The sequence below is a fragment of the Streptomyces lycii genome (genome assembly GCF_009735685.1).
Taxonomy (GTDB): Bacteria; Actinomycetota; Actinomycetes; order Streptomycetales; family Streptomycetaceae; genus Streptomyces; species Streptomyces lycii.
In genome coordinates this window covers 1-47,429 of sequence record NZ_WHPN01000299.1, presented here as the reverse complement: position 1 = coordinate 47,429, position 47,429 = coordinate 1, and the positions used below count along the sequence as shown (strand labels likewise).

Genomic DNA, 47,429 nt, shown 5'->3' with positions numbered 1-47,429 from the left:
CTGCCCGCCGGTCACCCGGCCGCACCGGCGGAGCCGGAGTGATCAGCCGGGCCCGTCCGGAGCCGGAGTGATCAGCCGGGCCCGTCCAGCGTGATGACGGTCTTGACGTCCCCGTCCTGTGGGGAGAACGCCTCGAGGAAGCGGTCCAGCGGCACGCGCCGGGTGACGAGTCCGGCGAGCCACCGCGGGTCCGCCTTCCCGAGGGCGTCCGCGGCCTGCACGAAATGCCGCAGGTTGGCGTTGACGGAACCGATCACGGCGTCGTTCTCCAGCACGATCTCCTGGTTGATGCTTCCGGCGTCGACCGTGAGGCGGCGTCCGGCGGGGGAGACGCCGGTCAGGCAGACCACCCCGTAGGCGGGGGTGCCCGCCATGGCGGCGAAGACCAGCTTCCCGGCGCCGGTCGCCTCGATCACCACGTCCGGGCGCACCGCGGAGAACACCCGATCCGGGTCCTCGGTGTGGTATTCGGCCCCGAGACCGGCGACCAGGGCGGGCTTGGGCCCGTCGGTGACCCGGTCCAGCACATGTGTCTCCAGGCCCCGCTGGGTGCCCAGCAGCGCGGCCAGCAGTCCGATCGGCCCGGCACCGGTCACCAGCACCCGCCGCGGCGCGAACCAGCTGCGGCCGCCGACCCGCTCCACCTGCTCCCACGCCTTGGCGACCACACTCGCCGGTTCGAGCAGCATGCCCACGTCCTCCAGAGCGGAGTCGAGCGCGACCGCGTAGTCCGGCTCCACGCACCACGTCTGCGCGGCGTACCCGTCCAGTTCCTTGATGCCCCGCTCGGCGTACCGGCCGTTGCGGCACATGTCGAACTCGCCGCGCTCACAGGCACCGCAGGGCACCGGGTCCGGCCGCCTCACCACGCCGACGACGAGGTCCCCGGCCGAGAAGCCGCTGCCCGGCGGCGCCTCCCGGACCCGGCCCAGCGACTCGTGGCCGATCACCAGACGGTCCCGCCCCGCGGGGGCGGTGCCGTACTGCCCGGCGGCGATCTCCCTGTCGGTGCCGCAGACCCCCACCGCGAGGCCGTCGACGAGGAGGCCGCCCGGCCCCGGCCGCGGCTCCGGAAGCTCGCGCACCTCCAGCGAGCCGGGCCGGCCGGGCAGGACGGTCAGTGCGTACATGTCGCTCTCCTCCACACGGACGGCGGTAGCGGACGGCGGTACCGGATGAGTAGCCGCCCGCGGCGCGCGGAAACCGGCGGCCGCGGGCCGGGCGGGGACTGAGGCCGCCGTCAGCGCCGGGGCGGCAGCCGGTGCAGGGTCACCCCGGTCAGCCGGCCCGCCGCCAGCTCAGCCGTCATGTACGTGCAGTGCGGCTGCCTGCGGCGGTCGGTCGGCGAACCCGGGTTGAGCAGCCGCAGGCCGCCCGGCGCCGCGGTGTCCCACGGAATGTGGCTGTGCCCGAAGACCAGCACGTCCAGGTCCGGGAACCGGCGCGCGCAGCGGGCCTCGCGCCCCTGGGCCGCGCCGGTCTCGTGGACCACGCCGAAACGCAGCCCGGCCAGCTCCGCGTACGCCACCTCGGGCAGCCGCGCCCGCAGATCCGGACCGTCGTTGTTGCCGTACACGCCGATCAGCCGCCGGGCGCGGGACTCCAGCAGATCGAGGGTGGCCGTGTCCACCCAGTCCCCGGCGTGGACGACGACATCGGCGCGCGGGACCTGCTCCAGCAGTTCCTCCGGCAGCGCCTTGGCGCGCTTGGGCAGGTGGGTGTCGGACATCAGCAGCAGGCGCACCCCGCCACCGTAACCGCCGCCCCTGCGCGTCGGCCGTCCGCCGCCAGTCCGCGTCGGCCGTCCGCCGCCACCGCGTCGGCCGTGTGCCGCCCGTCCGCGTCGTCCGGCGCCGACTCGGTGCGCCGCCCGTCCGGCGGCCCGCGCGCAGGCTCAGTGCGGCGCGGAGCGCAGGGCCTCGTCCAGCCCCCGCAGCAGCTCCGACTCCGGCGCGTCGCGGAACTCGGCGCCGCGCAGCCGGGCCAGCGGCACGCCCGGCCCAAGACACCAGTCCCACCAGTGGTCCAGCCGCCCGGCGTCGGCCGACTCGGCCGCGACGACCGCGGGCCACCGGCACGCCCGCGCCTGGGCCGTGAGCTTCGCCCCGCCCTGGACGGGATCGACGGCCAGCGCGGGGACGCCGCAGCGCAGCGCGACCACCAGGCCGTGCAGCCGGTTGGTGACGACCAGGTCGAGCCGTGCCACCGCCGCCTCGAACTGTGCGGTGGTCGCGCAGTGCCGCCAGTCCCGGATGTCCAGACGCGTGTCCAGCTCCAGCCGGGCGCAGTCCTTGCCGCCCAGCCAGCCCGTGAGCGTGTCACCCGCGCTCTCGTGCCGCCGCCGGCTGCCGTACTCGTGCTGCCCGTGGGTCAGTACGACGCCCACCACCGGCGGCACCCCGGCCGGCGGCGCGGACGCGGCGAGGTCGCGGCGCGGCTCGCGGCCGGGCGCGTCGCGCGGCAGGACATGGTGGAAACCGAGCACGGCCGGGTCCGCCGGATCCAGCACGGAGGTGCCCACCGCGAGCCGCGCGCAGTGGGCGAACCGCTCGTGCAGCGCCTCGACCTGCGGTCCGTGCAACGGGCCGCACAGGAACACCAGGGTGCTGTACCGGTCCGGGTCGAGATCCTCCAAATGCAGCCCGTCCGGCCGGAACCCGCTGCTCCACGCGATGTCGTAGGCGGTGCCCCGCCGGTCCAGGGACGCCTGGACGCGGTGCAGCGACAGCACGTCCCCGGCCGTCGCCTCACCGTCGGTGAAGCTGAACCACCCGGTCAGCAGCAGCCGTCCGTGGCCGGAACGCTCCGGCCGGCTCTCCGTCTCCCGCACCACGGACATCGGCGCTCCTCCCCGTACGGACCGCTACGGACCGCTCCAGCGAGTCCCCCGGGGCGGCTGCCCGTAAACGGGCGCGTGTCCGTTCCCACACCGGAAACGGGCGCGAAACGGGCGCCGCACGGCGCCGACCGTGCGCCGGCGGGCGGCCGCGGCCGTGGCGAAACGCCTCGACCAGCGGTGCCGCTGCCCCGAAACGGGCACACTCGGGCACGATCTGTGGAACTCCGGTCCTGGTCAACGCATTCCCGGGCTTGTACAAATGCCTGCAACGCCCGAACGGTCATCCCGCCGTGCCGACGGTCGGCCGGAGCCCGGGGATAGCAGTGACAGGAACAGCAGAGGGGAGGTGCGCCGTGGACGCCGAAGAGCGCCGGAGGGGGATCCTGGAGGCCACCCGGCGCACAGGGGCCGCCGAGGTCAACAAGCTCGCCGCGGACTTCGGCGTGGCCCGCGAGACCGTGCGCCGGGACCTGCGGGTCCTGGAGGACCACGGCCTCGTACGGCGCACGCACGGCGGCGCGTACCCCGTGGAGAGCGCCGGATTCGAGACCACGCTCGCCCACCGCACCACCATGCACGTCCCCGAGAAGAACCGGATCGCGGCCGCCGCCGGTGATCTGATCGGCGACGCCGAAACCGTCTTCATCGACGAGGGGTTCACCCCGCAGCTCATCGCCGCCCGCGTCCCGGTGGACCGGCCGCTGACCGTGGTCACCGCCTCCCTGGCGACCGCGGGCGTCCTGGCCGGGCGCGAGCACACCACCGTGCTGCTCCTCGGCGGCCGGGTGCGCGGCGGGACGATGGCGACGGTCGACCACTGGGCGACGAAGATGCTCGCCGGGTTCGTCATCGACCTGGCCTTCATCGGGGCCAACGGCATCTCACGCGAATACGGTCTCACCACCCCCGACCCCGCGGTCTGCGAGGTCAAGAGCAAGGTGATGGAGGTGTCCCGGCGAAAGGTCTTCGCCGGGGTCCATACCAAGTTCGGGGCCGCCAGCTTCTGCCGGTTCGGCTCGGTCGCGGACCTCGGGACGATCGTCACCGACACCGGCCTGCCGCTGGCCGAAGCCCATCGCTACTCCCTGCTGGGCCCCCAGGTCCTCCGCGTCTGACCGGGCCGCCGCCGCGGCCCGCCCCCNCGCCCCACGCACCACCCCGCATCCCCGCACCCCACCGGACGCTCCATCGAGCGGTTGGGAGACATCTCCATGTCGAGAAATCGACACAGGCTGCGCACGCTGATCGTGGCAGCGGCCGCCGGATCCCTGCTGACGGCCTGCGCGGGAGCAGGCGGGCTCGGCACCGACGAGAACACCATCAACGTCCTGATGGTGAACAACCCGCAGATGACCGAGCTGCAGAAGCTCACCGCCAAGCACTTCACCGCCGAGACCGGCATCAAGGTCAACTTCACCGTGCTGCCCGAGAACGACGTCCGCGACAAGATCAGCCAGGACTTCGCCAACCAGGCCGGCCAGTACGACGTCGCCACGCTGAGCAACTTCGAGATCCCCTTCTACGCCGAGAACGACTGGCTGCACCCCCTGGACGAGCACATCGCGGGCGACCCCGGCTTCGACCAGGACGACATCCTGGAACCCGTCCGGGAATCCCTCACCGCCGAGGACGGCAAGGTCTACGGCGAGCCCTTCTACGGCGAGTCCTCCTTCCTGATGTACCGCAAGGACGTCTTCGAGGAGCAGGGCCTGAAGATGCCCGACAAGCCCACCTGGGAGCAGGTCGCCGAATTCGCGGCGAAGACCGACGGCGCCCGCGAGGGCATGAAGGGCATATGCCTGCGCGGGCTCCCGGGCTGGGGCGAGATGATCGCCCCGCTGACCACGGTCGTGAACACCTTCGGCGGCACCTGGTTCACCGAGGACTGGGAGGCGAAGCTCACCTCACCGGAGTTCACCGCGGCCACCGAGTTCTACGTCGGCCTGGTGCGCGAGCACGGCCAGGCCGGAGCCGCCCAGTCCGGCTACGCCGAGTGCCTCAACAACCTCACCCAGGGCAACACCGCCATGTGGTACGACGCCACGGCCGCCGCCGGATCGCTGGAGGCGGCGGACTCCCCGGTGAAGGGGAAGATCGGCTACGTGCAGGCCCCGGTCGCCGAGACCGACAGCTCCGGCTGGCTCTACACCTGGGCCTGGGGCGTCCAGCAGGCATCCAAGAAGCCCGACAAGGCATGGGAGTTCATCTCCTGGGCCTCCGGCAAGGACTACGAGCGGCTGGTCGGCGAGGAGATCGGCTGGGCCAACGTCCCGGCGGGGAAGCGCAGTTCGACGTACGACCACCCCGAGTACCGCAAGGCGTCCGGCACCTTCGGAGATGTCACCCGCCGCTCCATCGAGAGCGCCGACCCGCGGGACCCGGGAGTGCAGCCGCGGCCCACCATCGGTGTCCAGTTCGTCGACATCCCCGAGTTCTCCGACCTGGGGACCAAGGTCTCGCACGAACTCAGCGCGGCCATCGCCGGCCGCCAGTCCGTCGCCTCGGCGCTGAAGAAGTCGCAGGCCATGGCGGAGGAAGTCGGAGAGGAGTACCAGCAGCGATGAGCACCCCACTCGCCGAGTCCACCGCCCCGCGCACCAGCGGGACCCCCGCCGCACCGCGGCCCCGCAAGGAGCAGTCGCAGCGTCTCAAGGCCTGGGCCACCCGGGCGCCCCTGCTTCCCGCCCTGGTGTTCCTGATCGTCGTCACCCAGCTGCCGTTCGCCGCGACGCTGGTGATCTCCCTCTTCGACTGGAACGCCTTCTCCCCGGACAACCGCCACTTCACCGGCCTGTCCAACTACTCCGCCGTCGCCACCGATCCCGCGCTGCGGGAGTCCGTCCTCACCACCGCCGTGCTGACCGCCGCCGTGGTCGTCACCAGCGTGGTCCTCGGGCTGCTGCTGGCGCTGCTGCTGGACCGCTCCTTCAAGGGGCGCGGCCTGGTGCGCACCATGCTCATCACGCCGTTCCTGCTGGTGCCCGTCGCCGCCGCGCTGATGTGGAAGCACCTGCTCTACAACCCGGAGTACGGACTCCTCAACGGCACGCTGGCCGCGGTCGCCGGCCTCTTCGGCGCGGACGCCCCGCAGCCGGAGTGGATCTCCACCATGCCGCTGATGGCGGTGGAGGCCGCGCTCGTCTGGCAGTGGACCCCGTTCATGATGCTGATCCTGCTGGCCGGCCTGCAGAGCCGCCCGCACGACACCATCGAGGCCGCCCGGCTGGACGGCGCCGGGCCCTGGCAGATCTTCCGCTACCTCACGCTGCCGCACCTGCGCCGCTACCTGGAACTCGGGGTGCTGCTCGGATCGATCTACATCGTGCAGAACTTCGACGCCGTCTTCACCATGACCAAGGGCAGCCTCGGCACCGCGAACCTGCCGTACACCGTCTACCAGACCTTCTACGAGGGCCACGAGTACGGCCAGGCGTCCGCCGCCGGGGTCATCGTCGTCATCGGCTCCATCGTCATCGCGACCTTCGCGCTCCGCGTGGTCCTGTCCCTCTTCCGCGAGGAGGTGTCCCGGGGATGAGCAGTCTCACCGCAGCCCCCGTCTCCGCCGGCCCGACGGGCGACCGGGTCCTCCGGCGGGCCCGCCGCCGCAACACCGCGCTGGGTCTGCTGGCCTGGGTGGTCGGCCTGGTGTTCGTCGCCCCGGCCCTGTGGATGGTGCTGACCTCCTTCCACAGCGAGCCCGACGCGGCGACCAACCCGCCCTCGCTGGGCGCGCCGCTGACCTTCGCCTCGTACCGCGAGTTCTTCGCGGGCCGGGGCGGCGCGAGCCCCTGGCCGCCGCTGATCAACTCGCTGTGGGCGAGCCTGGCGTCGACGCTGCTGGTCCTCGTGCTGGCGCTGCCGGCCGCGTACGCCCTGTCCATCCGGCGGGTCCGCAAGTGGACCGACGTGATGTTCTTCTTCCTCTCCACCAAGATGCTGCCGGTCGTCGCCGGGCTGCTGCCGGTGTTCCTCTTCGCACGCAACACCGGGCTGCTCGACAACATCTGGCTGCTCGTCATCCTCTACACCTCGATGAACCTGCCGATCGCGGTGTGGATGATGCAGTCCTTCCTCGCCGACGTCCCGGTGGCCGTCATCGAGGCCGCGCAGATCGACGGAGCACGGCTGCCCGCGATCCTCACCCGGGTCATCGCCCCGATGGCCGGACCCGGCATCGCCGCCACCGCGCTGATCTGCTTCATCTTCAGCTGGAACGAGCTGTTGTTCGCCCGTGTCCTGACCGGCGTGGTCGCGCAGACCGCCCCGGTCTTCCTGACGAGCTTCGTCACCAGCCAGGGCCTGTTCCTGGCCCAGCTGTGCGCGGCGTCGGTCGTCATCTCCCTGCCGGTGCTCGCCGCCGGCTTCGCCGCCCAGGACAAACTCGTCCAGGGCCTGTCGCTAGGAGCAGTCAAATGAGGGCCGCACTGATCGAAGCCCCGGGCCGGGTCGCGCTCACCACCGTCCCCGACCCCACCCCCGGAGCCCGCGAGGTCGTCGTCGAGGTGGCGGCCTGCGGGCTGTGCGGCACGGACCTGCACATCCGGCAGGGCGAGTTCGCCCCCACGCTGCCCATCGTCCCCGGGCACGAGTTCGCCGGGGAGGTCGTCGGGCTGGGCTCGGAGGTCACCGAGCTGAGGATCGGCGACCGGGTCGCGGTCGACCCCTCGCTGTACTGCTTCGAGTGCCGTTACTGCCGCAGCGGGCACAACAACCTCTGCGACCGCTGGGCCGCGATCGGCGTCTCCGTCCCCGGCGGCGCCGCCGAGTACGCCGTCGCGCCGGTCGCCAACTGCGTCCGGCTGCCCGACCACGTCTCCACGGCGGACGCGGCCCTGATCGAGCCGCTGTCCTGCGCGGTCCGCGGTTACGACGTGCTGGGCAGCCGGCTCGGCGCCGAGGTGCTGATCTACGGGTCCGGCACCATGGGGCTGATGATGCTGGAGCTGGCCAAGCGCACGGGCGCCGCCTCGGTCGACGTCGTCGACATCAACGACGACCGGCTCGCCACGGCACGGCAGCTGGGCTGCTCGCGCGCCGCCTCGGGCGCCGTGGAACTGGACCAGCCGCGCGGCTGGGACGTGGTGATCGACGCGACCGGCAACGCGGCCGCCATTCAGGACGGCATCGGCCGGGTGGCCAAGGCCGGAACGTTTCTTCAGTTCGGCGTCGCGGACTACGCGACGACCGCCGTCATCGAGCCGTACAAGATCTACAACCAGGAGATCACCATTACCGGCTCCATGGCGGTGCTGCACAGCTACGAGCGCGCCGCCGACCTGTTCGCCACCGGCGTGCTCGACCCGGGTGTCTTCATCAGCCACCGGATGCCGCTGGACAAGTACCCGCAGGCTTTGGACCAGTTCGCCTCCGGCGTCGGCCGGAAGATCGTCGTCGAGCCCTGACCGCCCGCATCCCCGGCGGCACGCCTCCGCGATCCGTACGGCACCGTGCCGTACGGATCGCGGAGGTCCTGTCCTGTCGTGCGGGCTACGGCCGGTTGCCCTTGGGCTTGCCGCGCTGGTCGTCGGTGCCGTGCGGCGGCGGGTGGATCGGCTCGGGGGAGGTCGCCGGCGACACCGGCGAACCGCCCGCCGAGGACCGCGGCGTCTGGTGCAGGTCGCTGCCGCCGGGGGAGGGGGTGCTGCCCTCCTCGAGCTGCCGCAGCCGGGACGTGATCAGCGTGAGCACGGGCGCGCGGTTCGCGTGCTCCTGCTCGTAGTGCCGCAAGGTCTCCAGCTCGGCGCTGTCCAGGGTGTGGAGGCGGTGCTCCAGCGTGCCGGCCGACAGCTGGTCGTAGTCGGGCAGCGGAAGGTCGTCGCCGTGGTGGTGGCTCATGGGCAGGGCCTCCTGGGATTGTGCTCGGAACGCCCAGGTGCCCGCGAGACGCACCCCGAAACAGGGGAGTGGCCCCGCTGTCCGGTGGCCGGTCTTCGGAGAGGTCGGCGGGAGTGGGACGGCGGCGGACCCGTCGCCCGTCCCGGCCGGACCTGTGCCCGTCCGCGGCAGGGCCGAGCCCGTACCGTGCCGCCGGGTGGCGCGCACGGTACGGGCTCCGCGTGCCGGGGCCGGGGCGTGACCGGGCCGTGGGCGCGGCCCCGACCGGAGCGGCCCCGGGGAGGTCTCCTGGCCGGGGCGCCCGGTTCCCGGCCGGATACCGGATACCGGGCACCCGGGCGCGTGTCGGACGGTGCGGCCCGGAGGTCAGGCCGTCACGAGGCTCAGCCCGTAGACCGACAGGATCTCGTTGACCGGCTGGTACCAGGTCTGGCCGCCGCCGGAGCAGTTGCCCGAGCCGCCGGAGGTGACGCCCTGCGCCTGGTCACCGCTGATGAACGAGCCGCCGGAGTCGCCGGGCTCGGCGCACACGCTGGTCTTGGTCATGCCGTGCACCGCGCCCTGGCTGTAGTTCACGGTCTCGTTCTTGCCCAGTACGGTCCCGCAGTGCCAGTGCGTGGTGGAACCCGAGCGGCAGATGGAGGCGCCGACCGGGGCCTCCTGGGAGCCGCGGACCAGCACATCGCTGACCGTGCCCCAGCCCAGCACGACGGGCTCCGTCCACCAGCCGTTGCCGATGCCCACGAAGGCGTAGTCGTTCCCGGGGAAGGAGGAGCCCCGGAAGCTGCCCATGGCCGAGCCGTCCCAGCCGACGACCGACGAGCCCGTTCCGCCGCAGTGACCGGCCGTCACGAAGCCGCCCTGCACCGCGAAGCCGATCGAGCACCGGGTGTTGCCGTTGATGTAGTACGGGTCGCCGCCGACGACACCCGCGGCGAAGGTCTCCGGCGCGGCCTCGGTGGTCCGCTCGACGGTCACCGGCCCGGTCCGCTCGGCGTCACGCAGGAACGCGGCCACGCCGGGCTCCCGCGCGGCGCCCTTCTCCACCGTCACCACGACGGCGCCGGCCCGGGGGTCCACCCGCCAGCCGTGCACGGCCGGCGGCACCGGCCGCTCCTGGGCGCGGGTGTCGAGCCGTGTCTTGGCGCGCTCCAGGGCCTTGAGGGTGTGCGGTACACCGGTGGTCTCCGCGCCGGTCGAGGCCACCGGACCGGCCACGTCGTCCGAGGTGATCCCGACGACCAGCTTGCCGCTGCGGGGGTCGAACCAGGACCCGCCGAACGCCGCCCCGGCGGCGCGCTCGGCCTTCGGTGCCAGCCGCGCGGCGGCCGCCTCCTGCCGGAGCCGTTCTCTGGCCTGGTCCTCCGTCAGCCCGAGGTCGCTCCGCAGGGCGTCGAGGAGTCGTTCGGAGGGAGCAGGGGCGGTTGTGCCGGGGGCCGCGGCGGCGGGTGAGCTAAGGCCGAGACCGGCCGCACAGAGCGCCAGCGCGGCGCACAGGATCGGGCGAAGACGGGTGTTCGAGCGCATGAGTGTGCTCCTCCACTTTGCCTGGGGGGATGCCCGCGAAAGGCGGGAAAGTGAATGAGAGCGCTCTCAAGAACTCGAACGATAGGCCGTTCCCGTTGACATGTCTAGACCAAGGGCGCCGCCGCCGGGGCAGGTTTCAGCCGTTCGCGAGGCGCGCCGGGAAGCCGCCCGTCGCCACCGGTCCCCAGCTGGTGATCGTGATCCGGATGACGGACTTGTCCTGCACGCGCATCGCCTCGCGGTACTCGTCCCAGTCCGGGTGCTCTCCGGAGATGCAGCGGAAGTACTCGACCAGCGGCTCCAGCGCCTCCGGCATGTCGATCACCTGGGCGACGCCGTCCACCTGCACATAGGGGCCGTTGAACTCGTCGGAGAGCACACACAGCGACACATGCGGGTCGCGGCGGGCGTTGTGGGCCTTGGCGCGGTCGGGGTAGGTGGAGACGACGACGCGTCCCTCGGTGTCGACGCCGCACGTCAACGGCGACATCTGCGGCGAGCCGTCCCGCTTGCGGGTCATCAGGACCGCGTGGTGGCGGGGCCGGATGAAGTCCAGCAGTTCTTCACGGCTGACACGCTCGGCGGTGGCGATGGGGCGGGGCACAGGAACTCCAGCGAGGTCGTCATGGTCCGGGCCGTGGCCGGGGCGGACCGCTGCGTGCGCGCGCTGGCGCACACCGGCCCTGCCGACCACGGCTCATCCTGCCAGGCCCGGCCCGGGGATCCGCGACCCGCGCCCCCGAAACACCCGGCCGCGGCGGCCCGGAAAATGTACGGTGCGACAACGCCCGCCGTGACATGCGGCCGGAAGCGGGCAGGCGGAGTACGAGGACTGGAGGTGCGCACATGCCGGGAGAGCCGAACGAGCCGGTGCCGCCCGCGGCGGCCGTGACACGCGCCCCCGGGGAGGTGGTCGGGTGACCCTGCCGACAGGAGCCGCCGGAACCGCCGCGGGCACGTCCGCCGAAGCGTCCGCCGGGATTTCCGCGGGCACGTCCGCCGGAACGTCCGGGGGGAAGCCCGCCGGGACATCGGCGGGGACACCCGCCGGAAAGCCCGCCGGGGACGCCGCCCGCGACCCGTTCTTCGACAACGCGAAGCTGCTCGCGATGGTGCTCGTGGTCACCGGGCACGCCTGGCAGCCGCTGAAGGACAGTCAGGCCGTATGGGCCGGCTATCTCTTCGTGTACACCTTCCACATGCCGGTCTTCATCCTCCTCGCCGGCTATTTCTCGCGCAGCTTCCGCTTCACCCCGCGCCAGGTCAAACGTCTGATCGGCGGCGTGCTCGTACCGTACGTGGTCTTCGAGACGGTCTACACCCTCTACGGGAACGCCGTGGACGACCGCGGGAACGACATCAGCCTCATCACCCCCTGGTATCTCACCTGGTTCCTGATCGCCCTCTTCGTGTGGCGGCTGACGGCCCCGGTGTGGCTGGCCGTGCGCTGGTACTACGCGCTGGGACTGTCGCTGCTGATCGCGCTGCTCGGCACGTACGCGGAGGTCGGCGCGGTGCTCAATCTCGACCGCGTCCTGCAGTTCCTGCCCTTCTTCGTCATCGGTCTGCTGATGCGGCCGGCCCACTGGGACCTGCTGCGCTCCGCCCGGGCGCGTGCCGTCGCCGTTCCCGTGCTGGCGGGCGCGGCCGTCACGGCGTACTGGGCGCACGGCCGGATGACGACCGAGTGGGCCGTGCGCAGCAAGAGCTGGGACCAGCTCGGGGTGTCCTGGCCCACCGGACTGGCCATGAGCGTCGCCCTGCTCGTCTGCTCGCTGGCGCTGTCGGCGGCGTTCCTGGCGTGTGTGCCGCGCAGGCGCACCTGGTTCACCGTGCTCGGTGCCGGGACGCTGTGCGCGTATCTGCTGCACGGGCTGATCATCCGCACCGCGGCCTGGGAGGGCTGGTACGAGCGGCCGTTCTGGCACACGCCGGTGGGCCAGCTGGTCGTCACCGCACTCGCCGTCGCCCTGGCGCTGACGCTCACCTCACCTCCGGTGCGGCGCTTGTTCCGCCCGGTGATGGAGCCGCGGCTGGACTGGGCGTTCCACTCCGAGCGGCGGCACCGGCCGGCCGGGGAGGAGGAACCCCGGCCGCGGCCCCGGCCCCGGGGGGACGGGGAACCACAGCCGGACGGGAAGCCACAGCCGGACCGGGAGTCCCGGCCGCGCCGGGACCCGGAGCCGGACTCCGCCCGCGCCGACCGGAGCGGCGCGGCCGGAGCGGCTTCCCAGGACGGCCCGGCGGACGGCCCGCAGGCCGCTCCCGGGGCCGCCCCGGAGGACGGGAACGCCCCGGCCACCCAGGACCGCGTCGACACCGGGGCCCGCCGGGACCGCCCCGCGGCGGGGACACCGGTACGGGAACGGCCGTGACGCCGGGCGCCCGCCGCCACGGTCCCGGCACCGGCTGCCGCGGACGCCGTAGCCGCCGCTGACGTACCGCGAGCGCGGTAGACAACGGCTGGTCCGCGAGGGGGAGTCGGCCGCGGCGGCATCCGGCTAGGGTGCCCGCATGACCACACGACGGGCCGGTGTCCGGGCCGCTGTCGGGGACTGGGCGATCGCCGTCGGTGTGGCGGCGGCACTGCTCGTCACCGGGCTCTCCGGGCAGCACGGCACCACGAATCCGGGACTGCTCGGCCCCGTGCTGCTCGCGGCCGGTGGCCTGGCGCTGGCCGCGCGCCGCCGGGCCGCGGTGCCGGTCCTGGCCGCCACCGGGCTGTGCGCGGTGGGCCATCAGGCGGCCGGCTTGGACGTGCCCGCCGTCGCGTACCTGTTCGCGGTGTACGCGGCCGTACGGGCCGGTCACCGCATCGTCACCGCGGCGGTGAGCGTGGCCGTGCTGGCCGCCCTCCCGCTGGCGGCCCTGGTCTCGGGGCCCCTCGACACGGGCGCGGCGTTCGCCCGGGCCCGCGGCGCCCTGGAGATCGCCTGGCTGGTCGCCGCGGGCGCGGCGGGGGAGGCGTTGCGGCAGGCCGAGCGCCGGGCGGACGAAGCCGAACGCACCCGGGAGGAGACCGCGCGGCGGCGCGCCGACGAGGAGCGGCTGCACATCGCACGGGAGCTGCACGATTCGCTCACCCACCAGATCTCCATCATCAAGGTGCAGGCCGAAGTCGCCGTCCACCTGGCCCGCAGGCGCGGCGAACAGGTGCCGGAGGCCCTGCTCGCGATCCAGGCGGCCGGACGTGAGGCGAACCGGGAGCTGCGCGCGACCCTGGAGGCGCTGCGCGACGACGACACGGCCCCGCCGCGCGGCCTCGACGACGTCCCGGAACTGGTCGAACGGGCCCGTGCCACCGGCCTGGACACGACGCTGACGATCGAGGGGGAACGGCCGGACGTGCCCGCCGCGGTGGACCGCAGCGTCTACCGGATCGTCCAGGAGGCGCTCACGAACATCGCGCGGCACGCCTCCGCCGGCACGGCCTCCGTCCGGATCGACTGCCGTCCGGACGGTCTCGCGATACGCGTCGACGACGACGGCACGGCCGCACCGGGCACCCTCCCGGTGACCGGCCTCGGGCTGCTCGGCATGCGGGAACGCGTCACCGCCCTCGGCGGCCGGCTCCGGGCGGAGCCGCGCGGCGAGGGCGGCTTCAGCGTGCGGGCCGAACTTCCCGTGCGTCCCGTGGAGCGGACATCGTGATCCGGGTCCTGCTGGTGGACGACCAGCGGCTGCTGCGCAGCGGGTTCCGGGCGCTCCTCGACATGGAGGACGACATCGAGGTGGTGGCCGAGGCCGGGGACGGGCAGGAGGGCCTGGCCCTGGCCCGGGAGCACCTGCCCGACATCGCGCTCGTCGACATCCGGATGCCGGTCGTCGACGGCATCGAGGCGACGCGGCGCATCGCCGCGGACCCCACCCTCGCCGGGGTGCACGTCGTCATCCTGACCAACTACGGCTTCGACGAGTACGTCTTCGAAGCGCTGCGCGCCGGCGCGGCCGGATTCCTGGTGAAGGACATCGTGCCGGAGGACTTCCTGCACGCCGTGCGCGTCGCCGCCCGCGGCGATGCCCTGCTCGCGCCCTCGATCACCCGCAAGCTGATCAACCGGTACGTCGACCAGCCGCCCCGCACCGGCACCGGGCTGGAGGAGCTGACCAACCGCGAGCGCGAGGCCGTCGCCCTGGTGGCTCGGGGCCTGTCCAACGACCGGATCGCCGAGCGCATGGTGATCAGTCCGCTGACCGCGAAGACGCATGTGAACCGGGCCATGACCAAGCTCCGCGCCCGTGACCGCGCCCAACTCGTGATCCTGGCCTACGAATCCGGCCTGGTCACCCCGCAGCACCGCTGACCCGGGGCCACCGCCGACCCGCGGCCATCACCGACCCCGGCGCCGCGCGGCAGCCGGCTCTCCCTCCCGCGCAGCCGTCGGGGAACCGCCCCGTGCCGGCCGCGGTCCGGGCCCGGCACCGACCACCGCGTCGCGCGCGGAGCCCGGGCCGGGAGCGACCGGCCCCGCACGCGCCCCCCGGATCACCGACTGGCCGTCGTACCCGGGACGGGGAGACTGAAGGGAAGATCCCACACGGGGCGAGCACGGAATCGGGCGGTGGCGGCGATGGCACACGCGGTGTGGAGCGGGTCCCTGTCCTTCGGCCTGGTCTCGCTGCCGGTGTCGCTGGTGACGGCGACCGAGTCGCACACCGTGCACTTCCACCAGATCGAGCGCGGCACCTCCGACCGGGTGCGGATCAGACGGGTGAACGAGTCCACCGGTGAAGAAGTGCCCTACGACCGGATCGTCAAGGGCTATCCGACCGGAGACGAATACGTGATCGTCGAGCCGGAGGAACTGGACGAGATCACCCCGGGCCGCTCCCGGACCATCGACATCACCGGGTTCGCCTGCCTGGAGGACATCGAGCCGGTGTACTTCGACACCACCTACTTCGTGGCGCCCCGCGACAAGTCGCACGCCAAGGTCTACGGCCTGCTGCACGCCGCGCTCGACCGGGCGGGACGCGCGGGGATCGCGACGATGACGATGCGCCAGAAGGAATATCTGGTCGCGCTGCACGCCCAGGGAGGCGTCCTGGTGCTGCACACCCTGCACTGGGCGGACGAGGTCCGCGACCCGCACCGCACGCTGGACAACCTCCCGGCGGACAGGCCCGCGGCCCAGGAGCTGCGGACTGCGGTGCAGCTGATCGAGGCGATGGCCATCGACTGGGACCCGCACGACTACCGGGACATCACGCAGGAACGCGTACGGGAGCTGATCGAGGCCAAGCGGAGCGGCGCCACCGTGCCGCAGGGCGCCCCCGAGCCGGAGTCGACCGAGCCTGTCGACCTGATGGAAGCCCTCCGGGCCAGTGTCGACCGGGTACACGGCACCAAAAGCGCGGACAAGGGCAAGCAGAGCAAGCAGGGTAAGCGGAGCAAGCAGAGCGGTCGGAGCAAGCAGAGCGGCCAGAGCGATCGGAGCCAGCGGAACCAGCAGAGCCGGCGTGGCCAGGGGGACCAGCGGGCTCAGCAGGACAAGCGGAGCAAGCAGGACGAACGGGACGGGCAGGACCGGGTCGGGGCGAAGGGCCGCGGCGGGAAACGGGGCTCCGAGGCTGCGGCCGGTGACGACCTCGACCGGCTGTCCAAGGCGGAGCTGTACGAACTCGCGGGCCGGGCCGGGATCTCCGGACGCTCCAGGATGAACCGGAGTGAGCTGCGGCGGGCCCTCGCCGGGTCGGGGGACACCCGGGGGGCGAAGAAGGCCTCCTAGTTCTGTGCCGCCCGGGCCTGTGCCGCGGCGGACCTCCGCTCCGCTCGGCCGAGCGGTCGGCTGAAGCCCTGGGGCGGGATGGGCGCGGCCGCTTTCCCGGGGCGCCTCGCCCCGCAACAGGCCTGCTCCGAAGATCTCCGCTCCGCACCAGACCTGCTCCGCACCAGACCTGCTCCGCACCAGACCTGCTCCGGCAGCCGGGCGGGGTCGTGTGGAGCCGCCCTTCCTGGCGCGCTTTGACGTTATGCAGGTACTTACCTGCATAATGGCGAGCGTGAGCGAAGCGAGAGCGATGGACCTGGTCTTCAAGGCGCTGGCCGACCCCACCCGACGGCTCCTGCTCGACCGGCTGCGCGAACACAACGGCCAGACGCTGGGCGGGCTGTGCCAACAGCTGGAGATGGCGCGCCAGTCGGCGACGCAGCATCTCGACGTCCTGCGGCGGGCCAACCTCGTGACCGTCGTCCGGCGCGGACGGGAACGCCTGCACTACCTCAATCCGGCGCCGATCCACGAGATCGAGGAGCGCTGGATATCGGGGTTCGACAAGCCCCGCCTCCGGGCCATCAGCGCCATCAGGAACCAGGCAGAGGAGTACGCCATGACCGACACATCCACTTCCGACTCCACATCCACCTCCGACTCCACGTCCACGTCCGTACCGGACTACGTCTATGTCACCTACATCCGGGCGAGCGCCGAGCAGGTGTGGCGGGCCCTCACCGACGCCGACCTGACGGCGCGCTACTGGGGGCACGCCAACATCTCGGACTGGCAGCCGGGGTCGGCCTGGGAGCACCGGCGCGTGGACGGATCGGACGCCGTCGACGTCTTCGGCCGGGTGGTCGCGGCCGAGCCCCCGACGCGCCTGGTCATCACCTTCGACGACGTGCCCGACGCCGAGAAGACGCGGGAGCCCTCGGTCGTCACCTTCCTCGTCGAACCGCACCAGGAGATCGTCCGCCTCACCGTGACGCACGAGAAGCTCGCCAACCCGGAGATGTTCAACGGGATCTCGCGCGGCTGGCCGGCCGTGCTGGCGAATCTCAAGTCGCTGCTCGAGACCGGCGAGGTCCTCCCGCAGGCCCCGTGGGACATGGCCGGCGCCCACGGCTGAGACGGCGCGGCGGCCCTTTGCCGGCCGGCCGCGGGCGGTGCGGGAGCGCGCGAGGCGGATCTGAGGCGGATCACGGCCATCGACCGGAAATTTGCGCTTCCGGCAAGAAACTTTGTCGGCCGGTCGCGGACGGAGGCAGGTTGGGGGCGGAGGCGGTCACGGCCCCTCGGGTCGGGCCCCGCCTCCGCCGACGGGCCGCGGGGCGAGCGCAGCGCGGTCCAGCCCCCGATCCCCGACCAAAGGCAAGGGCCATGGACACACAGTTCTGGGACGAGATGTACCGCAGCCGCGACCAGGTCTTCAGCGGCAGGCCCAACGGCGTGCTCGTCACCGAGGTCACCGGCCTGCCGCCGGGGCAGGCGCTCGACGTGGGATGCGGCGAGGGCGCCGACGCGCTCTGGCTGGCCCGGCACGGCTGGCAGGTCACCGCGGTCGACGTCTCCCGGACCGCTCTGGAACGGGGCGCAGCCGCCGACGTCGCGGACCGGGTGGCCTGGTCGCGCGCCGACCTCACCGTCACCCCGCCACCGGCCGCCGCGTTCGACCTGGTGAGCGCCCAGTACTTCCCGCTCCCGCGCCGGCCCGGGCACACCGCGCTGCGCGGTCTGCTGGACGCCGTCGCCCCCGGCGGCACCCTGCTCTTCGTCTCGCACGACCTCACCGACCTGCCGCCGCACCGGGAGGGGAGCCCCGACCCGGCGGACTACTACCAGCCCGCGGAGGTCGCCGGCCTCCTCGACGGCGACTGGACCGTCCTGGCCGACGAAACCCGCCCCCGCACCGTTCCCGGACCCCCCGGCACACATCACACCCACGACACCGTGCTGCGAGCGCGGCGCCTGCGGTAGCGCGTCGCACCGTGGCGTGCGGTGCGCGCCACGGTGCGGGCGGCCGAGCCGGACCGGACGCGGTGACCGAGCCTGCCGGGCCGGTGATCCTGCCCGGCCGCCGGTGACCGCTGCCCGGCCGGTGACCGCCGTCAGCCGACGGCCGTTGCTCAGTCGATGACCGCGGTGGCTTCGACCTCGACCAGATGCTCGGGTACGTCCAGCGCCGCGACACCCAGCAGCGTGCCCGGCGGGACCGGGGTGACCCCCAGCTTCGCGGCGGCCCGGGAGACCCCCTCCAGGAACAGCGGCATCTTCTCCGGTGTCCAGCCGACGATGTGCACGGTCAGTTTCGCCACGTCCTCGAAGGAGGCACCGACCCCGGCCAGGGCGGTGCCGATGTTGAGGTAGCACTGCTCGACCTGCGCGGCGAGGTCTCCTTCGCCGACCGTGACGCCGTCGGCGTCCCACGCGACCTGGCCGGCGATGAAGACCAGCTTCGACCCGGTCGAGACCGACACCTGCCGGTACGCGTCGATCTCCGGCAATCCCTCGGGGTTGACCAGGGTGACGGCCATGCTGACTGCCCTTTCGTAGCGCGAGTCCGTACCGGCTCGTTCGCAGCGGCCGAGGACCCACGTGCTCTCTTGTGGTTACTCGGGAACCGTAGGAGAGTTGCCACTGACATGGAAGAACGCACTTTTCAGTGACTGGGGAACCGTATGGTGACCAAGCAGCTCAAGGGCTCGCCCGAGGACGCGGATCTGACCCGCGCCGACTCGCTGGCACGGGAGATCTTCTCCGACGTCGCCAACAAGTGGGCACTCCTGATCATCAACGTTCTCGACGAACAGACCCTGCGCTTCACCGAGCTGCGCAAGGAGATCGAGGGCATCAGCCACAAGATGCTCACCCAGAACCTGCGCATGCTGGAACGCAACGGCCTGGTGGAGCGGACCGTCCACCCCACCGTGCCGCCCCGGGTCGAGTACACCCTCACCGAGCCGGGCCGCGCCCTGCTCAGGACGGTCGACGGCATGTGCGGCTGGACGAAGCAGTACCTGGCTCACATCGAGACGTCCCGCCGGCGTTTCGACGCCTGACGGCCGGGGCGTACGCGTGCCGTCGGGCGCGGCGCCCGGCGGGCGGGCCCGAGCGGGCGCCGGGGCTCCGGTGGCCGGTTTCTCAGGAGGCCCTGCGGCCGCCGGCCGGTGGACCGTCCTCGCCGTCCGCTCCGTACCGCTCCCCGTCGGCGCTCCCGGACGTGTCCGAGGGGCCGCCGGGGATACGGGGCGGCCTGCGCATCGGCCCCCAGGAGCCGCGTTGCCGGGCGACCTCGGCCTCCGCCTCGCTGATCACGCTCTCGGCGATCCACGCGACGGGACGGACACGGCGTACGAGCGGCTCGTTGTCGGGTCCCCGGCCCGCCTCCTCACCGGTGAGGGCCCAGGGACGCACGTCGGGTCCGTGCTCCTCGCGCAGATGGCTGTAGTCGTACAGCCGCCGTGCCACCCAGAGCACGGTCGGCCGCCCGTTCCACCAATCCTCCAGCCGGAGCGGGTTCGCCGACAGTCCGGGCAGCTCGGTGCCCGTCAGCCCGTCCTTGCTCGCCTCGGTCCGGCCGAGGTCGACCCGGGGCCCCCGGGACCAGCGCACGAAGACGGGATCACCGCGCTCGATCAGTTCCACGAGCTGATCGAGCGCGGTGAAGACCGGGAGGTCCTGCCACGCCATCCGTGCTCCAGCCGTGCTCTCTCAACCCCGGTCCGGGCCGCTGACACCCGAACCCGGATCCCGCCGGCCCGGCCCCGAGCCGGTGCCCGGGCCGCTCCCGCCCGTGCCGTCCTCGCCCGAGCCCGGTTCGGCCATCCGGCGGTGGGCGGCGGCCTTGAGCCGGTCGGGCAGGACCTTGTTGGCGGCCTCCTGCGCCTTGGTCCTCACCGAACCCGTGACGGCGGTCGCCTTCCCGGCCATCAGAGCCTCGAACGCCTGCCGGGCCACCGCGGCCGGATCGTCCTTCGGTCCCTGGCCGATCTTCGTGTCCTCCATGCCGGCCCGGCGGAAGAAGTCCGTATCGGTCGGGCCGGGCAGTACCGAGGTGACCGTCACGCCGGTGTCCTCGAGTTCTTCCCGGAGCGCTTCGGCGAACGACTGCAGAAAGGACTTCGACGCGTTGTAGACGGCCTGGAACGAACCGGGCATGGTCGCGGCGACGGACGAGACGAAGAGGAGCCGCCCCTGGCCGTGCGCCACCATGTCCTTCAGTAGCCGCTTGGCCAGGTGCACACTCGACGAGATGTTCAGATCGATGATCGCGGCCTCGTCGCCGAGGTCGTTGTCGAGGAACGGCCCGCCCTTGCCGACGCCCGCGTTGAGCGCGGCGGCCGCCACCGGGCGTCCGGTGGCCAGGACCGCGGCGTAGAGCACCTCGACGCCGTCGTACGTTCTGAGGTCCGCCCGCACCGGCCGTACCTCCCCGCCGAGGGCGCGCAGATCCTCCGCGGCCGCGTCCAGCCGGGTGCCGTCCTTGGCGTTGACCAGGAGGTCGAAGCCGTTCCGTGCGAATTGTGCGGCGAGCTCGAGACCGATGCCGCTGGAGGCTCCGGTCACGACGGCCAGTGGTCTGCTGTCGCTCATGCCGCGTTGGGTACCCGCTGGAGCGGCCTCAATCCTCCGGCGCCCCGGCGCGGGCCCCGCGGTGGACCGCACCGACCGCCGGGCTCGCGGCCCCGCGGCTGCGGCACGGCGCCCGCACGGCACGGCGCCCGCACGGCACCGCGGCGACGCGACCGTACGGCTTCGTGGCCGGTAGCTCGGTAGCTCGGTAGCCCGGTAGCCGCTCGGCCGGTTCGCGGCCTCAGGCGAGCTGGAGCGCCTGGAGTGCCGATTTGGCCTGCCGGGAGGTGAGCCCCTGGAGCTTCCCCTGCCCGTCGGCCCGGCCGGTCGCGATCGACTCCAGCAGGTTCCGCAACGTGGCGCACTCCCCGTCCGGCGTGCTGAGGCAGATCAGGCCCTCGGGGCCACGCCGCACCGCGAGTCCCGGCTCATCGGTACGCGTCCACTGGCCGTAAGTGGTGTTGTCCATCCGGCCATTCTGCAAAACCACCGGCGGCGCGCGCAGCAACACCGCGGCAGTTGCCATGAGTGGGATATGTGAAAACGAACATAATCCCTAATTGGGACGGTTTGTTCGGGCATCTGTTCGGTAGAGTCGCGGCCGTAGAAACCCTGAAGGCCCGGCGGTGACGCTCCCGCGGGGCGCCCGGCCGCTCCCGCAGGCCGCCCGAACACCCCGGAGGCCCCGTGACCGCCACCTCGAACAGACCGGGGGCCGTACCGCGTCCGGCTCCCGCGGCCGCCGCCGGTTCCGCCGGACCTGCCGGTCCCGCGGGCGACGAGCGCCGGCTGCGGATACGCCGCAGACTGGAGCGGCTGATCGGCATCGCGGCCACCGAGGGCAACGCCGTGCACCCGCTGCGCAACGGGGACGAGATCTTCCCGGCCATGCTGGACGCGATCCGCGGGGCCGGGCACACCGTCGACATGATGACGTTCGTCTACTGGCGTGGCGACATCGCCCGCCGGTTCGCGGAGGCGCTGTCCGAGCGGGCGCGGAACGGCGTGCGGGTCCGGCTGCTGCTGGACGGCTTCGGCTCCCGGCCGATCGAGCAGGACCTGCTCGACATGATGGACCGCGCGGGCGCGGAAGTGACCTGGTTCCGCAAGCCGCTGTGGCTCTCGCCGTTCAAGCAGAACCACCGCTGTCACCGCAAGGCGCTGATCGTGGACGAGCGGACGGCGTTCACCGGGGGCGTGGGGATCGCCGAGGAGTGGTGCGGTGACGCGCGGAACGAGAACGAGTGGCGTGACACCCACGTCCGGATCACCGGCCCCGCGGTGGACGGCATCGCCGCGGCGTTCGCGCAGAACTGGGCCGAGTGCCACGACGTGCTGTTCGACGAGCGGGACCGGTTCGTCGAGCACCGCTCGGAGGGCGACGCCGTCGTGCAGGTGGTGCGCGGGTCGGCCGGTTACGGCTGGCAGGACATGCAGACCCTGATCCGTGTCGCCCTGGAGTCCGCGGAGGAGCGCATCAGGCTGGCCACCGCCTACTTCGCGCCGGACGACTACTTCGTCGGACTGCTGTGCGCCGCGGCCCGTCGCGGGGTGAAGGTGGAGATCCTGCTGCCCGGCCCGCACACGGACAAGCGGGTCTGCCAGCTCGCCGGGCAGCGGCACTACGAGGACCTGCTGGCCTGCGGGGTCGAGATCTGGCAGTACCTGCCGACGATGATGCACGCGAAGGTGATCACGATCGACGGGATCGCGGCGCTGATCGGCTCGACGAACTTCAACCGCCGCTCCCTCGAACATGACGAGGAAGTCATGCTCACGGTGCTCGACGAGACGTTCACGGCCACCCTGGACTCCCACTACGACGAGGATCTCCGGGCCAGCGAGCGGATCGTGAAGGGGCGCTGGAAGCGGAGGCCGGCGCCGCAGCGGGTGCGGGAGGCGCTGATGGTGCCGATCCGCCGCTTCCTCTGAGTCCCCTCCGCGTCACGGACAACGAGCGCCCGGGCGACGGGGAAGGCGGCTGAGCAGCAGAAGGGCCGCCCAGGCGGCGGGTACGGGCATCCGGGCGGCGGGCCTCGCGGCCGCTCCGCGATGCCGGCCTCGCGGCCGCTCCGCGATGCCGGCCTCGCGGAATGCCTCGCGGAAGATTTCGCGGAATGCCTCGCGGAAGGCCCCGGCCCGGGCCGGCTCAGGAGGCCCGGAAGATCTCGCTCATCCGCTCCGCCGGGATCTCGGCGCCGTAGACCTCGGTGCCCGGCTGGTGCTTGCGCCCGCCCTGGCCCAGATTGCCCGCCTCCACCGGGTCGAAGCCGATGTCCCGGATGAGTGCCGCGACCACCGCCCGGGCGTCCTCGTCGCTGCCGGACAGCGGAATGGCCAGCCGGTCCGGTGCGCCCTTGGGCCGGTTGCGGTCGCGGAGGTTCTCCCAGTAGATGGCGTTGAACGCCTTGACCAGGTTGGCGCCGGTGTGGGCGCGGATCTTCTCGCTGGACGTGGTGTCGTCGTTGTCCAGCTCCGGGTCGTGGCCGTCCCGCTCGGGGTAGTAGTTGCAGGTGTCGATCACGACCTTGTCGCGCAGCGGGGCGGCGGGTACCTCGCGGTAGCGGCCGTAGGGGATGGAGATCACCACGACCTCGCCGTACTCCGCGGCCTCCTCCGCCGTCATGGCGCGAGCCCGGTCGCCCAGCTCCTCGACCAGCCCGGCCAGGGTCTCCGGCCCCCGGGAGTTGCTGACCGCCACGTCGTAACCGACGCGGGTGAACTGCTTGGCCAGGGCGGTGCCGATCTTCCCGGCGCCGATGATTCCGATCCGCATGGCGTTCCTTCTCTCGCGCGGGGGTGCTCGTTCCGCCGACACGCGGACGATACGTGCCATAAATGCACACAGTGCCCCGGGCGGGCGCGTGAAAAACCTGACTCACCCGGCCGTGCGGACCGCCGGGCCCGCGTCCGCCGCGCGGACGGGCAGGGCCCCCGGGCCGCGGAACGTCCCCCGGTACGCGCTCGGCGACACCCCGAGCGCCGCCTGCAGATGCTGGCGCAGCGAGGCGCCGGTGCCGAAGCCCGCCGCCGCGGCGACCCGGTCGACGGGGAGATCGGTCTCCTCCAGCAGCTGCCGGGCGTACTCCAGGCGCCGCTGGGTCAGCCACTGGACCGGGGTGAGCCCGACCTCCGCGCGGAAGCGGCGGCTGAAGGTGCGCACGCTCATGGACTCCCGGGCGGCGAGTTCCCCCAGGGTCAGCGGGCGGTCGAGATGCTCCAGCGCCCAGGCGCGGGCCCGCGCGGTCGAGGCCGTCCGGGGCTCGGGGACGGGCCGCGGGATGTACTGCGCCTGACCGCCGTCGCGGTGCGGCGGCACGACCGTGGTGCGCGCCACGCCGGTGGCCACCGCCGCGCCGTGGTCCCGGCGGATCATGTGCAGGCACAGATCGATCCCGGCGGCCTCGCCCGCCGAGGTCAGGATGTCGCCGTCGTCGGTGTAGAGGACGTCCTCGTCCAGCCGGACGGCCGGGTACAGCGCTCGGAACCGCTCCGCGGACCGCCAGTGGGTGGTCGCCGGGCGGCCGTCGAGCAGTCCGGCGGCCGCCAGGGCGAACGACCCGGTGCACACCGACGCGACCCGGGTGCCGGGCCGGATCGCGGCGAGGGCCCGGGCGGCGCCGGGGGAGAGCCGGCCGTCCGGGGCGGCCCCGTCCTCCTCGTGGGAGGCGGGGATCAGCACGGTACGGGCCTGTGCCAGGGCTTCGGGGCCGTGGGCGACCCGGACCGGGAAGTCGGCGTCGGTGCGGATCTCACCGGGCTCCGGAGCACAGGTGACCACCTCGTACAGCGGTTCGCCCGCGGCCGACCGGGCCCCGCCGAACAACTGGTGGATCAGGCCCAGCTCCATCGGCAGTACGCCGTGGCGGACGAGGACGGCGAGCGCATGGCGCCCGGGGTGCTGGAAGACGGCCATGGCGCGATTCTTTCACATCATGTCCATCTGGCCACTCGTCCGGGTGGTGCGCCGGCGCGCAGGGTTGATCACACACCGCCCGACCGGGGCGGTGGCCGAGGAGAAGAGAGGTGCCGACGTCATGAAGGTGCTGTGGGTCCACGCCCATCCGGAGCCGCGTTCGCTCAGCGGGGCCCTGCGCGACGAGGGGCTGCGCACGCTGCACGGGCTCGGCCACGAGACCCGCCAGAGCGACCTGTACGCCATGGACTGGAACCCGGTCGTCGACCGTGCCGACTTCCCCCGGCACGCGGCCGGCCGGCTGGTGGTGACCACCGCGTCCCGCGACGCCCACGCGTCCGGGCTGCTGAGCGAGGACATCCGGGCCGAGCAGGCGAAGCTCCGCTGGGCCGACACCGTCGTCTTCCAGTTCCCGCTCTGGTGGCTCGGCCCGCCGGCCATCCTCAAGGGCTGGTTCGACCGGGTCCTCGTCAAGGGCTTCGCGTACGGCGTCAGGGATCCGGAGAGCGGCCGCACCCTGCGGTACGGCAGCGGGGGACTGGCCGGCAAGCGGGCCATGGCGGTGCTCACCATCGGGGCCGGCGGGCCGAGCTTCGGGGACCGCGGGATCCACGGGAGCCTGGAGGACGTGCTCTTCCCGCTGCACCACGGGATCTTCTGGTACACGGGCATGGCTCCGCTGCCCCCGTTCGCCGTCCACGGCGCCGACCGGCTCACCGCCGAGGGATACGCCGCGGCGGCCGCGGGCCTGCGGGACCGGCTGCGGGAACTGCCCGGCACCGAGCCGCTGCCCTTCCGCCGGGAGGACAGCGGGGACTACGACGAGGACTCCGTACTGCGTCCGCACGTGGCGCCGGGCCGTTCCGGCACGGCGGCGCACTACGTCCGGTGAGTCACCCGCCGCCGCGTCCGTGTTCCGTCCCGCCCGGGGCGGGCACCCGGCTGCTGTCGGGGCGGACCGGGAAGCGGACAGGACCGGGAAGCGGACAGGAAAGGGAGAGGTGGAACCATGCCTGAGGCAACCGTGAAGTTCTACGACTCCGAGCGGGGCCGGGGACTGCTCGTGCCGGACGGCGGCGGGCAGGAACTGGTCGTGGACTCCAGGGCCCTCCAGGCCGGCGGGGCGCTGGAGGAGGGCCAGCGGGTGTCGTACGAGTTGATGCGCGACTCCGCGGAGGATCTCCGGGCGATCAATGTCGTGCCGTTGCGCGCGGACGGGTCGGACCTGGCCGGCGGTCACGGCCGGGACCTGCTCTGAGCTGCGAGGCGGTTCCCGGAGAGGGCCGCTCCGCCGGCTGGAACAGACCGGGAGCGGGGGGTGTTCATCTGTATAGTTGAATTCGAAACTATATGGAGATGAGGGCGATGATGCAGTTCGGGATCTTCAGCGTCGGTGATGTCACCACCGACCCCACCAACGGCCGCACGCCAACGGAGCACGAGCGCATCAAGGCCATGGTCGCCGTCGCGCTCAAGGCCGAGGAGGTGGGCCTGGACGTCTTCGCCACCGGCGAGCACCACAACCCGCCCTTCGTGCCCTCCTCGCCCACCACCATGCTCGGGTACATCGCGGCCCGGACCGAGCGGCTGCTGCTCTCGACCTCCACCACGCTGATCACCACGAACGACCCGGTGAAGATCGCCGAGGACTTCGCGATGCTCCAGCACCTGGCGGACGGGCGCGTCGACCTGATGATGGGCCGCGGCAACACCGGCCCGGTCTACCCGTGGTTCGGCCAGGACATCCGCCAGGGCATCCCGCTCGCCATCGAGAACTACGCCCTGCTGCACCGCCTGTGGCGCGAGGACACCGTCGACTGGGAAGGGCGCTTCCGCACCCCGCTCCAGGGCTTCACGGCCACGCCCCGGCCGCTCGACGGAGTGCCGCCCTTCGTCTGGCACGGCTCGATCCGCAGCCCCGAGATCGCCGAACAGGCCGCCTACTACGGGGACGGCTTCTTCGCGAACAACATCTTCTGGCCGCGCGAGCACTTCGTCCGCCTCATCGACCTCTACCGGCAGCGCTACGCCCACTACGGGCACGGCACACCCGAGCAGGCGGTCGTCGGACTCGGCGGCCAGGTGTTCATGCGCAAGAACTCCCAGGACGCCGTACGGGAGTTCCGTCCCTACTTCGACAACGCCCCCGTGTACGGCCACGGGCCCTCCCTGGAGGAGTTCACCGAGCAGACCCCGCTCACCGTCGGCAGCCCGCAGGAGGTCATCGAGAAGACCCTGACCTTCCGGGAGTCCTTCGGCGACTACCAGCGCCAGCTGTTCCTGATGGACCACGCCGGGCTGCCGCTGAAAACCGTGCTGGAGCAGCTCGACATCCTCGGCGAGGAGGTCGTACCCGTGCTCCGCGAGGAGTTCGCCAAGGGCCGCCCGGCCGAGGTGCCCGACGGTCCCACCCACGAGGCGCTCGTCGCCCGCCGGGACACGGCCGCCCCGGCAGGCACCGGCGGCTGACCGCACGCCCGCACCGCCGCCGCCCGGCGGCGGTGCCGCAGCAGACGAGAGTTGAGGAGAAACACATGCAGCGCCTGAAGCTCGCCGTCGTCTCGGCGGGCCTGAGCCGGCCGTCGTCCACCCGGCTCCTGGCGGACCGCCTCACGGAGGCCACCGGGGAGCGCCTGGCGCAGGCCGGGCGCCCGGTGGACGTGCACGCGATCGAGCTGCGCGACCTCGCCACCGACATCGCCAACCACATGGTCACCGGCTTCCCGAGCGCACCGCTGCGCGAGGCCCTCGACGCCGTGGCCGGGGCGGACGGTGTCATCGCGGTGACACCGGTCTTCACCGCTTCCTACAGCGGGCTGTTCAAGTCCTTCTTCGACGTCCTGGACAACACCGCGCTCACCGGCACCCCGGTGCTCATCGCGGCCACCGGCGGCACGGCACGCCACTCGCTCGCGCTCGAACACGCGCTGCGCCCGTTGTTCGCGTATCTGCGGGCCGTCGTGGTGCCCACGGCGGTGTTCGCCGCGTCCGAGGACTGGGGCGCCGGGGACGCGCAGACCGAGGGGCTGCCGGTCCGGGTCGCGCGGGCCGGGGAGGAACTGGCCGGGCTCATGGCGGGCCGGCCGGCGGCGGCCGCCGCCCCGGAGGAGGAGGGCGTCGTCCCGTTCGAGGAGCAGCTCGCCGCCCTGCGGCCCCGGTGACGACCGCCGGGCGGGCGGCGCCCCCGGCACCGCCCGCATGACGGCACGCCGGCGGGACGCCTCCACCGGTCCGCCCGGCGCCACGCCCCGAGCCTCCGGTGGCCCGCGCCGGCAAACCGCCCCGTGGCCCCGGCACGCGGCCGCGCCCCGCCGGGGACGGGCACCCGGCCGGGGCGCAGGCCGTGGCCGGGCGCGCCGGTCCGGGTGTCAGCGGTGCGGGAGCCGGACCACCGTCAGGAAGAACTCGTCGATCTGCCGGACCGCGGCCAGGAACTGGTCCAGGTCCACCGGCTTGGTCACGTAGGCGTTCGCGTGCAGCTTGTAGCTGCGCAGGATGTCCTCCTCGGCGGAGGACGTGGTCAGGACGACGACCGGGATCGTGGCCAGTTCCGGATCCGACTTGATGCGCTCCAGCACCTGGCGCCCGTCGTACTTCGGCAGGTTGAGATCGAGCAGGATCAGATCGGGGCGGGGCGCCGAGGCGTGCTCGCCCTGCTGGTAGAGGAAGTCGAGGGCCTCCTCGCCGTCCCGCGCCACGTACAGGGTGTTGCGGATCTTGTCCTCGAAGGCCTCCCGCGTCATCAGTTCGTCGCCGGCGTCGTCCTCGACCAGCAGGACCTTGATCGGGTGTACGGGAGAACTCATCGGTGGTGTTCCTCGGTTGCGGTCGTGACGGGGACAGGGACGGGGACGGCGAAGGGCGCGGTGGGGAAGGCGGACGGGTCCGGCAGGCTGAAGCACACCCGGGTGCCCTCGGGGTCTCCGGGTTCGAGCGAGATCTGGCCGCCGTGATGCTCGACGATCTTCTTGCAGAGGGCCAGGCCGATGCCGGTGCCCGCGTAGGCGTCCCGCCCGTGCAACCGCTGGAAGATCACGAAGACCTTCTCCCGGAACTCGGGAGGGATGCCGATGCCGTTGTCCGCCACACAGAACCGCCAGCCGCTGCCGGCGGACTCCGGCTCGACGGTCACCGTCACCCGGGCCGGCCGGTCCGGCGAGCGGAACTTCACCGCGTTGCCGATCAGGTTCTGCCACAGCATCGTCAGGGTGGTGACGTCACCGATGACCTCGGGCAGGGCCTCGGGGCGCTCGACGAGGGCCCCGGACTCCTCGATCGAGGCGGACAGGTTCGACAGGGCCCGGTCCAGCGCGTCGTCCAGCGACACCGTCCGCCGGTCGTCGTTGACCCGGCCCACCCGGGAGAAGGTGAGCAGGTCGTTGATGAGGGTCTGCATCCGCTTCGCCCCGTCGACGGCGAAGGCGATGTACTGCCCCGCCCGCTCGTCCAGTTCCCGGCCGTACCGCTTCTCCAGCAGCTGGCAGAACGACGCCACCTTCCGCAGCGGCTCCTGGAGGTCGTGCGAGGCGACGTACGCGAACTGCTCCAGCTCCGCGTTGGAGCGCCGCAGCTCGGCGGCCTGCGCGTCGAGCCCGGCGGCCTGCTGGTCGAGCAGCTCGGCGCGCGAGCGCGACTCGGCCAGCTCCGTCACGATCCGCTCGCGCATCTCCTCCACGGCCGTCGCCACGGCGCGTACGTCGGCGGGCCCCGAGGCGTCGATACGGTGCGTGAAGTCGCCCTTCGCCACCCGCTGCGAGGAGGACAGCAGCGAGCGGAGCGGCCGGCCCACGGCCCGGTGCTGCAGCACGGTCAGCCCGATGCCGGAGAGGGTGAAGGCGATGAGCATGGACGCCATCAGCCAGTCCCGCTTCGTCCGCTCGGCGTCCAGCTCGGCCCGCGCCGTTTCACGCAGCTCCAGGATGTGGCGGTTCTGCACGGCGAACATCGTGCGCAGTTCGTCGAAGGCGTGCTTGCTCTCGTCCAGCTCGGTGGAGGCGCCGACCTCGAACTCGCCGCGGCGGGTCTTCTCGATGAGAGGTTCCGCGTGGGAGCTGCGCCAGGTCGCCGCGGCCCGGGTCAGCGCCGCGACATCGGCGGACAGCTGCTCCTCCCGGCCGACCAGGTCGTACAGCCGTTCCGCGCTCTCGCGCTCCTCGCGGATGCCCTCGGTGTAGGGGTCGAGGAACTGCTCCTCGCGCGCGATGGCGAAGCCGCGCAGCCCGGTCTCCTGGCTGATCAGGGTCGTCTGCAGCCGGTACAGCTCGACACGGGCCGGCTCGATGCGCTCGGTGAGGGTGTCGGTCCGCTCCGAGCTGCTGATCAGCAGCTGCGTCCCGACCACGGCGCACACGACGATGAACGTGAGCTTGACCACCAGGAACAGATGGAACCAGTTCTGCACGGTCAGCCGCCGCCACAGGCCGGAGGCCCCCGGTGCCCGCCCGGTGTCAGCGGGCGCGCTCACGGCGCCTTCTTCCAGCCCAGCGCCACGACCGCCACGTCGTCGGCCAGGCCGCCGTGGTCGGCCGCCGCCGCCCCGGCACCGTCGACGAGCGCGTCGACGAACACCGAAGCCGGCAGCCCGGTGTGCCGCAGGGCCAGCTCGAACAGGCCGTCCTCGCCCAGCCGCTGTGATCCCGGCCCCGTACGGCCCTCGAACAGACCGTCCGTGAACATCACCACCTCCGCGCTCTCCGGCAGCGGCATCTCGGTCTCGGGCCAGTCCGTCCGGCCGGGCGCCAGGCCCAGCGCGGGCCCGCCCGGCGGCTCCGCCCGGGTGACCTTGCCGTCCTGGCGGATGAGCACCCCCGGATGACCGGCCCGCACGATCCGCAGGGTGCGGCGGTCGGGCGGGAAGGCGAGACAGAGCACGGTGGCGAACACCCGCGGATCGGAACGCTCGGCCACGGTGATCTGCTCCAGCAGGCGGGCGGCGCCGGAACCCGTCGTGCCGCACAGGACCGCGGTGCGCCACGCCACCCGCAGGCACACCCCGAGCGCGGCCTCGGCCGCGCCGTGTCCGGAGACATCACCGATCACGGCGTGCACGGTGCCGTCGGAGGTCTGCACCACGTCGTAGAAGTCGCCGCCGAGCAGGGACTGCGCCCGGCCCGGCTCGTAGCGGGCCGCCACCACCAGGTCCTCGGTGTGCAGCAGGGGAGTGGGCAGCAGACCGCGTTCCAGCCGGGCGTTCTCCTGTGCCCTCAGCTGTCCCGCCTGGAGATCGGCGGCGGCCTGCTCGACCTGCTTGCGCTGGACGGCGTACCGGATGGCCCGGCCGAAGAGCTGGGGCTCCAGCGAGCCCTTGACCAGGTAGTCCTGCGCGCCCGCGGCCACCGCGGCCAGCCCGGCCTCGTCCTCGGAGCGGCCGGTGAGCACGACGACGGCCGTGTGCGGGGCCGCGCCCAGGATCTGCCCGACGGCGTCGACACCGGACGCGTCCGGCAGGTGCAGGTCGAGCAGGATGCAGCCGGGACGGCCGGTGGCGGCCAGCCGCTCCTTGGCCTCGGCGAGGGAGCGGACCCAGATCAGCTCCGTACGGATGTCGCTGTCCGTCAGCAGTTCCTCGACGAGCAGGGCGTCACCGGAGTCGTCCTCCACGAGCAGCAGCGACTCGGGTTCGCCCCGCCAGCGCGGCAGCACGGTGTCCGCCGTGACCGGGTCCGCTCCGCCGCCGGCGGACCGGGGTTCGGGAACACCCATGAGACCGTTCACAACCCCCACCCTCCACCGCCGTCGGGGCGTCTTTACGTGCTGGACCATACTGGCCGCGACATGTTCGAGACCACTCGCAGCCGGTCGGATCCCGGCTGGTCCGCGAGTGGTCGGAGGCATCTTATGGCACAAATCCCGGGCGTTCGTCGCACGTCCTTCACCGAACCCCTCCGGGGCGTTCACACCGTGGTGATCCACCGCGGGCAGACTCTCCTCAGCCGAACGGAGGTTCGGCCGTGCCGGTCCTGTCTACGCGCGTTGCGGGTCCGGCGCAGGCTTCGAGAAGAGGACCACCTTTGCCCCCCACACGAGTCACTCGCTGGAAGCAGTTCGCGCTCCTCATAGCCGGCGCGTCGGTCGCGGTCGGCGGATCACAGGCAGCGGTCGCCACCGTGGACACCACGGCCGGCCGGGCGGAGACGGCCGCGACCGCGCAGGCCGGCGCGTACGACGACACCTACTACCAGGACGCCGAGGGAAAGAGCGGCCAGGAACTCAAGGACGCCCTGCACGGCATCATCAGCGATCAGACGAAGCTCTCGTACTCCGAGGTCTGGGACGCGCTCAAGGTCACCGACGAGGACCCGGCCAACGCCTCCAACGTGGTCCTCCTCTACACCGGCCGCTCGCAGAGCAAGTCGGACAACGGCGGCGACGCCGACCAGTGGAACCGCGAGCACGTGTGGGCGAAGTCTCACGGTGACTTCGGCACCGCCACGGGACCCGGCACCGACGTGCACCATCTGCGCCCCACCGACGTCACGGTCAACAGCGACCGCGGCAACAAGGACTTCGACGAGGGCGGTACGGAATCGGACGAGGCGCCCGGCAACTTCACCGACAGCGACTCCTGGGAACCCCGTGACGAGGTCAAGGGCGACGTCGCCCGCATGATCTTCTACATGGCGGTGCGGTACGAGGGCGGCGACGGCTTCGCCGACCTGGAGGTCAACGACGAGGTCTCCAACGGCTCCGCGCCGCTGATGGGCCGGGTCTCGGTGCTGCGCGAGTGGCACGAGCAGGACCCGCCGGACGCGTTCGAGGAGAACCGCAACCAGGTGATCTTCGACCAGTTCCAGCACAACCGGAACCCGTTCATCGACCACCCCGAGTGGGTCGCGTCGATCTGGAGCTGAAACGTTCCCGCGCCTGCGGCGGTCCGGCTCCGGCCCGGGCCGCCGCAGGCTTGTGAGCCCCACAGCCGGTAGGCCGCCGGTACGCGGGCACACCGGTACGCGGGCACGCCGGTACGCAGGCATGCGGGCACGCCGGCACCGGTCTCCCGGCCGTACGTCTCCGCCGCGCCGGTGTGGTCCGGCCGCCGCATCCGGGAACGCTCCGGAGACGGGACGCGGCGGGGCGGGGCGGGACAGGGCGGGCCGTCGGATGGAGGATGTGCGGACCCGGCCGGAAGCGGCGGGCGAGGGGAGGAGCACGTGCGGGTCAGTGAGGCGAGAGCCGTGGCGGCCCGGTGGGCGGCCGCGTACACGGAGCGCACCCCCGGCTGCGCCGGAGCGTTCGTGAGCGGCTCGGCCGCCTGGCTGCCCGGGGACGCCGAGCTTCCCGTCACCTCGGACGTCGACGTCCTGCTGGTGACCGAGGAGGGGGCCCGGCCCGCGCGCCCCGCGCCCGGCAAGTTCCGCCGGGAGGGCGTGCTGATCGAGGGCAGCGACCTGCCGGGTGAGGAGATCGCGACTCCCGGGCGGGTGCTCGGCTCGTACTATCTGGCGGGCAGCTTCCGTACCGACACGGTCCTGGCCGACCCCTCCGGCCGGCTGGCCGCGCTGCGGGACGCCGTCGCCCCGGAGTTCACCCGCCGCCGCTGGGTGCGCCGGCGCTGCGCACACGCGGAGCGCCGGATCACGGGCGGGCTCGCACGGCTCGACGTCTCCGCGCCGCCGCACGACCGGGTGACCGGCTGGCTCTTCCCCGCCGGCGTCACGACCCACGTGCTGCTGACCGCCGGGCTGCGCAACCCGACGGTGCGGCGGCGCTACAGCGCGGTCCGTGAACTCCTCGACGGGCACGGCCGCCCCCAGCTCACGGAGGAGCTGCTGGCCCTGCTCGGCTGCGACGGGATGTCCGCCGTGCGCGTCGAGCGGCATCTGCGGGCCATGGCGAAGGCCTTCGACGAGGCGGCACGGGTGGCGGTCACGCCGTACCCCTTCTCCTCCGACATCACACCCCGCGCCCGCGCGGTCGCCGTCGACGGCAGCCGCGCCCTGATCACGTCCGGGCACCACCGCGAAGCCGTGTTCTGGATCGCCGCGACCTACGCCCGCTGTTGCAGGATCCTGGCGGCCGACGCGCCACCGGAGTCCGCCGCCCGGCACGCCGCGGGCTTCGCCGAGCTGGCCGCCGACCTGGGCGTCGGCACGCCCGGGGCGCTGCGGGCACGGGCCGGGGAGGTCGCCGCCTTCCTGCCCCGGCTGCGCGAGGCCGCGGCGGAGATCACGGCCGCCTGCCCGCAGGTCCGGGACTGACCTCGGCTTGCGGCGGAGACGTACGATCATCCCATGGAACAGCGACAACTGGGCAGGACGGGCCGCGAGGTGTCCGTCGTCGGACTGGGTACGTGGCAGCTCGGCGCCGACTGGGGAGACGTCCGCGAGGAGGACGCCCTCGCCGTACTCGACGCGGCGGCCGACGCCGGGGCCACCTTCTTCGACACGGCCGACGTGTACGGCGACGGACGCAGCGAGCAGCTGATCGGCCGCTTCCTGCGGGAGCGGCCGGACGCCGGGGTGTTCGTGGCGACCAAGATGGGGCGCCGCGCCGAGCAGCGCCCGGAGAACTACACCCTGGACAACTTCCGCGCCTGGACCGACCGTTCCCGGGCCAACCTGGGCGTCGACACGCTCGACCTGGTGCAGCTGCACTGCCCGCCGACGCCGGTGCACTCCTCGCGGGAGGTCTTCGAGGCGCTGGACACCCTGGTCGCCGAGAAGCGGATCGCGGCGTACGGGGTCAGCGTCGAGACCTGCGCCGAGGCGCTCGCCGCGATCGGGCATCCCGGCACGGCCAGTGTGCAGATCATCCTCAACCCGTTCCGGCTGAAGCCGCTGGAGGAGGTGCTGCCGGCCGCCGCCGAGGCCGGTGTGGGCATCATCGCGCGGGTGCCGCTCGCCTCCGGACTGCTGAGCGGGCGCTACACCCGGGAGACGGTCTTCGCGGAGAACGACCACCGCACCTTCAACCGCCGCGGCGAGGCCTTCGACCAGGGCGAGACCTTCTCCGGTGTCGACTTCGCCACCGGTGTGGAGGCCGCCGCGGAGTTCGCGGACCTCGCCCCGGCCGGAGCCACCCCGGCGCAGACGGCGCTCCGCTGGATCGTCCAGCAGCCCGGTGTCAGCTCGGTGATCCCCGGCGCTCGCTCCCCGGAGCAGGCCCGCGCCAACGCGGCGGCGGCGGCCGGACTGCCCGCGCTGCCCGCGGCCACCCTCGAAGCCGTGCGCGACCTGTACGACCGGCGCATCCGGGAGCAGGTCCACGCCCGCTGGTGAGCCGCGGACACCGGCGGGCGGCCCCGCCGGTCCCTGCCGCCGTGCGCCCGGCCCGGTGCCCTTCCGCACCGGGCCGGGCCCGGCTCAGCCCAGGCCCCAGAGGGTGCCGAGCCGGTGCGCCGCGCACAGCCCGGCGTCCAGGCTGTACGCGCCCGCCGTGCCGCACTGCTCCGGCCCGGTGCCCGGGTCCACCGGCTGGCCGTGGCCCATGCCGGTGATCTCGTACGTCTCGGCCACCGGCTCCCCGGCGGCGTTCTCGTAGACCCGGTGCGGATGGCCGGCGACGGTGTCGCTCACATCGGGCTCCCGGTCGGTGCCGTGCAGGTCCGTCCACTGCGCCACGAGGGCCGTCATGTTGGCCGGCACCACCGTGCGGTCGGCGGTGCCGTGCAGCACGGCCAGCCTCGGCCACGGTCCGTCGTGGGAGCCCGCGGCCGCCCGCACCCGGTCGCCCCACTGCCCCGGTGTCTGGGACGCGCCGACGTACATGCACACGAACGGCGACCCGGCGGCCTGCGCACAGCCGTACGGCAGCCCCGCGACGACCCCGCCCGCCCGGAACTTGTCCGGATACGCGGCGAGCATCACCGCGGCCATGCCGCCGCCCGCGGACAGCCCGGTGACATGGACCCGGCCGGCGTCCGCGCCGGTGTCGGCCAGCTGACGGTCGACCATCTGGGCGATGGAGGCGGCCTCCCCGGCGCCGCGCCCGATGTCCGCGGGCCGGAACCAGTTGAAGCAGGAGTTGAGGTTGTTGGCCGCGGTCTGGCCGGGCAGTACGACGGAGAAGCCCCAGCGGTCGGCCAGCTCCGTCCAGCCGGAGGACGTGCCGTAGCCGGTGGCGTTCTGCGTACAGCCGTGCAGGGCGACGACGACGGGCCGCCCGCCGGGCAGCCCGTCGGGGACGTGTCGGAACATCCGCAGCGCCCCCGGGTTGGACCCGAATCCGGTCACTTCCTCGACGGCGGCGGACGCCCCCGTGGCGGAGCCGGGCGGCGGTGGCGGTGCCCCGCGGGCGGGGGCCGCGGTGTGCGGCAGGAACAGCAGGGCGAGCACGGCGGCCCCGAGCAGCGCGAGGCCACGGCGGTGTGATGCGGCTCTGGATGCGGTCATGCCGCGCACCGTAGGAGCGGCCCGGCCGGCCCGGTATGGGGACCGGCACCACAACGGCGGCTTCCGCGCTGTGCCCGGACGGGAAGCCTCCCGGTCCCGTGGCCCGCGGCCGGGGCAGCCCCCGGGCCGCACGAGCTGCGGACCGGGGGTCCGTACCGGGGCGCCTCGTCGCGCCGCCGGGATGCCCGGTGATCAGCCGGTCAGGGCCGCCAGCCGGTCCAGCTGGGAGAGCACCGTCTCCCGTTCCTCGGAGTCGACCCCGAAGAAGACCCGGTCGACCCCCGCCTCGGCGTACGCCTCCAGCGTGCGCGGGTCCGGCGCACCGTAGAACATGGAGACCGGGATCCGGCCGCGTCCGGCGTCGGCGGCCCGCTCCCGCAGCCGGCGGACCCGGCCCGCGAACTCCGCCATGCCGTCGAGCCCCACGCCCTGCGGCATCCACTCGTCGCCGAAGTCCAGCACCCGGTCCTCGACGGTCGGGCCGTTGCCGCCGACCAGCACCGGCGGGTGCGGGCGCCGGGCGGGCTTCGGCCAGGCCCACGAGGGCGGGAAGTCGACGAACTCGCCGTGGAACTCGGCCTCGTCCTTCGTCCACAGCTCCTTCATGGCCTTGACGTTCTCCGCCATCCGGCGCATCCGGGTCCGGGCGTCGGTGCCGTGGTCGGCCATCTCCTCACGGTTCCAGCCGGCGCCCACGCCGAACAGGAACCGTCCGCCGGACAGGTGGTCCAGGCTCGCGACCTCCTTGGCGGTGTGGATCGGGTCCCGCTGCGCCACCAGGCAGATCCCGGTGCCGACACACAGCGTGCTGGTCGCGCAGGCGGCCGCGGTGAGCGCGACGAAGGGGTCGTAGGTGTGGGCGTACATGCGCGGCAGCTCGCCGCCGCCGGGATAGGGGGACTCCCGGCTGACCGGGATGTGGCTGTGCTCGGGGAAGAGCAGCGCCGTGAACCCGCGGCTCTCGGTCTCCTTAGCCAGCGTCGCCGGGTCGATCGCGTCGTGCGTGGGGAACATCAGAACGCCGTACTCCATGCCGGCGACGCTACACGCCGTGCCGCGCCGCGCCCGGGACCGCGCGGCCCGGTGCGTCCCGGGCGGAACGCGGCTGCCGGGCGGTAGCGTCGCCGGCATGAGGCTCGCGGCGCAGGAGGCACGGCGGAGGTTCGCGGGCGGCCGGGTGCTGCGGCTCGCGACCGCGGACACCGGGGGGCACCCGCACCTGGTCCCGGCCACCTTCGCCGTCGACGGGGACCTGGTCCTGCTCGCCGTGGACCACAAGCCGAAACGGCACCAGGACCTCAAGCGGCTGCGGAACATCGCGCGGAACCCCGCGGTCTCCGCCCTGGTCGACGTGTACGACGAGGACTGGAGCCGGCTGTGGTGGGCGCGCGCCGACGGCACCGCGCGGCTGCTCGGCGAGACCGCGGACCGGTCCCGTCCGCTCGCCCTGCTGACGGCCCGCTACCCGCAGTACGCGCGGCTGCCGCCCGCGGGGCCGGTGGTCGAGATCGCCGTGGACCGCTGGTCGGGCTGGGCGTACGCGGACGAGGCCGGGCCGGGACGCGGGGCCACGGCCTGAGCGGGGGTCCGGAGCCCGGCCGGGCCCCGGGGCCGGGCTCACGGCCGGCTGCCGGCCAGCGACGCGTAGACCACCACATTGTCCGCGTAGCGGTTGTCCGACTCGTCGTAGGCGCCGCCGCAGGTGATCAGGCGCAGCGCGGCGTGGTCGACGTTGCCGTACACCTCCAGCGTCGGGAAGTCGGCCTTGGGGTAGCGGGCGATCCGGTCCACGCCGAACACGGCGGTGCGGCCGTCCTCGCGCTCGACCTCGATGCGGTCCCCCTTCCTCATGGCCGTCAGACCGTGGAACACCGACGGCTCGCCGTCCCAGGTGACATGTCCGGCGATCACCGCCGGGCCGACCGCGCCCGGCGCGGGCCCCGGCGTGTACCAGCCGGCCTTGTCCGGGTCCCGCGGGGTGTCCATCGCGCCGCCCTCGCCGAGGCCCAGCTCCTCCAGCGTGGAGGAGACCCCGAGCGACGGAATCGCGATCCGCCGCGGGGGAGAGGCGCCGAGCGCCTTCCCGTCGCCTCCGCCGCCCGCCCCGGTACCGCCCGCGTCCCCGGGGCCCGCGGGCGGCGCGGCCTGTGAACCCCGCCCGGACGGTGGCTCCTCCGCCATGGTCAGCGCCAGTCCGGCGCCCACCGCCGCCAGCACGGTGAGGACGGCGGCGAGGACGGCGAGGGGGACCCTCCGGCGGCGTGACCGGCGGCTGCCCGGTCCCGTCGTGTGCGTCATGGCGTCTCCTCCCCCTCACCGGTTCCGGAGGGCGGCGCGCCGGCGGGACAGCGCGAGAGCGCCTCCGGCCGCGGCCAGCAGGGTCCCTGCGGCGGCGTACGGCGCCGGAGCGGAGCCGTCACCGGCCGGTGCGGTGCCGGTCCGCGCGTCCCCGGCCGGACCGGTGCCCGTCTCCACACCGCCGACCGGCACGGAGCCCACCGCCGCGCCCTCGACGAGGCCGCAGGCGGCCGGTGCCGTGGCCTCCTGGGGCAGCTTCGGGTCGAGGTCGCTCCTGCCCGCGCCGAAGTCGTACTCCGCGTTCCCGTTCCGGTCGATGCCGTGCTGCACGACGTGCAGGTCCCGGATGTGGTCGGCGACGTCCTGGGCCACCACGAGCGTGCGCTCGTAGCGGAGGGTGCCGTTCGCGTCGGCGGCCGGCATCCGGTCGACGGCGAGACCGCTGTCGGGAGAGGTGTCGCCCTCGGTGGTCAGCGAGATGTTGATGCCGCCGTAGACCGGCAGGCCCTCGGAGGTGGTGACGATCCCGTCGCCGTCCCGGTCGGCGCCCGCGTCCGGGCAGTGGAAGTCGTGGCCGTCGGTGGAGCCGTGGATGTGCTGGGCGTGCGGCTGACCGGGTACCAGGCCTTCCGCCCGGATCATGACGGTCAGCTGACGCCCCTCCAGGCTGAGCATCGCGGTCCCGGAGGCGCCCGAGTCGTTCAGCTGCGCCAGATCGATCTGGTACGCCCTCGGGTTCCCGCCCTCCGCGGCCACCGCGGGAGCGGCGACCGCGGGTGCGACCACCGGGGCGACCGCCAGCGCGGCGGGCAGCGCGGCGCGTGCCGCGAGACGGGTCGTGTGCCGGATCTTCATGAGCGTGTGTCCCTTCCGCCGGCCGCCGGTGCCGGCGGCCGCTCCGTGAATCCGTGGGCGGGCCCGGTGACTTCGGGCCTGCTGCCCCTCATTCGGAGCCGCCGGATGCCGCGGATTGGCCGCGGACGGAGAAATCTCCGGGCGGCCGCGCCGGGCGGGCGAGGAGCGCGCGGAGGACCGCGCGGCCGCCCGTATCGGAGCAGTTGAATCCGCAACAGGCGTTAGGCTGTGCCGTGTTCAGGTCAAGGCATGACAGGCGCCGCGCGCAGGCGACGGCGGAAAGTGGTGCGGGATGGAAGCACGCTCCAGCGGCGGCCCGGTGACGATCGACTCCACGGTCGCCCACCCGGCGCGGGTCTACAACGTCTGGCTCGGCGGCAAGGACAACTACGCCGCCGACCGGGAGGCGGCGGAACTGGCGGTCGGAGCCAACCCCGGCATCCTGCCCTCCGTCCGCGCCAACCGCGCGTTCCTGGGCCGCGCGGTCCGGCACCTGGCCGGGGACGTGGGGATCCGGCAGTTCCTGGACATCGGCACCGGGATCCCGACGGCCGACAACACCCACGAGGTCGCGCAGCGGTCCCAGCCGACGGCGCGGGTCGTCTACGTCGACAACGACCCGATCGTGCTCACCCACGCCCGGACCCTGCTGGTCAGCACGGAGGAGGGCGCCACCGACTACGTCGAGGCGGATCTGCGCGATCCCGGGCGGATCATCGAGGAGGCCGGACGCACCCTGGACCTGGAGCGGCCCGTCGGGCTCACCCTGATGGCGGTCCTCCAGTACATCCCGGACGCCGACGACCCGTACGCCATCGTCTCGCGGCTGCTGGACGCCCTCGCGCCCGGCAGCCATGTCGCGCTCTCCCACCCGGCCTCGGACGTCGCCGACGAGGAGGTGGCCGCCTCGATGCGGGTCTACAACGAGCGCGCCGCCAAGCACGCCGCGGCCACCCCGCGCAGCCACGCGGAGGTCAGCCGCTTCTTCGGCGGCACCCGGCTGCTGGAGCCCGGTGTCGTGCAGCTGCCCCGCTGGCGCCCGGCCCCGGACGCGCCGGTCCCGGAGACCATCCCGATGTGGTGCGGAGTGGCCCGCAAGCCCTGAGGGGCGCCCGCCGGGACCCCCGGGGCGTCGCGGAGAACCCTCCGGGGGCACCCGCCGGAAACCCCCCGGGACGGCCCCGGACACGCCGTACGGCCCGGCCCCCGGAGCGGGGGACGGACCGTACGGCTGAGCCGGCGGTTCACTTCAGATACGCGGCCTTGTCGAACGGGCCCACGATGCCGTTCGCCCACAGCGAGTTGACGCGGCCGATCTCGTCGGCGTTGGGCTGTGCGTTGGTGCACGACGGGCCGGGGCCGCCGCCGGACATCAGCTCGCTGCACGGTCCCTCGTAGTGGTCCGGCAGGCCGAGCACGTGACCGGTCTCGTGCGCGGTGACACGGGTCGAGTCGTACTGCTCGTTCTGCGCGTAGTCGAGGAAGATGTAGCCGTTGCCGTGGCCGTCGGTGCTGGCGTACGAGCCGCGCGGGTCGTTGCCCTCCCGGTACTCGAAGTCGGCGCCCGAGCCCTCCTGGAGCTTGACGTTGTCGACGGACGAGTTCCAGATCTGGGTGCTGCTGGCGATCTCGGACGCGAAGCTCGGCGCCTGGCTCGCGTCGTAGGTGACCGTCACGGCCGCGGCGCCGGTCTCGGCCTGCTTGGCCTTGGCCGACTTGATGACGGCCTCGAAGAAGGCCTTCGTGTTCGCCCGGTCCGCGGAGGAACCGGTGTACGCCGAGACCGGGGCCCGGTCCGCGGCGGACGGCGCGGCGGTCGAGACGGGGGCTGCGGCCAGCGAAGCCGCGAGGCCGAAGCCCAGCGTGGCCGGGAGCAGAATCTTGCGAGACCTCATGTGGGGGTTCTCCTTATGTCCGCGGACCGGTTCCGGCCACCGTGGGGGAGAGGCCGGGGTCCGCCCGAAGAAAGTTCGGTCCCGCGCAGTCTCCGTGAGCGATACCGCCGAAGGGATGATGCCAACTTGCGATAGCGCTGTGCAATACCCCTACGCGCGGGAGGAGTTGCGCTCGCGTCGCCTCGGCGGACACCACGCCCCGATATGCGTCACACGCACCTGGTGCGCGCCGCTGAGCTGCCGATATCATCCAGGCCGTGGATCTCGAGGTGAGGCACCTTCGCGCCCTGTGCGCCATCGCCGACACCGGCAGCGTGCGCAAGGCCGCCGTACAGCTCGGCATGACCCAGCCGTCCCTCACCACCCAGCTCCGGCGCATCGAGAAAGCCGTGGGGGGCACGCTGTTCACCCGCGGGCGGACCGGCAGCAGACCGACACCGCTGGGGCGTTCGATCCTGGGGCGGGCGCGGCCGATCGTAGCGGAGATGAGCGCCCTGATGAACGCGGTCCGCGAGGTCACCGCGCAGGACGGCGGGGCCCGGCTGCGCCTCGGCGGCACCGGCAGCCGTGCCGTCGTCGGCTGGCTGCGCAGGCTGCACGCCCGCTTTCCGGAGACCGAGACCTCGATCCACATCGACGTCTCCGCGAACGAACTGCTGCAGATGCTCGCGGACAGCCAGTTGGACGTCGCCTTCGTCCAGGAACTGGAGGGCTTTCCGCTGCGGCTGCCGGCCGGCGTGGGCAGCCGCGTACTCGTAGCGCGCGAACCGCAGTTCATCGCGATGTCGGACCGTCACCCTGCCGCCGCGCGCACGGAGGTGGCGCTGGAGGACGTCTCCGGCGACCCCTGGATGGTCGACCCGACCGTGGACGACGAGTACGCCGCCATCCGCCGCCTCTTCGCCACCGCCGGCATGCACCCCCGGGTGGTGCAGGTCCACGACAACACCACCGCCGCGGACCTGGTCGCCTCGGGGGAGGCCGTCTCGCCCTGCCAGCCCACCTCCGTGCCCCGGCACGGCATGGTCATCCGGCCGCTCCGCGACGATCCGCTGGCGGTCCGGCTGCTGCTCGTCTTCCGTACGGTCACGGCGGTGGAACGGCAGCTGGACGGGCTGTACGACGATCTCGGCGCCGCGTACACGGAGGTCGCCTGGGCGAACGCCGCCTACCGGCGGTGGCTGCTGCGGCACGACAGCCCGCTGCTGCTGCGGCACGGGACGCCGTGGCCGGGGGCTGAGGAACTCGCGGACGGCGGGGCGGTCCGCGGCCTCCGCGACGTCTCCGGCACGCTTCCGGCGGCACGCCTCTCGGCGGGGGACTGAGGGGCGGGGGACTGAGGGGCGGGGCGTGCCGCCGCCGGGGCCGGGTGCTGCCGCTTCCGGTTCGTCCGGAGCCGAGGCGGAACCGGTCCGGCAGCGCCGCTTCCGGCCGTGCTGCCCCGGCCGTGCTGCTTCTGGCCCGCGCCGCGACCGGAGCCGACGCCGCCGGTCAGGCGGCCGAGTGCAGCGACTTGACGGCGCGGACCAGCGGGGCCAGTTCGGGGTCCCCGGCCGCCCGGTTCAGGGCCTCGCGGAGCGCGGCGTCGTGGGTCGGACGGGCCTCGGCGAGAAGCTTCAGCCCGGCGTCGCCGACATCGGTGTAGATCCCGCGGCGGTCCGTGGGGCACAGGTAACGGGAGAGCAGACCGCGGTCCTCCATGCGCGTCACCAGCCGTGTCGTCGCGCTCTGGCTGAGCACCACCGCGTCGGCGACCTGGCTCATGCGCAGATGTCCGCCCTCGCCGTCGTGCTGGCGGCTGAGGACGTCGAGCAGCGAGAACTCGCGGACGCTCAGGCCGTGGCCCTCCTGCAGCGCGCGCTCCAGATGCGCGTCGATCCGGCCGTGCAGGACGGACAGCGCGCACCAGCCCCGGGCGAGGGCGCCGCGTGCGGGGTCCGTGGCGGTCATGACGCTCCTTCCTCCGCCCGCAGGGCCGGACGGAGCCTCTCCGCCGGCCTCGACGGACGCGGTCCAGTTTAAGGCATGCGCAATATACGGCGTGTGCATGTAATACGTATCCGTCGTCCTCGGCGGATTGCCGTCCGTGCGCCGGCGGCTGTTTCGCGCGTCGGTCCCGTGGCCCCGCGGTCCCGCGGCCTCGCAACGCGGCAACTCCGCGTCCGGGTCCGCGCCGCGTCCGGGCGGTGCCGCCTCCGGGCCCCTGCTCGTGCCGCGTCCGGGCCCGTGCCCGCGCGGCGTGCCCGCGCATCGTGCCCGTGTTCGCGCCCCCGTGCCGCCGCCCCGCCCCCGCGCCTGATCGGCGCTCGCCGTCCGTACGGGCCGCCCGTTCGGGGAGCCCGGGTCCAACCCCCGCCTCTGCGCGAACTGTTGACATGCTCCGGCTCAGTCTCCAGTCTTCCTGAGAGCGCTCTCAAGCGTTCGTCTCCTCCCCCTTCCCCCGGCTCCGAGGTGCTGTGTGAAACCCCGTAGACGCAGACGTCTTGCCCTGTTGCTGGCGGCCGCCACCGCCGTCACCGGACTGGGCGTCACCGCCACCCCCGCGTCCGCCGCGACCGTCCCCGTAGGCTCCGGCAGCTACAGCGACACCCGTCCCGCCGGCACGGACGGCCCGCAGAACAACACCGGCGGCGCCGTGACCCCCAAGGTCACCCCCGCCGCCGCGGACCGGCCGGTCCCCACCAACGACTGGTGGTCCTCCCTGGCCTTCCAGCGTTACGCCGGCAACCCGTACTCCGAGGCGATGTACGGGCATCCGCTCACCTACAAGGCCGTCTCCGGCGGCCTGGAGGTCGGCTACCCCACCACTCCCGCCGTCGTCGGCGAGGGCCGGCAGTACGAGTACGCCCACCAGCGGGACCTGACCGTCGGCCTCGCCGGTCTCAACTCCCCGGACACCAGGGCCGACGCCTGGTCGGACTGGACCGTCACCCCGTACTGGTCCGACGGCACCCGCACGCTGCGCACCACCATCGGCCACGGCCTGCCGTACGTGTACGCGCAGGGCACCGGCGGTGACGCCCGGATCACCACCGCGAGCACGCCCCAGGTCTTCGCCGACGACGGCAACGTCCTGGGCGTCACCGTCGCCGGGCACCACTACGCGCTGTTCGCCCCCTCCGGCAGCGACTGGAACGTCTCCGGCACGGAGATCAGCGCCGGACTGGGGGAGAAGGACTACTTCTCGCTCGCCGTGCTGCCGGACACCGGCGCCCTCGCCACCTACCGCAAGTACGCCTTCAGCTTCGTCACCGGATCCAAGGTGACCTGGGACTACGACGCCGCCGCCGGCTCGGTCCGCGCCACCTACGCGCTGAGCACCACGGCCAAGGAGGGCAGCGAACAGGGCACCCTCCAGGCCCTGTACCGCCACCAGTGGCTGAACACGGCCGACACGCTCACCCCCCACACGTACGTCTCGCCGCGCGGCACCATGAAGGTCCGCGAAGGCGCCTCCTTCACCACCTCGCAGCGGGCGGCCGGAGTCCTGCCCGGACTGCCGGAGTCCGCGGGCCCGGACACCGCCGCGCTCAAGGGTCTCCTGGCGGAGGCCATGAGCGTGGCCGACCCCTTCGACGGGGCCAGTGACACGTACTGGACCGGCAAGGCCCTCGGCAAGCTCGCGCAACTCGTGCCGATCGCCGAGCAGCTGGGCGAGACCGGCACCCGCGACCGGCTGCTGGGCCTGCTCAAGGGCCGGCTGGAGGAGTGGTTCACCGCCGGAGGCGCGTCGGAGTTCTCCTACGACCGCGACTGGCGCACACTCATCGGCTACCCGGCGTCGTACGGCAGCGACAAGGAGCTCAACGACCACCACTTCCACTACTCCTACTACGTCCTGGCCGCGGCCACCGTCGCCCAGTACGACCCGGACTGGGCGGCCGGTTCCGCCTGGGGCGGCATGGTGGAGGAACTGGTCCGTGACGCGGCCAACCCCAGCCGCACCGACGAGCGCTATCCCTTCCTGCGCGGCTTCGACGTGTACGCCGGCCACAGCTGGGCGGCGGGCCACGCCGGTTTCGCCGCGGGCAACAACCAGGAGTCGTCCTCGGAGTCGGTCAACCTCAGCACGGGCCTGATCCTCTGGGGCTCCGCCACGGGCGACACCTCCCTTCGCGATCTCGGGGTGTATCTGCTGACGACGGAGTCAGAGGCCGTCACCCAGTACTGGTTCGACGCCGACGAGCAGGTCTTCCCCGGTTCCTTCGGGCACGACACGGTCGGCATGGTGTGGGGCAGCGGCGGCGCGTACAGCACCTGGTGGACCGCCAACCCCGAGGAGATCCACGGCATCAACGTCCTCCCGGTGACCGGTGGATCGCTGCATCTCGCGCGCGAGAAGGACGCCATCCGGCGCAACCTGGCCGAGATGGAACGGGAGAACGGCGGCCCGGCCGTCGAATGGCGCGACATCCTCTGGGAGTTCGAGGCCCTCGCCGACCCGGACGCGGCCGAGGCGGCCTGGGCGGCACAAGGCGGCTCGTACACCCCGGAGCAGGGCGAGACCAGGGCGCACACCTATCACTGGATCGCCACCCTCGGCAGCCTCGGCGCACCCGACCCGGGGGTGACCGCCGACAGCCCGACGGCCGCCGTGTTCTCCCGGGACGGGACCCGCACCTACGCCGCACACAACTTCACCGACGCCCCGCGGACGGTGACGTTCTCCGACGGCGGCGAGCTGACCGTCCCGGCGCGCTCGACGGCGACGGGCACGGGCGCGGGCGGCGACCCGGACCCGGACCCGCAGGAGCCGGGCACCGGCGGCACGCTCCACCCGCGCTCCGGCGGCGGGCTGACCACCGACGCGGCCGTGGTCCCGGGCGCGGACACCATCGCCTCCGCGGGCGGTGCCAACCACGACGGCACCCCCCACCGGCCTCTGGTGTACGAGGCGAAGAACGTCGACGGCGACCTGCGGCAGGGCGGCGCGACGGACTTCGTCCTCGAACTGGACGCGGGCACGACGGTCGGTCTCGCCCCGCAGGCCCGGGTCTCCTACGACCTCACCGGCGACGGGACCTTCGAGCGCGTCGAGACCTACCGCTACTACGCCACCGACCCGCTGCCCGGCTGGGAGAAGTACTCGGCCGCCCGTGCCGGGCTCCGCTCCTCCTCCGGCACCCTCGGCGACCTGGACGGCGGCACCGTCCGGCTGGAGGTGTGGAACGCGATCGGCAACGGTACGGCCCAGCTGCGGACCGGCCCCTCCTCGCAGTTGACGGTGCCCTTCGCCTGATCACCCGGGGGCACCGCCGGTCACCGGCGGTGCCCCCGCGCGTTCCGCCGCCGTTGCCGCACATCTGGCAAGCGGGCCGGAACGGACGTACCGTGGAAATATGGTCACCAGGCGTGAGCCCAGTCCGCGCCGCGTGTGGAGCGCCACCAGCTGCCCCTCGTGCGGCGGAGAAGTCCGGCCGGTCATCGTCGGCCGGCGAAAGTCCATGGGCACCTGGATCCCCGTCTGGGGGCCGGGGCCCTGCAGGAATCCCGAGTGCGCCCGGAGCCGGGAGGACCAGGGAGAAGCGGACGGTCCGGAGGAGGTCCGCAAGGCCCACGGAGCCTCCGCGGCGGACGGCCCCTCGGAGCGCGACCGCGAGCGCAGGCCGGTTCAGGAGGCCTGAGCGCGCGCTCCCGTACCGGCCGGCCCCGTACCGGCCGGCCCCGCGCGGCCGGCCCGGCTTTGCATGCTCCGTGCCCGGTCCCGGCCCGGGTTTCCGCGGGAGCGATGAGTTCCGGGCGGGTCGCGAGTCCGTACCGGTGACCGTCGTGGAAGTCGTGCGACGGTGCCCGGCACGAGACTCCACGGAGGACACCATGACGACCAAGCCGGAAGACCCCGCCACCGCGCCGCCCGGCCGCCCGCCCGTCGTGGACCCGGCCACCTGGCAGGCCGCCCGTGACGCGCTCCTGGTCCGGGAGAAGGCCCACACCCGCGAGGGCGACGCCATCGCCGCGGCCCGCCGCCGGCTGCCGATGGTGGAGCTGGACGGGACGGCCGAGGTCGTCGGCCCCGACGGCCCGGTGCCGTTCCGGGACCTGTTCCAGGGCCGCGACGAACTCGTCGTCTACCAGCACATGTGGTACGACGGCGCGCCGCACCAGGGGCAGTGCGAGGGCTGCACCACCACGGCCTGGCACCTGAAGGACGCCGTCTACCTCAACGCTCGCGGCGTCTCGTTCGCCGTCGTGACCACGGGCCGCTGGGACGAGGTGGCGTCCTACGTCGATTTCATGGGCTACACCCAGCCCTGGTACTCGGTGCGCGGCGTGGAGCCCCCGATCGGCGGGGAGATGGGCCACCTCGTCTGCTTCCTGCGCGACGGCGACCGGGTGTTCCTCACCTACTCCACGACAGGCCGCGGCAACGAGCCGGCCAACGGGTCCCTCGGCCTGCTCGACATGACTCCCTACGGCCGCGGCGAGGCGTGGGAGGACAAGCCCGGAAGCTGGCCCGAGGGACACCAGCCGTGCTGGTACTGGCGTTCGGACGCGGCCGGGAACGCCACCTGGGGCCCGGACAGCCGCCCCGTGCCGCAGTGGACCCGCCCCGGCGCGACCCCCGTGGAGACCCTCGGCCGCAACGGCCACCACCACTGACGCCGGTCACCACCACCGACGCCCCCCGCGGGCGGCGGCTGCCGG

At 73.1% G+C, this 47,429-nt stretch carries 46 protein-coding genes; 25 read left to right on the top strand and 21 right to left on the bottom strand.

From position 1 onward, the window contains the following. Nucleotides 1-71 precede the first annotated feature (71 nt). From GCU69_RS17255 to GCU69_RS17245, 3 genes are all read right to left on the bottom strand, one after another. Complete coding sequence (locus GCU69_RS17255) at nt 72-1,130, bottom strand: glucose 1-dehydrogenase (protein WP_156206561.1); 1,059 nt, start codon at nt 1,128-1,130, stop codon at nt 72-74. A 110-nt stretch (nt 1,131-1,240) separates the two neighbouring features. Further along, entirely contained in the window at nt 1,241-1,744 is a 504-nt protein-coding gene (locus GCU69_RS17250; protein WP_098754273.1) for a metallophosphoesterase family protein, read from the bottom strand. Between the two features lie 150 nt (nt 1,745-1,894). Further along, entirely contained in the window at nt 1,895-2,839 is a 945-nt protein-coding gene (locus GCU69_RS17245; protein WP_107644952.1) for a polysaccharide pyruvyl transferase family protein, read from the bottom strand. A 353-nt stretch (nt 2,840-3,192) separates the two neighbouring features. Here GCU69_RS17245 and GCU69_RS17240 point away from each other — a divergent pair, with 353 nt between their 5' ends. From GCU69_RS17240 to GCU69_RS17220, 5 genes are all read left to right on the top strand, one after another. Beyond that, nucleotides 3,193-3,954, top strand: coding sequence for a DeoR/GlpR family DNA-binding transcription regulator (locus tag GCU69_RS17240; protein WP_098754274.1), 762 nt, complete (start codon nt 3,193-3,195; stop codon nt 3,952-3,954). Between the two features lie 96 nt (nt 3,955-4,050). Then, complete coding sequence (locus GCU69_RS17235; protein ID WP_098751291.1) at nt 4,051-5,403, top strand: ABC transporter substrate-binding protein; 1,353 nt, start codon at nt 4,051-4,053, stop codon at nt 5,401-5,403. Further along, nucleotides 5,400-6,374, top strand: coding sequence for a carbohydrate ABC transporter permease (locus GCU69_RS17230; protein ID WP_098751292.1), 975 nt, complete (start codon nt 5,400-5,402; stop codon nt 6,372-6,374). The genes GCU69_RS17235 and GCU69_RS17230 overlap by 4 nt, the downstream gene beginning before the upstream one ends. Beyond that, nucleotides 6,371-7,255, top strand: a complete 885-nt coding sequence (locus GCU69_RS17225; protein ID WP_098751293.1) for a carbohydrate ABC transporter permease — start codon at nt 6,371-6,373, stop codon at nt 7,253-7,255. Before GCU69_RS17230 ends, GCU69_RS17225 begins: the two co-directional genes overlap by 4 nt. Further along, entirely contained in the window at nt 7,252-8,241 is a 990-nt protein-coding gene (locus tag GCU69_RS17220; protein ID WP_098751294.1) for a zinc-dependent alcohol dehydrogenase family protein, read from the top strand. The genes GCU69_RS17225 and GCU69_RS17220 overlap by 4 nt, the downstream gene beginning before the upstream one ends. Before the next feature lie 85 nt (nt 8,242-8,326). Here GCU69_RS17220 and GCU69_RS17215 read toward each other — a convergent pair whose 3' ends face one another. From GCU69_RS17215 to GCU69_RS17205, 3 genes are all read right to left on the bottom strand, one after another. Further along, entirely contained in the window at nt 8,327-8,674 is a 348-nt protein-coding gene (locus GCU69_RS17215; protein WP_098751295.1) for a hypothetical protein, read from the bottom strand. A gap of 366 nt (nt 8,675-9,040) precedes the next feature. Further along, nucleotides 9,041-10,201, bottom strand: coding sequence for a S1 family peptidase (locus tag GCU69_RS17210; RefSeq protein ID WP_098751296.1), 1,161 nt, complete (start codon nt 10,199-10,201; stop codon nt 9,041-9,043). Between the two features lie 136 nt (nt 10,202-10,337). Then, nucleotides 10,338-10,805 (bottom strand): PPOX class F420-dependent oxidoreductase, encoded by a 468-nt coding sequence (locus GCU69_RS17205; protein WP_098751297.1) that lies wholly within the window; start codon nt 10,803-10,805, stop codon nt 10,338-10,340. 313 nt (nt 10,806-11,118) lie between these two features. Between GCU69_RS17205 and GCU69_RS17200 the strand changes: the two genes are divergently transcribed. From GCU69_RS17200 to GCU69_RS17175, 6 genes are all read left to right on the top strand, one after another. Beyond that, nucleotides 11,119-12,576 (top strand): acyltransferase family protein, encoded by a 1,458-nt coding sequence (locus GCU69_RS17200; RefSeq protein ID WP_235978531.1) that lies wholly within the window; start codon nt 11,119-11,121, stop codon nt 12,574-12,576. A gap of 139 nt (nt 12,577-12,715) precedes the next feature. Continuing rightward, the gene (locus tag GCU69_RS17195) at nt 12,716-13,852 is read left to right on the top strand and encodes a sensor histidine kinase (RefSeq protein WP_156206559.1); all 1,137 of its coding nucleotides are present in this window, start codon (nt 12,716-12,718) and stop codon (nt 13,850-13,852) included. Beyond that, the gene (locus tag GCU69_RS17190) at nt 13,849-14,505 is read left to right on the top strand and encodes a response regulator (protein WP_156206558.1); all 657 of its coding nucleotides are present in this window, start codon (nt 13,849-13,851) and stop codon (nt 14,503-14,505) included. Before GCU69_RS17195 ends, GCU69_RS17190 begins: the two co-directional genes overlap by 4 nt. Nucleotides 14,506-14,772: 267 nt before the next feature. Then, nucleotides 14,773-15,930 (top strand): non-homologous end joining protein Ku, encoded by a 1,158-nt coding sequence (gene ku, locus GCU69_RS17185; RefSeq protein ID WP_156206557.1) that lies wholly within the window; start codon nt 14,773-14,775, stop codon nt 15,928-15,930. A gap of 292 nt (nt 15,931-16,222) precedes the next feature. After that, a complete protein-coding gene (locus GCU69_RS17180; RefSeq protein ID WP_156206566.1) occupies nt 16,223-17,047 on the top strand; it encodes an ArsR/SmtB family transcription factor in 825 nt (274 codons plus the stop codon). Nucleotides 17,048-17,298: 251 nt separating this feature from the next. Further along, complete coding sequence (locus GCU69_RS17175) at nt 17,299-17,895, top strand: class I SAM-dependent methyltransferase (protein WP_156206556.1); 597 nt, start codon at nt 17,299-17,301, stop codon at nt 17,893-17,895. 149 nt (nt 17,896-18,044) lie between these two features. Here the strand turns inward: GCU69_RS17175 and GCU69_RS17170 are convergent, their stop codons facing one another. Then, nucleotides 18,045-18,452 carry a RidA family protein gene (locus tag GCU69_RS17170; RefSeq protein ID WP_098751302.1) on the bottom strand — a complete coding sequence of 136 codons (408 nt, stop codon included), beginning with the start codon at nt 18,450-18,452 and terminating at the stop codon, nt 18,045-18,047. 144 nt (nt 18,453-18,596) lie between these two features. Between GCU69_RS17170 and GCU69_RS17165 the strand changes: the two genes are divergently transcribed. After that, nucleotides 18,597-18,977, top strand: a complete 381-nt coding sequence (locus GCU69_RS17165) for a winged helix-turn-helix transcriptional regulator (protein ID WP_098751303.1) — start codon at nt 18,597-18,599, stop codon at nt 18,975-18,977. Between the two features lie 82 nt (nt 18,978-19,059). Here the strand turns inward: GCU69_RS17165 and GCU69_RS17160 are convergent, their stop codons facing one another. The 3 genes from GCU69_RS17160 to GCU69_RS17150 form a co-directional block, all read right to left on the bottom strand. Then, on the bottom strand, nt 19,060-19,608 hold the full coding sequence (locus tag GCU69_RS17160; protein WP_235978530.1) for a DUF6098 family protein: 549 nt from the start codon (nt 19,606-19,608) through the stop codon (nt 19,060-19,062). 21 nt (nt 19,609-19,629) lie between these two features. After that, entirely contained in the window at nt 19,630-20,511 is an 882-nt protein-coding gene (locus tag GCU69_RS17155) for an SDR family NAD(P)-dependent oxidoreductase (RefSeq protein ID WP_156206555.1), read from the bottom strand. Nucleotides 20,512-20,731: 220 nt separating this feature from the next. Further along, the gene (locus GCU69_RS17150; RefSeq protein ID WP_098751305.1) at nt 20,732-20,959 is read right to left on the bottom strand and encodes a hypothetical protein; all 228 of its coding nucleotides are present in this window, start codon (nt 20,957-20,959) and stop codon (nt 20,732-20,734) included. 320 nt (nt 20,960-21,279) lie between these two features. Between GCU69_RS17150 and GCU69_RS17145 the strand changes: the two genes are divergently transcribed. Beyond that, complete coding sequence (locus tag GCU69_RS17145; RefSeq protein ID WP_235978533.1) at nt 21,280-22,422, top strand: phospholipase D-like domain-containing protein; 1,143 nt, start codon at nt 21,280-21,282, stop codon at nt 22,420-22,422. Between the two features lie 217 nt (nt 22,423-22,639). Here the strand turns inward: GCU69_RS17145 and GCU69_RS17140 are convergent, their stop codons facing one another. After that, a complete protein-coding gene (locus tag GCU69_RS17140; RefSeq protein WP_156206553.1) occupies nt 22,640-23,326 on the bottom strand; it encodes an NADPH-dependent F420 reductase in 687 nt (228 codons plus the stop codon). Between the two features lie 42 nt (nt 23,327-23,368). Then, nucleotides 23,369-24,406 (bottom strand): GlxA family transcriptional regulator, encoded by a 1,038-nt coding sequence (locus tag GCU69_RS17135; protein ID WP_098751308.1) that lies wholly within the window; start codon nt 24,404-24,406, stop codon nt 23,369-23,371. A gap of 19 nt (nt 24,407-24,425) precedes the next feature. On the opposite strand from GCU69_RS17135, the gene GCU69_RS17130 reads away from it, so the two are divergent. The 4 genes from GCU69_RS17130 to GCU69_RS17115 all read left to right on the top strand — a co-directional run bounded on the left by GCU69_RS17130 (nt 24,426) and on the right by GCU69_RS17115 (nt 27,567). Continuing rightward, a complete protein-coding gene (locus GCU69_RS17130; protein ID WP_328630002.1) occupies nt 24,426-25,298 on the top strand; it encodes an NAD(P)H-dependent oxidoreductase in 873 nt (290 codons plus the stop codon). 117 nt (nt 25,299-25,415) lie between these two features. Further along, nucleotides 25,416-25,664 carry a cold-shock protein gene (locus GCU69_RS17125; protein ID WP_107644859.1) on the top strand — a complete coding sequence of 83 codons (249 nt, stop codon included), beginning with the start codon at nt 25,416-25,418 and terminating at the stop codon, nt 25,662-25,664. A 110-nt stretch (nt 25,665-25,774) separates the two neighbouring features. Further along, nucleotides 25,775-26,875: an LLM class flavin-dependent oxidoreductase gene (locus GCU69_RS17120; protein ID WP_098751315.1), complete on the top strand. Its 1,101-nt coding sequence runs from the start codon at nt 25,775-25,777 to the stop codon at nt 26,873-26,875. 65 nt (nt 26,876-26,940) lie between these two features. Continuing rightward, nucleotides 26,941-27,567: an FMN reductase gene (locus GCU69_RS17115; protein WP_156206552.1), complete on the top strand. Its 627-nt coding sequence runs from the start codon at nt 26,941-26,943 to the stop codon at nt 27,565-27,567. A 207-nt stretch (nt 27,568-27,774) separates the two neighbouring features. On the opposite strand, the gene GCU69_RS17110 is transcribed toward GCU69_RS17115, so the two are convergent. Genes GCU69_RS17110 through GCU69_RS17100 form a run of 3 tightly spaced genes read right to left on the bottom strand, consistent with a single transcriptional unit; the run spans nt 27,775 to nt 31,108 of the window. Beyond that, nucleotides 27,775-28,212, bottom strand: a complete 438-nt coding sequence (locus GCU69_RS17110) for a response regulator (protein ID WP_098751311.1) — start codon at nt 28,210-28,212, stop codon at nt 27,775-27,777. Then, nucleotides 28,209-29,870, bottom strand: a complete 1,662-nt coding sequence (locus GCU69_RS17105) for a sensor histidine kinase (RefSeq protein ID WP_235978528.1) — start codon at nt 29,868-29,870, stop codon at nt 28,209-28,211. Before GCU69_RS17105 ends, GCU69_RS17110 begins: the two co-directional genes overlap by 4 nt. Continuing rightward, on the bottom strand, nt 29,867-31,108 hold the full coding sequence (locus GCU69_RS17100; protein ID WP_156206564.1) for a PP2C family protein-serine/threonine phosphatase: 1,242 nt from the start codon (nt 31,106-31,108) through the stop codon (nt 29,867-29,869). The genes GCU69_RS17105 and GCU69_RS17100 overlap by 4 nt, the downstream gene beginning before the upstream one ends. 308 nt (nt 31,109-31,416) lie before the next feature. Between GCU69_RS17100 and GCU69_RS17095 the strand changes: the two genes are divergently transcribed. The 3 genes from GCU69_RS17095 to GCU69_RS17085 all read left to right on the top strand — a co-directional run bounded on the left by GCU69_RS17095 (nt 31,417) and on the right by GCU69_RS17085 (nt 34,623). After that, a complete protein-coding gene (locus GCU69_RS17095; protein WP_408055816.1) occupies nt 31,417-32,256 on the top strand; it encodes an endonuclease I family protein in 840 nt (279 codons plus the stop codon). 300 nt (nt 32,257-32,556) lie between these two features. After that, on the top strand, nt 32,557-33,603 hold the full coding sequence (locus GCU69_RS17090) for a hypothetical protein (RefSeq protein ID WP_156206551.1): 1,047 nt from the start codon (nt 32,557-32,559) through the stop codon (nt 33,601-33,603). Nucleotides 33,604-33,636: 33 nt separating this feature from the next. Then, a complete protein-coding gene (locus GCU69_RS17085) occupies nt 33,637-34,623 on the top strand; it encodes an aldo/keto reductase (RefSeq protein WP_156206550.1) in 987 nt (328 codons plus the stop codon). 84 nt (nt 34,624-34,707) lie between these two features. On the opposite strand, the gene GCU69_RS17080 is transcribed toward GCU69_RS17085, so the two are convergent. Together GCU69_RS17080 and GCU69_RS17075 are read right to left on the bottom strand one after the other, a co-directional pair. Then, a complete protein-coding gene (locus GCU69_RS17080; protein ID WP_176604596.1) occupies nt 34,708-35,736 on the bottom strand; it encodes an extracellular catalytic domain type 1 short-chain-length polyhydroxyalkanoate depolymerase in 1,029 nt (342 codons plus the stop codon). A gap of 192 nt (nt 35,737-35,928) precedes the next feature. Then, nucleotides 35,929-36,768 carry an LLM class F420-dependent oxidoreductase gene (locus GCU69_RS17075; RefSeq protein ID WP_098754768.1) on the bottom strand — a complete coding sequence of 280 codons (840 nt, stop codon included), beginning with the start codon at nt 36,766-36,768 and terminating at the stop codon, nt 35,929-35,931. Nucleotides 36,769-36,865: 97 nt separating this feature from the next. Between GCU69_RS17075 and GCU69_RS17070 the strand changes: the two genes are divergently transcribed. Then, complete coding sequence (locus GCU69_RS17070; protein WP_098754776.1) at nt 36,866-37,315, top strand: TIGR03668 family PPOX class F420-dependent oxidoreductase; 450 nt, start codon at nt 36,866-36,868, stop codon at nt 37,313-37,315. A gap of 38 nt (nt 37,316-37,353) precedes the next feature. Here the strand turns inward: GCU69_RS17070 and GCU69_RS17065 are convergent, their stop codons facing one another. Together GCU69_RS17065 and GCU69_RS17060 are read right to left on the bottom strand one after the other, a co-directional pair. Further along, nucleotides 37,354-38,034 carry a class F sortase gene (locus tag GCU69_RS17065; RefSeq protein WP_176604595.1) on the bottom strand — a complete coding sequence of 227 codons (681 nt, stop codon included), beginning with the start codon at nt 38,032-38,034 and terminating at the stop codon, nt 37,354-37,356. A 15-nt stretch (nt 38,035-38,049) separates the two neighbouring features. Continuing rightward, nucleotides 38,050-38,889, bottom strand: coding sequence for a hypothetical protein (locus GCU69_RS17060; RefSeq protein WP_156206549.1), 840 nt, complete (start codon nt 38,887-38,889; stop codon nt 38,050-38,052). A 292-nt stretch (nt 38,890-39,181) separates the two neighbouring features. Here GCU69_RS17060 and GCU69_RS17055 point away from each other — a divergent pair, with 292 nt between their 5' ends. Further along, complete coding sequence (locus GCU69_RS17055; RefSeq protein ID WP_156206548.1) at nt 39,182-39,994, top strand: SAM-dependent methyltransferase; 813 nt, start codon at nt 39,182-39,184, stop codon at nt 39,992-39,994. Between the two features lie 139 nt (nt 39,995-40,133). On the opposite strand, the gene snpA is transcribed toward GCU69_RS17055, so the two are convergent. Further along, nucleotides 40,134-40,784: a snapalysin gene (snpA, locus tag GCU69_RS17050; protein ID WP_098754772.1), complete on the bottom strand. Its 651-nt coding sequence runs from the start codon at nt 40,782-40,784 to the stop codon at nt 40,134-40,136. A 257-nt stretch (nt 40,785-41,041) separates the two neighbouring features. On the opposite strand from snpA, the gene GCU69_RS17045 reads away from it, so the two are divergent. After that, nucleotides 41,042-42,109: a LysR family transcriptional regulator gene (locus tag GCU69_RS17045; RefSeq protein ID WP_235978526.1), complete on the top strand. Its 1,068-nt coding sequence runs from the start codon at nt 41,042-41,044 to the stop codon at nt 42,107-42,109. 166 nt (nt 42,110-42,275) lie between these two features. On the opposite strand, the gene GCU69_RS17040 is transcribed toward GCU69_RS17045, so the two are convergent. Then, nucleotides 42,276-42,734, bottom strand: a complete 459-nt coding sequence (locus GCU69_RS17040) for a MarR family winged helix-turn-helix transcriptional regulator (RefSeq protein ID WP_156206546.1) — start codon at nt 42,732-42,734, stop codon at nt 42,276-42,278. A 508-nt stretch (nt 42,735-43,242) separates the two neighbouring features. Here GCU69_RS17040 and GCU69_RS17035 point away from each other — a divergent pair. Both GCU69_RS17035 and GCU69_RS17030 read left to right on the top strand, forming a co-directional pair. Then, nucleotides 43,243-46,023, top strand: coding sequence for a glycosyl hydrolase (locus GCU69_RS17035; protein WP_098755419.1), 2,781 nt, complete (start codon nt 43,243-43,245; stop codon nt 46,021-46,023). A 578-nt stretch (nt 46,024-46,601) separates the two neighbouring features. Beyond that, nucleotides 46,602-47,384, top strand: coding sequence for a DUF899 domain-containing protein (locus GCU69_RS17030; RefSeq protein WP_156206545.1), 783 nt, complete (start codon nt 46,602-46,604; stop codon nt 47,382-47,384). Nucleotides 47,385-47,429: the final 45 nt, after the last annotated feature.

Bases quoted from the DNA above. Each gene is read 5' to 3' on its own strand.
- GCU69_RS17255 (WP_156206561.1), bottom strand. From the start codon at position 1,130: ATGTACGCACTGACCGTCCTGCCCGGCCGGCCCGGCTCGCTGGAGGTG.
- GCU69_RS17245 (WP_107644952.1), bottom strand. From the start codon at position 2,839: ATGTCCGTGGTGCGGGAGACGGAGAGCCGGCCGGAGCGTTCCGGCCAC.
- GCU69_RS17235 (WP_098751291.1), top strand. From the start codon at position 4,051: ATGTCGAGAAATCGACACAGGCTGCGCACGCTGATCGTGGCAGCGGCC.
- GCU69_RS17230 (WP_098751292.1), top strand. From the start codon at position 5,400: ATGAGCACCCCACTCGCCGAGTCCACCGCCCCGCGCACCAGCGGGACC.
- GCU69_RS17225 (WP_098751293.1), top strand. From the start codon at position 6,371: ATGAGCAGTCTCACCGCAGCCCCCGTCTCCGCCGGCCCGACGGGCGAC.
- GCU69_RS17220 (WP_098751294.1), top strand. From the start codon at position 7,252: ATGAGGGCCGCACTGATCGAAGCCCCGGGCCGGGTCGCGCTCACCACC.
- GCU69_RS17215 (WP_098751295.1), bottom strand. From the start codon at position 8,674: ATGAGCCACCACCACGGCGACGACCTTCCGCTGCCCGACTACGACCAG.
- GCU69_RS17210 (WP_098751296.1), bottom strand. From the start codon at position 10,201: ATGCGCTCGAACACCCGTCTTCGCCCGATCCTGTGCGCCGCGCTGGCG.
- GCU69_RS17195 (WP_156206559.1), top strand. From the start codon at position 12,716: ATGACCACACGACGGGCCGGTGTCCGGGCCGCTGTCGGGGACTGGGCG.
- ku (WP_156206557.1), top strand. From the start codon at position 14,773: ATGGCACACGCGGTGTGGAGCGGGTCCCTGTCCTTCGGCCTGGTCTCG.
- GCU69_RS17180 (WP_156206566.1), top strand. From the start codon at position 16,223: ATGGACCTGGTCTTCAAGGCGCTGGCCGACCCCACCCGACGGCTCCTG.
- GCU69_RS17175 (WP_156206556.1), top strand. From the start codon at position 17,299: ATGGACACACAGTTCTGGGACGAGATGTACCGCAGCCGCGACCAGGTC.
- GCU69_RS17170 (WP_098751302.1), bottom strand. From the start codon at position 18,452: ATGGCCGTCACCCTGGTCAACCCCGAGGGATTGCCGGAGATCGACGCG.
- GCU69_RS17165 (WP_098751303.1), top strand. From the start codon at position 18,597: ATGGTGACCAAGCAGCTCAAGGGCTCGCCCGAGGACGCGGATCTGACC.
- GCU69_RS17160 (WP_235978530.1), bottom strand. From the start codon at position 19,608: ATGGCGTGGCAGGACCTCCCGGTCTTCACCGCGCTCGATCAGCTCGTG.
- GCU69_RS17155 (WP_156206555.1), bottom strand. From the start codon at position 20,511: ATGAGCGACAGCAGACCACTGGCCGTCGTGACCGGAGCCTCCAGCGGC.
- GCU69_RS17150 (WP_098751305.1), bottom strand. From the start codon at position 20,959: ATGGACAACACCACTTACGGCCAGTGGACGCGTACCGATGAGCCGGGA.
- GCU69_RS17140 (WP_156206553.1), bottom strand. From the start codon at position 23,326: ATGGCACGTATCGTCCGCGTGTCGGCGGAACGAGCACCCCCGCGCGAG.
- GCU69_RS17135 (WP_098751308.1), bottom strand. From the start codon at position 24,406: ATGGCCGTCTTCCAGCACCCCGGGCGCCATGCGCTCGCCGTCCTCGTC.
- GCU69_RS17130 (WP_328630002.1), top strand. From the start codon at position 24,426: ATGTCCATCTGGCCACTCGTCCGGGTGGTGCGCCGGCGCGCAGGGTTG.
- GCU69_RS17125 (WP_107644859.1), top strand. From the start codon at position 25,416: ATGCCTGAGGCAACCGTGAAGTTCTACGACTCCGAGCGGGGCCGGGGA.
- GCU69_RS17120 (WP_098751315.1), top strand. From the start codon at position 25,775: ATGCAGTTCGGGATCTTCAGCGTCGGTGATGTCACCACCGACCCCACC.
- GCU69_RS17115 (WP_156206552.1), top strand. From the start codon at position 26,941: ATGCAGCGCCTGAAGCTCGCCGTCGTCTCGGCGGGCCTGAGCCGGCCG.
- GCU69_RS17110 (WP_098751311.1), bottom strand. From the start codon at position 28,212: ATGAGTTCTCCCGTACACCCGATCAAGGTCCTGCTGGTCGAGGACGAC.
- GCU69_RS17100 (WP_156206564.1), bottom strand. From the start codon at position 31,108: ATGGGTGTTCCCGAACCCCGGTCCGCCGGCGGCGGAGCGGACCCGGTC.
- GCU69_RS17085 (WP_156206550.1), top strand. From the start codon at position 33,637: ATGGAACAGCGACAACTGGGCAGGACGGGCCGCGAGGTGTCCGTCGTC.
- GCU69_RS17080 (WP_176604596.1), bottom strand. From the start codon at position 35,736: ATGACCGCATCCAGAGCCGCATCACACCGCCGTGGCCTCGCGCTGCTC.
- GCU69_RS17075 (WP_098754768.1), bottom strand. From the start codon at position 36,768: ATGGAGTACGGCGTTCTGATGTTCCCCACGCACGACGCGATCGACCCG.
- GCU69_RS17070 (WP_098754776.1), top strand. From the start codon at position 36,866: ATGAGGCTCGCGGCGCAGGAGGCACGGCGGAGGTTCGCGGGCGGCCGG.
- GCU69_RS17065 (WP_176604595.1), bottom strand. From the start codon at position 38,034: ATGACGCACACGACGGGACCGGGCAGCCGCCGGTCACGCCGCCGGAGG.
- GCU69_RS17060 (WP_156206549.1), bottom strand. From the start codon at position 38,889: ATGAAGATCCGGCACACGACCCGTCTCGCGGCACGCGCCGCGCTGCCC.
- GCU69_RS17055 (WP_156206548.1), top strand. From the start codon at position 39,182: ATGGAAGCACGCTCCAGCGGCGGCCCGGTGACGATCGACTCCACGGTC.
- snpA (WP_098754772.1), bottom strand. From the start codon at position 40,784: ATGAGGTCTCGCAAGATTCTGCTCCCGGCCACGCTGGGCTTCGGCCTC.
- GCU69_RS17040 (WP_156206546.1), bottom strand. From the start codon at position 42,734: ATGACCGCCACGGACCCCGCACGCGGCGCCCTCGCCCGGGGCTGGTGC.
- GCU69_RS17030 (WP_156206545.1), top strand. From the start codon at position 46,602: ATGACGACCAAGCCGGAAGACCCCGCCACCGCGCCGCCCGGCCGCCCG.